Source organism: Gordonia hydrophobica NBRC 16057 (genome assembly GCF_001592365.1).
GTDB lineage: Bacteria > Actinomycetota > Actinomycetes > Mycobacteriales > Mycobacteriaceae > Gordonia > Gordonia hydrophobica.
In genome coordinates this window covers 570,433-628,103 of the sequence record NZ_BCWU01000001.1, presented here as the reverse complement: position 1 = coordinate 628,103, position 57,671 = coordinate 570,433, and the positions used below count along the sequence as shown (strand labels likewise).

The window sequence follows — 57,671 nt, the reverse complement described above, 5'->3', positions numbered from 1 at the left end:
TCATCTCCTCGGCGATCAGATCGACGTACGGCGCCAGCTGCTCTGCGGTGGGCGACGCGAGCGTCAGTGCCGGCAGCGGCAGTCGCACACGCAGCTTGTTGGCCTTGCGGACGCTGGAGGCCACCGAGCACACGGCCTGGACCCGGTCCATCGCATCGACCAGTTCGGCATCGGAGTGCAGTTCTTCCGCGGTCGGCCAATCGGTCAGGTGCACCGACCGCTCTCCGGTGAGGCCGCGCCACATCGCCTCGGTGGCGAGCGGCAGCAACGGCGCCGCGAGACGACCGGCTACCTCCAGCACCGTGTACAGCGTGTCGAAGGCGTCGGCGTCCTCGTCCTGCCCCGCCCAGAACCGGGCGCGCGAACGACGCACATACCAGTTCGTGAGCGACTCGCAGAACTCACGGAAGCTCTCGCACGCACCCGCGATGTCGTAGACGTCGAGCGCCTCGGTCATCTCGTCGCGCGTCACCGACAGTTTGGCGAGGATGTAGCGGTCCAAGACGTGCTGCGAGTCGGTGCGCCAGGTCGCCGGACGATCCGCGTACAACTGCAGGAAACTGTACGCATTCCACATCGGCAGCAGCGCCTGACGAACGCCCTCGCGGATCCCGCGTTCGGTGACCACCAGGTTGCCGCCGCGCAGGATCGGCGACGCCATGAGGAACCACCGCATCGCGTCGGAACCGTCCCGGTCGAACACCTCGTTGACATCCGGGTAGTTGCGCTTGGACTTGCTCATCTTCTGGCCGTCGTCGCCCAGCACGATGCCGTGCGCCGCGACCGTCTTGAAGGCCGGGCGGTCGAACAGCGCCGTCGCTAACACGTGGAGGTTGTAGAACCAGCCGCGCGTCTGCCCGTTGTACTCGACGATGAAATCCCCCGGATTGTGCGGCAACACCCCGGATGCGCTCGCCCCGTCGCCATTCCCCGTCGCTGCGCTCGCCCCGTCGAACCACTCGGTGTTCTCGAACGGATAGTGGACCTGGGCATAGGGCATGGAGCCCGACTCGAACCAGCAGTCGAGGACCTCCGGGACCCGCCGCATCGTGGACCGACCGGTCGGATCGTCTGGGTTGGGACGCGTCAACTCGTCGATGTGCGGACGATGCAGGTTGTCCGGACGAACGCCGAAGTCCGCCTCTAACTGGTCCAGGCTGCCGTAGACGTCGACGCGCGGGTAAGCGGGGTCGTCGGAGATCCACACCGGGATCGGCGCACCCCAATAGCGGTTGCGGCTGATGTTCCAGTCGCGCGCGCCCTCGAGCCACTTGCCGAACTGGCCGTCGCGGATGTGCGACGGAGACCAGACGATCTCCTGGTTCAACTCCAGCATCCGGTCTTTGATCTTGGTGACCGCGACGAACCACGACGGCACCGCCATGTAGATCAGGGGCTGACCCGACCGCCACGAGTGCGGGTACGAGTGCTCGATCGTCTCGTGACGCAGGATGCGGCCCTGCTGGCTCGTCGCGCTCGCCGGGCTGCCGGTGTCGGCGCCCTTCAGGTCTTTGATGATGGTCGGGTTCGCATCGAAGACCATCTGGCCCTGATACGGGGGCACCAGGTCGGTGAACCGGCCGCCCGGGTCGAGCGGCTGAACCACCTCGATGCCGTTGGCGGTCGCGACGTCCATGTCCTCTTCACCGAAGGCGGGTGCCAAGTGCACCACACCCGTGCCGCTCTCGGTGGTCACGTAGTCCGCGAGCAGGATCCGATGCGAATTCGGGTGCCCCGCAAAGAAGTCGAAAGGCGGCAGGTAGCAGACGTCGGCCAGCTGCCTGCCGACATAGGTGCCGACCGTCTCCGGTTCGCCGAGTTCCCTGGCATAGGCGCCGACCAGCGCGGTCGCCATCAGATATTCGCCGCCGTCCTCGGTGCGCACATGCGAGTACTCGGTGTCCGGGTGGACGGCGATCGCGAGGTTCGACGGCAGCGTCCACGGTGTGGTGGTCCAGATCAGTGCGTTGACGCCGTCCAGGGCCGCCACCGGCGAGTCGGCGGGCACGACCAACGGCATGGTCACCGTGACCGCGGGGTCCTGTCGCATGCGGTAGGCGTCATCGAGCTTGGACTCCTGGTTGCTCAGCGGCGTCTGCTCGTACCAGGAGTACGGCAGCACGCGGTAGCCCTGGTACACCAGGCCTTTGTCGTGCAGACGCTTGAACGCCCACATCACCGACTCCATGAAGTCGAGATCCAGCGTCTTGTAGTCGTTGTCGAAATCCACCCAGCGCGCCTGACGCGTCACGTAGTCGCGCCACTCCCCGGTGTACCGAAGCACCGAGTCGCGGCAGTACTCGTTGAACTTCGCGACACCCATCTTCTCGATCTCCGACTTGTCGGTGATCCCGAGTTGACGCTCGGCTTCGAGTTCGGCGGGCAGACCGTGGGTGTCCCAACCGAATCGCCGGTCGACCTTCTTGCCGCGCATGGTCTGGTACCGCGGGATCACGTCCTTGACGTACCCGGTGAGCAGGTGACCGTAGTGCGGGAGCCCGTTGGCGAAGGGCGGACCGTCGTAGAAGACGAACTCAGGAGCGTCCGCGCGGTTGGCGATCGATGCCGCAAATGTCTCGTCGGCGTCCCAGTAGGCCAGCACCGACTCTTCGACGGCGGGAAACGACGGTGCGCCCCGTCCGGTCCCGTCGGTCAGGTCGACGATCGGATAGGCCCGGCCCGATGCGTCGTTCTCGGCGCTCGGCCGGTCGGATTCGGTGGTCTGATCGCTCACGCGCTGCTCCTCGTGCCTGGTGCTGACCGACGGTCGTCGGCTTTCGGCACGGGGACGCCTCGCCACGGCTCGTAAGCCGCCGGCGGCGCGCGGTACCACCCCGCTTGCGCGCCGATGAACGACGCGCCTCTCATCATCGCGGCTGTGTCGGGCCGCACCCGCCCGGTTCTACTGAGGCCGTCGCGGCCCGTTCTTCCGGGAGCTCACCGGTGATGGCCGGGTCAATGCTGTCGAGGACCGAGTGTACTGCACTCAGTTCGTCGGGTCGTCCTTCGGCTTCACGTCCGGATCGTCCCACACGAATTGCATGGCGGGCAGATCAGGATTCGCGGACCGGACGACGATGTCGTCGGTCGGATCGCCCGCCAGGCGACGTCGACCCACGTAGGGCTCCGATTGCGGCGCCGGTTCGGCCGATGGAGCCGCATCGGACCGCGACCCCGTACCGGACTGTGGAGCCGAATCGGACGGCGGCGTCGCATCGGGCTGGGACGCCTCGGAGGTCACGACCTCCGGAACGGACTCGACGGGCCGGTCCGCTGCGGCAGGCTTCGCCGACCAGTCCGGCGCAGTCGAACGTTCCGGTGCTGCGGCGGATGGCGGCTGGGCGGGAGGCTCGGCTGGGGGCTGGGCAAAGGGTTCCGGCTGGGCGGGAGGCTGCGCCGGGAACGATCCGGTGGATCGCAGGTAGTCCGTGACATCGCCGCCGGTGGAATCGCCGTCGGACTGCGGTGCGGCCGCAAATCCACCCGACAGTGTCGCGAAGCCGCCGGATCCGGACGCGGGTCCGGGGTCGGTGGCAGGGCCGTCGCCGAGTCGCTGCTCGGCACTCGGCGCGACCAGCGAGCCGAGCCCCGTTGAGGACTGGCCCTCACGCAACGCCCACGACGTCGCCGTCGAATCCCCGTACGGGGCGACACCGCCGCTGTCGTTCGATTCCGCGGCGGAGTCATCGCTGACCGGGGTGTCGCTGAGGGGGGCGTCGCCGACCGCACCGGCCGCTGCTGCGCCGGCGGGCGCAGTCGACGCGTCGTCCTCGAGCGGCTCCTCCCGGGCCGCGGACTCGCGCCCGCGGATGGTGAAGAGCGGCTCGTCGTCCTCGTCGGTGCTTCCGCGCCGGTTGGCGCGGAGCGTGTCGACGACGAGCAGGATGAGACCCACCACGCACACCACCACACAGGCGATGGCGAGCGGCAGGTTGCCCGTCATCAGCGCGACGACGAGCAGAACGAAACCGACGACGGTCGCAAGCAGAGCCAGACTCAGCATGAGACCCCCGTCGGTTCGGAGAGGATTCGCGTAATCACGGCGATATCAGACCCGGTCAGCCCTGCGGGTATCCGCCCTCGGGGGCGTATCCGGCCTGCTGCCCGCCCGCGGCTTGCTGTCCGTTCTCGACCGGAGCAGCACTGCCGCGCTGCTGCAGTTCCTCGAGCTGCGACTCGAGGTAGGTCTTGAGCCGGGTGCGGTATTCGCGCTCGAACGTTTTGAGCTGCTCGATGCGGCCCTCCAGCACGGTGCGCTGCTGGTTGATGGTCGTCATGATCTCGGTGTGCTTCTGCTCCGCGTCGCGCTGCAGGAAGTCGGCGCGCTCCTGCGCCTGACGGACCTGGGTCTCGGCGCGGGTCTGCGCCTCGGCCAACAGTGTCTCGCTGCGCTGGCGCGCATCGGCGAGGGTCGCGTCCGCGTTCGACTGCGCCTCGTTCACCATGGCGTCGGAACGCTGGCGAGCATCGGACATGAGGCCCTCGGCCTCGCTGCGAGCACTGCCGGTGACGCGATCGGCCGTGTCCTGCGCCAGCGCCAGCACGCGAGCGGCACGCATGCTCGCATCTTCGTCGGCAGCCGGAGCTGCGGCCGCGACCGGGGCGGGAGCAGGCGTGGACGGCGCTGCCGGAGCGGGCTCGGGAACAGCGGCGAAGGCCTGCGTGCGGTCGGGCGCACCAGTCCGGGCTTCGTCGAGTTCGGTCTCGAGTTCGCCGACGCGCTGTTTCAGGTCTGCGTTCTCGTCGATCAGACGCGCGAGTTCAGCCTCCACGAAGTCGAGGAACTGGTCCACCTCGTCTTCGTTGTAACCGCGCTTGCCGATCGGCGGTTTGCTGAACGCGACGTTATGCACATCAGCTGGTGTGAGCCGCATTTCGCCTCTCCCCTTGATCCATGTTTTGCGTGCCGGTTGGTACACGTCATCTTCGTGGCGCGATCAGCCGTCACAGTCCGTCGCACAGGCGAGTGCGAGACTCTTCGAACTTGATCGCAGTTCTATTAATACCAGTACCACTGCGTAACTAGCGTGTCATCTCGTCACTCCAGGACCAAGGCGTGTTGCGTCCCCGCGTCCTGTTCGCAACCAAATCTAGGCCGAATGGAACAGGTCGCCAGACTTGTGAAGAATCCACTGAAGAACTGCGTGAATCACCATTGGCAGGAATCACCTGCGACTATCGGCTGAATCACAAGAATGTGATTTATGTTGCGCCCACCGCGAGTTTGAACACGACCTGCATTGCGATGGACAACACAATCAACACGATCAACAGAGACAAATCCAGTCGCACCGGCCCCAGCGGCAACGGCGGAATGAGTTTGCGGAGCAGTTTCACCGGCGGGTCGGTCACGGTGAAGATGACTTCGATGAAGACCACGGCCGGGCCGGTGGGACGCCAGCGATGCGCGAACGACTGCACCATCTCCACCACGAAACGGCTCAGCAGCAGGATGAGATACAGGAACAACGCGAAGTACAGGATCCACAGGAATGTGCTCACCACACAAGGGTGCCTGATGCCTTCAGAAAATGCCGCGCCGCCCCGGAGTTGTCCGGGGCGGCGCGTCAGGTATGGGCGGCGGTCAGGCCTGGTTGAAGAATCCGCTCTCGGCGATCCGAGTGCGCTCCTCCGGCGTCACATCCACACCGGACGGAGAGAGCAGGAAGACCTTGGTCGCCACCTTGTCGAACGAGCCACGCATTGCGAACACCAGGCCGGCCGCGAAGTCGACCAGGCGCTTGGCCTCCTCGTTGCTCATATCGGCGAGATCCATGATCACCGGGCTGCCGTCGCGGAACCGCTCACCGATGGTGCGGGCCTCCGAGTAATCGCGCGGACGCAGCTTCGAGATCTTCTTCATGGCATTCTCCGACTGCGGGTCGACGTCGATCTGCGGGTCCAGGGCTACGGCGTTGGCGCCGCGCACGGTCACATTGGCGGAGCGGGTCAACGGCTCCAGGCGACGGACCGGCTCCGGTTCGGCGGCACGACGGCCGACGTAGGGTCGATCGGCCTCCATCCGCGGCACAAAGGCGCGGTCGTCCATCGGACGGGCCATCTCGGCCTCGCGGTAGGCCGCTTCACGGTAACGAGGCGCAGGCTCACGCAGCCGCGGCTCGGGCTCGCTGTACGGCTCGCGGTATTCAGCGTCCCGGTAATCGGCGTCCCGATAGTCACGGTCCCGGAACGGTTCGTCACCGTAGAACTCATCCCCGCGCGTTCCATTGCTGCGGTACTTCTCCATGTACGCGCGCTCGCGGGCTGACATCCCCTGCGGCGCGTCCGCCTCGGCAAAGTACTCGTCGTCGAAGTCGCTCGGAGGCACCATGCCGAAATATGCCTTGAACTTCTGCATCGTCGTCATTACATGCCTTCCTGACCGGGTGCAGTTTCTGCTGTGGTTGAGTGCTACGTCTGATCGCCAGTGGTTCTGTTGTGACCAGTGTGACTAAGGCGAGAGTATCGGCCGCGCTCCCAGAATTGCGGTTCCGACACGCACACACGTCGAACCGTGCGCAATCGCTTCTTCCACATCCCCCGACATGCCCGCCGAGAGCTCGGTCGCTCCCGGATACCGCTCGACGAAGTCCTGGCGGATCTCCGCGATTCGGCTCATCGCCTCCGCCGCCGCCATCTCCAGCGGCGCGATCAGCATCAAGCCCTCCAGGGCCAACGAATTCGACGCCGCGAGAACGCGATCGGCAGCTTCGGCCAGATCGTCCGAGACCAGACCGCCGCGCTCTGGATCACCGTCCAGACTCACCTGCAGCAGCACCCCCAGCGTCGATGCGCGCTCACCCGCGTCCAGCGCGCGCTGCGCGGCGCCGTCGAACGAGTCGATGAGGGCGAGCGAGTCCACCGAGTGCACGCGACGTGCCCAGCGGGCGATGCTGCCCGCCTTCTTGCGCTGCACGCTGCCGATCATGTCGGCCGCGAACGCGACGTCGCCATCGTCGACGGCGCCCTCGCCCGACGAGAGCGCGGCACGCACTGCGGCGATCTTCCTCCCGGCCTCCGGCTCACGAGACTCGCCGAACTCCCGCTCCCCCAACCCCACCAGCCGGACGAGGTCCTCGGCCGGGTGGAACTTGGTCACCACCAGCAGGGCGATGTCGGCGCGATCGCGGCCTGCCGCCTCCGCGGCAGTGCGGATCCGTCGTCGCGTGGCCTGCAGGTTCGCGGCCAGTTCAGCGGTCCGGGGATCGGGCTGGGCCGTCACCGACCCGCTCCGGCGGAGTCCATCCAGATCACCGAGGCGAGCCTACCGGTCGGCGCCCCACGCCGATGGCTGTACAGCGACGGATCGCCGATGGTGCACCGGGGATCGACCGCCACCGCGGACACGCCCGCGTCGAGCAACTGCCTGCGCAGGCCCGCGCGCAGATCGAGCCCCGCCGTCCCCTTAGCCGTTCGGCAGGCGCTGCCGGGCAGATGCTTCTCCACATCCGCCTGCATGTGGTCCGGCACCTCGTAGCGGTCGCCGCTGGCGGCCGGCCCGAGGAAGGCGCCGATCCGCTCGGTGCGGGCACCGAGCTCGACCATCACGCGCAGGGCTTCCGGAACGATCCCGATCCGCGCCCCGACCCGTCCGGCGTGCACCGCGGCGATCACGCCGGCCTCCTCGTCGCTCAGGAGCACCGGCACGCAGTCCGCGGTCAGCACGGCGAGGACCAGATCGTGCTGATTCGTGACCACGCCGTCGGTCGCGGGAATCGGCTCGGCCACCGGACCGTCGACGACGGTGACCGTGCGCGTGTGCAGTTGCTCCATCCACACCACTCGGTCGGGCGCCACCCCGAGATCCCGGGCCAGTCGCGCGCGATTGGCCGCGACCGCATCGGGGTCGTCGCCGACGTGATCGCCGAGGTTGAAGGAGTCGTACGGGGCTGCGGAAACGCCTCCGGCGCGCGTGGTGACCGCGCGCCGGACCGTGAAGTCAGACAAGTTTTCCTGCTCTGCTCTCGTCGTGCCTGATCACTTCATGAAGTCGGGCACGTCGACGTCGTCGTCGTCGAAGCGAAGGGCGTTGCGACGCGCCCCCTGGTCCCCGAACGGACTCGCGGGCGCCTCGCGCTTGGACGGGAACAGCGGGTCGTCCGCGACGGGCCGGGAGGTCTCGCCGGCCGAGGCGTTCGCGACACCGGCGTTGCTCGCGGCCGCGGGCGCCGCCTGCTGGTGCCGTTTGGCCGACGATCCGCTGTCGAAGCCCGCCGCAATGACGGTCACCCGGACCTCGTCGCCCAGATTGTCGTCGATCACGGTACCGAAGATGATGTTCGCGTCCTCGTGGGCCGCCTCCTGGACCTGCGAGGCGGCGTCGTTGATCTCGAACAGCCCCAGATCGCTGCCGCCCGCGATCGACAGGAGCACGCCTCGCGCCCCCTCCATCGACGCTTCGAGGAGCGGCGAGTTGATCGCCGCCTCGGCGGCCTTGCGGGCACGGTCCTCTCCGCGCGACGCGCCGATGCCCATGAGGGCGCTGCCGGCATCGCTCATGACGCCCTTGACGTCGGCGAAGTCGACGTTGATCAGACCCGGAGTGGTGATCAGATCCGTAATGCCCTGAACACCGTTGAGCAGGACCTCATCCGCGCTGCGGAAGGCGTCCATCAGGCTCACCTGCGCGTCGCCCAGGTGCAGCAGACGGTCGTTCGGGATCACGATCAACGTGTCGCACGACTCGCGGAGCGCCGCGATGCCGGACTCGGCCTGGTTGCCGCGACGCTTGCCCTCGAACGAGAACGGGCGCGTGACGACGCCGACGGTCAGGGCGCCCAGCTTGCGCGCGATGGACGCGACCACGGGTGCGCCGCCGGTGCCGGTGCCGCCGCCCTCGCCCGCGGTGACGAAGACCATGTCGGCACCCTTGAGCAGTTCCTCGATCTCATCCTTGGCGTCTTCGGCGGCCATCCGACCGACGTCCGGATTGGCTCCCGCCCCGAGACCACGGGTGGACTCGCGGCCGATGTCGAGCTTGACGTCGGCGTCGGAGATCAACAGGGCCTGCGCGTCGGTGTTGATGGCGATGAACTCAACACCCTTCAGCCCCTGCTCGATCATCCGGTTGACAGCGTTGACGCCGCCGCCGCCGATACCGACGACTTTGATGACGGCCAGGTAATTGTGGGGTGGCGTCATGATGCCTTCCTACTCCGGAACAGAAACCCTAAAGCTCAACCAAAGGGTTATAGTTATGTCAAGTACTGATGTTGAAACCGACGGTATTGATCGTGACGACGCAGTGCCAGCATGCACGCGGGCGTGTCGCGAAATCAGTGGGGCAATTCATTTCGGACGAGCGATTCGGTCAGCGAACCGAGGCGAACTCCGGACTCGATACGTTGTATTCGGTCCCGTCGACCGTCATCAGATGCTGGAGGGCCTCCGCCTTGTCCGCCGTTCGGCCGGCGTCGCCCCAGACCACCGTCCGGTTCTTGGTCAGGGCCAGCGTGATCCCCGACGGCGAATCGGCGGTCACCGACCGCACCTGGCTCCGCAGCCAGTCCGGCAGTCCCTGCACCACCGTCAGCGCCGCCTTGGTGGTCGGATTCGACGCCCCGGGCTCATCCATCGTCAGCCCGGGCAGGCCGCGCAGACTCTTCGGCATCGCCTTCGCGTCGTCGTAGGTCAGATACACCATGCCGAGACGATCCATCACGCCGATCTTGTCGCCGCGCGGAACGGTGACCAGCGGCGTCCGCTCGGTGACGTCGATGGTGACTGTGGACGGATAGCCGACCTCCACGTTCACCGATTCGACAGTCGGCAGCACTGACACCCGCTGGGCGATTCCCGCGGTGTCGACGCGCAGCAGCGGTCGCCCCATCGGGACCTCCGCCAGCCGCAGCACCTCGGCCGAGTCCAGCGTTCGGGTTCCGGTGACCTCGACCGACCGCACCGACATCAGCGGCGTGAAGAACGCGACCGCGGTGAGACCGGCAGCAACGACTGCCAGCGCCACGGCGACGAGGATCGTCTTCCGCCGCCGACGCGTTGGTTCAGCGGGCGACGGCGCGGCGCGGCGCGTCATCGATCTCCGGCTGCATCCAGGGCCGCGAGGATCGCCGGAGCCTGCATGGTGATGTCGCCTGCGCCGAGCGTCAGGACGAGGTCGCCGCGACGTGCCCGGCGCGCCACCTCCACCCCGATCTGCGAGGCGTCGGCGACGAAAGCGACTGGGGCGGTCACCGCGTCGGAGATCAATCGCCCGGTCACCCCCGGCTGCGGCTCTTCGCGGGCGCCGTAGACGTCGGCGACGATCACCTCGTCCGCCGCGCTCAGCGCTTCGGCGAACTCGGTCGCGAACTCCGCGGTGCGAGAGTAGAGGTGCGGCTGGAAGACCGCGATCACCCGGCCGGAGCCGGCGGCGACGACACCTCGTGCGGCGGCCAGAACCGCGCGCACCTCGGTCGGGTGGTGCGCGTAGTCGTCGTACACGTCCACCTCACCCGCGCGTCCCCGGAGTTCGAATCGGCGATGGACGCCGCCGAAACTCTCGATGCCCGCAGCGACGAGGTCGACGTCCTGACCGGTGCGGGTGCAGGCGATCAACGCCCCGAGCGCATTGAGCGCCATGTGCCTGCCCGGCAGGGTCACCGCCAGCGTGCGCGTGCGCTCCTCGGTGACGAGCGGGGCGGCCAGGCGGATCGTCGCCGAGCTCCCTGCGCCGCGCGGCGTGTCGGCGAGCAGTTCGGCGACGACCGGGATCCCGGGGACGTCGATCCGGGCGTCGCTGCCGTAGCCCAGCACCGTGACGCCGCGCTCGGTCAGTCCTGTCAGATGGGTGCGTCCGAGCTCAGCGGCGCCTGGATCGTCGAGGCACACCACCAGCGTGCCGCCGGGGCGGATGATGTCGACGAAATCGTCGAACACCTGGACATAAGCCTCGGCGCTTCCGAAGAAGTCCAGGTGATCCGCCTCGATATTGGTGACGACGACGATGTCCGGGGTGTACAGCAGCAGCGAGCCGTCGCTCTCGTCGGCCTCGGCGACGAAGTCTGCGCCGCTGCCGTGGTGCGCGTTGGTTCCCGACTCGTTGAGCTCGCCTCCGATCGCGAACGACGGATCGGCGCCGCAGTGCTGCAGTGCGACCACCGACATGGACGTGGTGGACGTCTTGCCGTGGGTTCCCGAGATCAGGAGCGTCCGCCGTCCCTCCATCAGCAGCGCGAGCACTTCCGGGCGGTAGACGATCGGGACGCCGCGGCGGCGGGCCTCGACGAGTTCGGGGTTGTCGTCCGGGACCGCGGCGCGGGTGGTGACGACGACCGTCGGGCCGCCGTCGAGCAGATCGAGTGCATCCGGGGCGTGACCGATGCGGACGTGCGCACCGCGGGTCCGCAGCGCCAGCACCGCACGCGAGTCTCGCGCATCCGAACCGGACACCTGTCCCCCGCGCGCCAGCAGGATGCGGGCCAGCCCCGACATCCCGGCGCCGCCGATGCCCACCATGTGGACGCGTTCGAGCTGTGCCGGAAGCGTGGCGTCGGCCATCGGCGCGTTCATCGGCGTCCGCCGCGGCGGGCCGCGGCCTCCAGGGCTGCGGTGGCGACCTCCACGGCCGCATCGCGGTGTCCCAGTCCCGACGCCGCCGCGCTCATCGCCGACAGCCGGGCGGTGTCGCCCAGGAGCTCGGGGATCGTATCGGCGACCCACTCGGTGGTGACGGTGTCGTCGTCGACGATGATCGCCGCCCCCGCCTGTTCTGCCGGGAGTGCGTTCAACCGCTGCTCACCGTTGCCGTGCGGCAGCGGGACGTACACCGCGGGCAGCCCGATCGCCGAGATCTCGGCGACGGTCATCGCACCCGATCGGCACATGACGAGGTCGGCGGCCGCATACGCCAGGTCCATGCGGTTGAGATAGCTGACGCCGACGTACGGCGGCGCGCCCGGTCCGGAGACCGGGTCGATGCTGTTCTTGGGGCCGTAGGCGTGCAGTACGCCGATGCCTGCCTCGCCGAGCGCCGTCGCCGCGGGTGCGACCGCCTCGTTGAGCCGCTGCGCGCCCTGCGATCCCCCGAAGACCAGCAGCGTCGGGGCCTCGGGATCGAGTCCGAAGAAGGTGCGGGCGTCGGCCCGGGCCACCGCGCGATCGAGGTGGGTGATGGCGCCGCGGACTGGGATCCCGACGACCTTCGCGTCCGCCAGACCCGAGTCCGGAACGGCCGCCAGCACCCGGTCGGCGAGCTTGGCGCCCACCTTGTTGGCGATGCCCGCCCGAGCGTTGGCCTCGTGCAGGATCACCGGGATGCGCTTGCCTGCACGCAGATGACTGCGGGCCGCCAGATATGCGGGCAGGGCGACGTAGCCGCCGAAACCGATCAGGACGTCGGCGTCGACGTCGGCGAACACGGCGCGCGCGGCCTTGACCGCCCGCGCCACCCGCCACGGCGTCTTCGCGAGTTCCATCCCGGGCTTGCGCGGCAGCGGCGCAGGCGGGATCAGCCGGAGTTCGTAGCCGCGTGCGGGGACCAGCGTGGTCTCCAGTCCGCGACTGGTGCCGAACGCCGTCACCCGGGCCGTGGGATCCAGATCGAGGATCGCATCCGCGACCGCCATCGCGGGCTCGATGTGTCCCGCGGTGCCGCCTCCCGCGACGACCACTGAAAGGCCGGATCCGTTCTCCGCTGTCCGACTGCGCGTGCTCACCGGCGACCGCTCTCCCATTCGCCTCGGCCACTCCGGCGCGAACGCTCGCGCGGGGCCGACGGCCTAGACTCCTGCCACGACCGGCTCGGTCGGGCACCCCTTGAACGATAGTGGATCTCGCCAGAACTCGATTCGCCTGTCCGACGACCGCCGCGGCGCGGCGCTCCCGCGGGTGCGGGTCCACGACCGTCCCAGTTCCGCGGCGGCGCCGGTCGCCGTCGCGGTGCCGCCGCGGGCGCCGGGCGACGACGCTGCTCCCTGGCCACCGATGCCCGATACGCCTGCGGCTTGGGCAGCCGCAGCAGCCGCGCCAGGCCCTTGGGAGCGGGCCCGGACAGTGCGACGATGGCCTCGGGTTCGTGTCGGGCGGCGTTGGCGAGCATGCCGAGCATGGCGAGCATCATCAGCACCGACGAGCCGCCTGCCGACAGGATCGGCAGCTGAATGCCCGTGACCGGCAGCAGGCCGACCACGTAGCCGATGTTGATGAACGCCTGGGCCAGCAGCAGGACCGTGATCGTGCCGGACATCAAGCGCAGGAACGGGTCCACCGACCGTCGTGCGATCCGCAAGCCCGCGTAGCCGAGCAGCAGGTAGATGCCGAGTACCGAGATTCCGCCGACCAGTCCGAACTCCTCGCCGATGACGGCGAAGATGAAGTCGTTGTGCGCGTTCGGCAGATAGTTCCACTTCGCGGTGCCCATGCCCAGCCCCTTGCCGAAGAGCCCGCCGTCGGCCAGCGCATACTTCGCCTGATTGGCCTGGTAGCCCGCGCCGAGCACGTCTTGGTTGCCGTTGAGGAAGCTGAACACGCGCGCCGCGCGATACGACCACATGAGCGCCAGCACCGCGCCGATCACCGCGAAGGTGATCATGAACGCCGCGAAGTAGCGCAGGCGCAGCCCGCCGAACCAGAGCAGTGTCGCGACGATCAATCCGAGGATCATCGTCGTCGACTGATTGCGTTCGATGATGACCAGGAACGCGACGATTCCGGACACCGGAACCAGCGGCACCAGCAGGCCCCACGTCGAAGTGGTCTTGGGATCGCGCGTCGACAGCACGGCGGCGCCCCAGAGGCACAGGGCCAGCTTCGCCATCTCCGACGGCTGGAACGTGAGACCTGCGATCGACACCCAGCGCTGCGCGCCACCGCCCGCGACTCCGATGCCGGGAATCATCACGGCGACGAGCAGGACGAGCGCGATCAGCAGGATCGGCAGCGACAGCTTCTGGAGGGTGCGGACCGAGATCCGCGCCGCGAAGTAGAACAGCACCAGACCCAGCGCCACGAACATCACCTGCGTGGTGAACATGCCGTATGCCGAGCCGTCTCGCGCGTAGCCCTCGACGGCCGACGCCGACAGGACCATCATCAGGCCGAAGCCGACCAGCAGCACCGTGATGGACACGACGAGGTGGAACGACGTCAGCGGTCGTGCCGCCAGGTTGCGGACCCCGGTGACAAGGAAGCCGACACCGGCGCGCACGTCGGCGCCGCGGACCAACCGCAGGCGACGGAGCGGTTCGGGCTCGGCCGACGCACGCGGTGTGGTCCGGACGGCGCGCGCGGCCTGCGAGCGACGCCGCCTCCGCCGTGCGGTTCGGTCGCCGTCGGCGTCATCAGCGTCACCGTCAGCAGCGCCGTCTGCGATCGCGTCTCCGCTCGGATCGTCGATCACCGACTCCGCTGGGGGTGCCGTGTCACGCGAGTCGGTCTCGAGGCGTGAATCAGTCGTCTCCTCGGCGGCCTGGTCGGCGCCGACGTTCTCGGTGCCGTCGGAGTTCATCGCGACGAGGCGTTGTCGGCCAGCGCGATCGCGGCGTCGGCGAACGCGTCGCCGCGGTGCGTGTACGAGGTGAACATGTCCAAGGACGCGGCAGCGGGCGCCAACAGCACGGCGTCCACTCCGCCCGCGTCCGCCTTCGCCAGTCGCCAGGCGGCGCGGACCGCCCGGTCCATCACCATCGGTCCCGTCGCTCCGCCTGCCGATCCGGCCGGGGCGACGAGCTCTGCCGCTTCGCCAGTCCGCTGAGTCATCACAGAGCCATCGTCCCTTGTGAATACTGTGACTGTTGGGACTTCTGGGGCGTGTCGCGCAATCGCGTCGAGAATGATCTGTCGATCCGCCCCGATCGCGACGACTCCGGCCAAGCGCGACGCCGTCGCACGCACCAGATCGTCGACCGGGGCCCCCTTGAGCAGTCCGCCCGCGATCAACACGGCGCGCTCGTGCGCGATCACCGCGGCCTGTGCCGCGTGCGGGTTCGTCGCCTTGGAGTCGTCGACGAAGGCGATCCCGTCGATCGTCGCGACCACCTGACCGCGGTGCGCTGCGGGCTCGAAAGCACGCAGGCCGCGGGCGACGGCGTCGGCGTCGATGCCGACGGCACGGGCGAGCGCGGCGGCGGCGAGTGCATCGGCGAGCCCCGACGGTCCGGCGGGACGCACCTCGTGCGCGGCGATCAGCGGCAGGTCCTCGGCGAAGGCACGATCGACCAGCATGCCGTCGACCAGCCCCAGTCGTCCCGCCACCGGTTCCGCGAGCGTGAATTCGACCCGCCGGGCCCCCTCCGGGGTCGGCAGTCCCGCAGCGCCGGCGTCGTCGCCGCCGACCACGGCCACATCGCCGCGCAGCGCCTGCGCCTTCGCCTGTGCGTAGGCGGTCAGGGAACCGTGCCAGTCCAAATGGTCGTCGGCCACGTTGAGCACCACTCCCGCGCGCGGACGCACCGACGGCGCCCAGTGCAGCTGGAACGACGACATCTCCACGCACAGCACCTCGGCGCGCGGCTCGGCGCGCAGCGCGTCGGCCACCGTGAGGCCGATGTTGCCGCAGGCCAGGCCGGAGAGCCCGGCGGCGTCGACGATCGCCTCGATCATCCCCGTGGTTGTCGTCTTCCCGTTGGTGCCGGTGACGACGAGCCAGGTGCGGGGGGCGCCGAAGAGGCCTGCCCGGTCCGCTCGCCACGCCAACTCGACGTCGCCCCAGACCGGGATCCCCGCGGCGGCCGCCGCGACGAGCAGCGGCGTGTCCGGCCGGAACCCGGGCGAGACGACGATCAGGTCGACGTCGGCGGGCGCGTGCGCGACCCCGGCGGCGTCGACGAAGTCGTCCGCGGTCACCAGGTCGATGCCTCGACTCCGGAAGTCGGCGCCCGCTGCCGGATCGACGAACGTCTGATCCATCACGACGGGCACCGCACCCAGCTCCAGGAGAAGCTCCACCACCGCGACACCGGTGGCGCGGCCGCCTGCGACGAGGACTCGGCGCCCCGAGAGATCCAGCGTCATATCAGGCGGCGTGCGAGATGAACTCGCCATAGAACAGGGACAGGCCGAGGGCGCAGGAGATCGCGGTCAACAACCAGAATCTGATGATGACCGTGGTCTCGGCCCACCCGCCCAACTCGAAGTGGTGGTGGAACGGCGCCATCCGGAAGATCCGCTTGCCCGTGGTGCGGAAGAACAGGATCTGCAGGACCACCGAGATCATCTCGGCGACGAACAGCGCGCCGATGACGACCATCAGCAGTTCGGTGCGGGTGGTCAACGACAGTCCGGCGACCAGGCCGCCGAGGGCCAGGGAGCCGGTGTCACCCATGAAGATCTTGGCCGGCGCCGCATTCCACCAGAGGAAGCCCAGGCAGGCGCCGCCCGCAGCGACCGCGATGATCGCGAGGTCGAGCGGATCGCGCACGTCGTAGCAGGCACTCGCGTTCTCGGCGTTCGCCGGAAGCGGCGCACACGGGTTGCGGTACTGCCAGAAGGTGATGAGCACGTACGCGCCCATCACCAGGGCGGCCGACCCCGCGGCCAGCCCGTCGAGGCCGTCGGTGAAGTTGACGGCGTTGGACCACGCCGCGACCACCAGCCAGCAGAACAGCACGAAGCCGACGGCGCCGAGCGAGATGACGTTGATGTCACGCGTGTACGAGAGGTACTCGCTGGCCGGAGTCTGCCCTTCGGCGTTCGGGAACTGGAGCAGCAGGATGCCGAAGATGATCGCCGCGACCATCTGTCCCACCGACTTGGCCGTCTTGTTCAGGCCGAGGTTCCGCGACTTGTAGATCTTGATGAAGTCGTCGAGAAAACCGACGGCGGCCAAGGCCGTCGCCAGACCGAGGACCAGCATGCCCGACGCCGACGGGCCGCTTCCCTCGTCGATGTAACCGAACAGGTGTGCACCCAGGTATCCCAACCACAGCGCCGCCACGATCGCCACGCCGCCCATCGACGGCGTGCCGCGCTTGGACTGGTGGCTCTGCGGGCCGTCGATCCGGATCTCCTGACCGAATCCCTGGCGCGAGAACACCTTGATCAGCACTGGCGTCAGCAGAATCGACACTGCCAGCGAGATCGCGCCCGCGATCAGTATCTGGGTCACTGCATGTCCTTACTCGTCGGTATTCTTCGAACTACGAATCTAGCGTGCACCGCAGGTCGGCCCGCTCATCGGGTGAGCACCTCGACCTCGAATCCGGCCTCGTCACGCCAGTACCGCACGAGTGCGTCGCCGAGGTCACCACCGGCGACGAGTGCGATGTCGCCCGGACTCGGTGCGTCGGCCGGGTCGTCGCGCAGACGAGCGATCGCGTCGTCGATCGAGCGAACCGACTCGGCTTCGTCGCCCCACGACCCCTCCATCACGGCGCCCTGGTGCAGCGCCCGCACCGTCCGGACGTCGTCGCCGACCGAGATCACCTTGTCGATCGCCAATCGCACGATCTGCCTGCCGAGCCCGTCGTGTTCCAGGCAGCGGGCGTTCTCGTCACGGTCGTCGACGGCGGGGAACTCGCCGACGATCACCCACGTACGGTGCGCGGCGTCCGTGCCCGGCAGTCGATGAGCACTGCCGACACCGGTGTCCGCGGCGAGGGTCACCAGTTCACGGACCAACCGCCGCGCCTCGTCGATCCCGGCCGCGGGATCGGTCACCAACACCCGCAGCGGGATGTCGTCGCGCGCACTGACGCGCGCATCGAGCAGTTCGCCGAGAACCACCCGGTCGTCGAACGGATGCTTCACGCCGGCGATCTCCTGGCCGGTCTCGTGGCCCTTGCCTGCAACGAGCACGATATCGCCCGGCTGCGCCCAGTCGACGGCTGCGGCGATCGCCTCGCGGCGGCCGCCGATCTCCCGGACCTCGGCGGACGTCTGCGCGCCGCGGGCACCGGCGACCACCGCGGCGCGGATGGCTGCGGGGTCCTCGCTGCGGGGGTTGTCGTCGGTGATCACCACCAGGTCGGCGCCGCGGGCCGCCGCCGCGCCCATGAGCGGACGCTTCTCGGTGTCGCGGTCGCCGCCTGCGCCGAGCACGACGCCCACTCGACCCGGCGCCGCCGCACCGGAGGTCTGTGCGCGCAACGTGGCGAGCACCGCCTCCACGGCTGCGGGCTTGTGCGCGTAGTCGACGACGGCGAGGAAGTCCTGTCCGCGTTCCACCTTCTCCAGTCGTCCGGGAACCGCGACCGCGGTCAACCCCGCGATCGCCACCTCCGTGTCGACGCCGGCCGCGGTCACCATCGCGACGGCCAGCAGCGCGTTCGCCACGTTGTAGGCGCCCGGCAGCGGGACCGTCATCTCCAGTTCGCTGCCCTGTGGCGTCGCGATGAGCACGGTCTGCGATCCCGGATCCGACCGGACGGTCCGGGTGACGGACCAGTCTCCGGACCCGAGGGTGGAGACAGTGGCTGCCGACTCCCCCGCGTCCGCGACCACCTGGGCCATCCGCGTGCCCCACTCATCGTCGACGCAGATCACCGCCTGCTGCGCCTGGGTCGGCGAATCGGCCTGGAACAGTTTCGCTTTGGCCTCGAAGTACGCGTCCATGGTGCGGTGGTAGTCGAGGTGATCCTGCGAGAGATTGGTGAAGCCGCCGACAGCGAAGTGGCTTCCGTCGACGCGCCCCAGCGCCAGCGCGTGGCTGGACACCTCCATGACGACGGTGTCGACGCCGCGTTCACGCATCACCGCGAACAATCGCTGCAGGTCGGGCGCTTCCGGCGTGGTGAGCGTCGTCGGCACCACGGTCCCGTCGACCCGCACCTCGACGGTCCCGACCAGGCCCACCACCCGGCCGGCCTGGCGCAGGGCCGCCTCCGCGAGATACGACGTCGTCGTCTTGCCGGAGGTACCGGTGACGCCGATCAGCGTCATCTGCGCCGAGGGATCGCCGTAGACGCGCGAGGACACCGCACCGAGCACCGCGCGCGGCGTCGGATGCACGAGCACCGGCACTGCGGCCAGTCGGTCGTCGGCGCGGATCACCTCGAGTCCGGCAGGATCGGTGAAGATCGCCGTCGCTCCCGCGTCCACTGCCTGGCCCGCGTACTTGGCGCCGTGCGTCGCACCTCCGGCCAAGGCGGCGAACAGATCGCCGTCCCCGGCGTCCTGCGACCGCAGGGTGACACCGCAGAGGTCGACGTCGTCGCCGTCGAGCGTCGCCTCGACGGCATGCGCCAGCGTGCTCAACGGCACCGGCCGCACCTCGGTCGGTCGGATCACCGCGCGCCGAGTCACGTCGCTGCCGCGCTCGTCGTTACCCCGCTGTTGGTTACCCCGCTGTTGGTTATCGTTGTCGCCGGATCGCGGCTCCACCACTACCTCAGACCTCCGCCTCAACCTGTCTCGTCCGTCGTGCTCGTCTCCGAGCATCCTGACGGTTCACAACGCATCGAATCTACCGTGGATTCGGCGTCGTTCACCCCATCAGACGCAGCTGCGGAGTGGGACGTGACGAGAACGGCACCTTGTCGTGGCGCAACAACCACGAGCCGACGGTGCTGAACAGTGGCGCGGCCGACTGTCCGCCGGTGCCGTCCGAACTGCGGACCGGGTTGTCCATCATGATGCCGACGACGAACCGCGGGTCGTCGGCGGGCGCGATCCCGGCGAAGGTGATGTTGTAACTGCTTCGCGAGTAGCAGTTGCACTTGGGATCCACCTGCTGGGCAGTGCCGGTCTTGCCCGCCGTCTGGTAGCCGGCGATGGCGCCCTTGGCGCCGGTGCCGCTCTGGACTCCGCTGGGATCGTCCTGCATCACGGCGCGAAACATGTCGAGGGCCGTCTTCGCGGTCTTCGGGCTCACCACGCGGACCGATTTCGGCGGCTCGACGCCGGCGGCGGCCTCGTCCTCCGAGGCGATGATCCGCGGCTGAATGCGGACGCCGCCGTTGGCGATGGCCTGATACATCGACGTCATCTGCAGCAGCGTGGTCGACAAGCCCTGCCCGATCGGCAGGTTGGCGAACGAGCCGCCCGACCACTGGCTCAGGGCGGGCACGGCGCCCGGGCTCTCGCCGGGCAGCCCGATTCCGGTCCGCTCACCGAGGCCGAACTTGGCGACCATGTCGGCGAACCGCTCCTCCCCGACCTTCTGGGCCAGCATCAGCGTCCCGACGTTCGACGACTTGCCGAAGATGCCCGTCGTCGTGAACGGCTCGGTGCCGTGGACCCACGCGTCGTTGACGGTGATCCCCGACATCCGGATGGACCCGGGGACCTGGTGGATCTCGGTGGGTGTGGTCAGGCCGTACTCCAGCGCCGCCGCCGCGGTGATGATCTTGTTGACCGATCCCGGCTCGAACGGCGAGGTGACCGGCCGGTTGCCGAGGAAGGCGTCCTCCTGCTCCGACAGGGGGCGCGATGGATCGAAGGTTCCGTCGTTCGCCATCGCCAGCACCTGGCCGGTCTTGGCGTCGAGCACCACCGCGGACACGTTGTGGGCGCCTGACCGCTTCTTGGCGAGATTCACCTGGCTCTGCACAAACCACTGCAGGTCCGAATCGATCGTGAGATGCACGGTCTGGCCGTCGACCGCCGGATGCACATTGCGCTTGCTGCCGGGGATGACGCCGCCGCCGCGCCCCTGGTCGTAGGTCTCGGTGCCGTTGGTGCCCGCGAGGACCGAGTCGAGCGACGACTCGAGCCCGATGGAGCCGTTGCCGTCGAAGTTGACGTCACCGACGATGTTCGCCGCGAGCGATCCGCCCGGGTAGAGGCGATTGCTCTGTCGTTCGGCGCCGACCTCGGGGTACTGGTCCTGGATCTGCTTGGTGGTCTCGATGGAGACCAGCCGTGCCAGGTACACGAAGTCTTTATCGGACTTGAACTGCGTGAGGAGGTCCTCGGACGAGATGCTGCCGCCCAGCGCCGACGAGACCCCGTCGGCGATCTGCCCCAGTCTGGTGTCCACGTCCGGCACCGCCGGATCCTTCGCGTGCGCCTCGGCGATCTGCTTCCGCACCGCCTTGGGCTGGAACGTCAGGGCACGCGCGTCGTCGGAGTGAGCCAGCAGGCGGCCGGCGCGGTCGACGATGCTGCCGCGGATGGCGGGCAGGATGTTGGTGATCGAGCGCTGCTGTGCGGCCTGCGCCGAGATCGAGTCGGCCGCGATCACGTGGACGTAGACCATCCGCCCACTGATGGCGAGGCAGACGATCGCGATCAACACCCAGAGGACACGCTGGCGGCCGATGAACTTCGCCGACCAGGAGTCCGAGGCGCGCGGCGATCGCGGTGGGCCGGACGGCGGTGTGCCGCCTGCGGTGCGTGTGGCGCCGGAGCCGCGACCGTCCGACCTCGGCTCAGCTGAGCGCGGGGATCGGGTTCGGGTCATGATCACCGATTCTCTCCTGCATCAGCGCGTCGGCACGGTATTGGACTGCGGCGTGGCGGAACGCGGCACCACATTCGTCGCCTGACCCGCCTGCCTGCGGACATCGGGTGTCGTGTTCGTCGAAGGCGCGGGGTTGGTGGACGGTGTCGGGTTCGTCGTCGGCCGGGGGTTCGGCGCCGGGGTGCTCGTCGACGGCTGGGCGGTCGACGGCTGAGACGTCCCCGGCGCACTGGTCGACGGCTGGGTCGTCGACGGCGCCGTGGTCGACGGCTGCCGGTCCGACGACGAGCCGCCGAGGCCCTCGGAGTCGTCCACCTTGCTCTTGTCGATCTTGTCGACGGGATCGGGCTCGGGGTTCAGGTCCGGAAGAGCCTCCCCCGCGGCCGGGCTCGGTGTCCCGCGCAGCCGTGCCTTGCCGTCGGCGCCGACGATGATCTCGGCCGAGTCCGTCGCAGGCACCATGCCCTGCTGTGCCGCGGCCTTGGCCAATGCCGGTGCCGAGTCACCCGCGTCGACCTGCTGCTTCAGTGAGTCCGCGCCCGCCTGCAGTTCCTGATTCTGTTCTCGCAGCGCGTCGATCGCGTAGGAGTCCTGCGCGGACTTTGTGGTCAGCACCAGCGTCAATGCCAACGTCCCGAGCACCAGCGCGAGAATGGGCACCACCAACGGGACACCTGCGATCTTGCGGCCGGTGATCGGGAGGCGGCCGCCCGCACCGTGCCGCCGGGTACGACGATCGAGTGCTCGCTGCGCGGCTTTGGATCGAGACGGACGCTCCGCCGCGACGGACTGACCGCCGCGCCCTCGTCGCACCGAACTCTCGCGCTTCCCGGCGGTGCGAGTGTCCACGAGTGTCACTGTCGTCCCTTTCCGTCTGCAGCGATCCGTTCGATGGCCCGGATGCGGACCGGCGCCGAACGGGGATTGGCTTCCCGTTCAGCAGCATTGGCTTGTTCGGCACCCCGAGTGATCAGGGTGAACGCCGGAGCGGTGCCCGGCAGGTCCACGGGCAGGCCCGCGGGCGTGGTGTTCGCGACGGCGGCGGCGAAATCGCGCTTGACGATGCGGTCCTCCAGCGACTGATAACTCATCACTGCGAGGCGCCCGCCCACCGCCAGGACGTCGAGCGACGCCGGGATCACTCCGCGCAGCGAGTCGAGTTCGTGGTTGACCTCGATCCGCAGTGCCTGGAACGTGCGCTTGGCCGGGTGCCCACCGGACCGACGGGTGGCGGCCGGAATCGTCGCGTACAGCAGTTCCACGAGACGACCGCTGGTGGTGAAGGGTTCTTTCGAACGCTCGCGGAGGACCGCCGAGGCGATCTTGCCCGCGAACCGTTCCTCGCCGTACTCGCTGAGCACGCGCGCCAGCGCGCCGTGGTCGTAGGTGTTGAGGACGTCTGCGGCGGTGAGCTCGTCGTCGGGGTTCATCCGCATGTCCAGCGGCGCGTCGATCGAGTACGCGAAGCCCCGATCGGCTCGGTCGAGCTGCATCGAGGAGACTCCGAGGTCCAGGAGGACCCCGTCGACGCTCGGTCGTCCGGTCGTGGCGACCACGTCGGCGATCTCGTCGTACCGGTGGTGATGGAATTCGACCCGATCGCCGAACCGTGCCAGTCGCGACGACGCGATCTCGATCGCCGAGGTGTCGCGGTCGATGCCGACGACATGCAGACCCGCGAGTCGATCGAGGAAGTATTCGGTGTGGCCGCCTGCGCCGAGGGTCCCGTCGACGAGGACTGCGCCCGAGCCGTCTGCGGCGAGACGGGTGAGTGCGGGCTCGAGCAGCGCGAACATGCGATCGGCCATCACGGGAACGTGCCCGTGTTCGCCTTGCTGCGGTGCGTTCACCCGCGCTCCCTCCCGTGGTTCGTGCTGGCAGAAACTCTGCCGCCCCCTGCGGCATTCGGAGATGTCGGCGTCGATTCTCGATTCGAGAATCGCTGCGGTGAAGCGGGGTCCCCGCCCGAGCGCACCTGGCGTTGGGGAAGTACGTCAGGGTCGATCGGGCCGAGGCCTCGACTCACCGCAGCGAGTCGTCATCTCCGATGTTCAATTCGTGGACGCGCGCCGTCAGAGGATCGCGTCGAGGGCCGTCGAGCCTGCGTTCGAGAACGCCTCCTCGTGGGCCGCCTGGTACTCACGCCACTTCTGCGCGTCCCAGATCTCGAGATGGTCGTACATGCCGATGACGACGCACTCCTTGGTGAGGAATGCGTAGTCGCGGTGTTCAGCCGACAAGTTCACCCGCCCCTGGGCGTCGAGCCGCTGTTCGTCGGCACCCGCGAAGTAGTACCGAACAAAGGCTCGCGCCTCCGGATCGTTGCTCGACGCCTGGACCGCCTTCTCGGCGATGACATCGAACTCGTCGACCCGATACACCGACAGGCTGCGGTCCTGACTCCGTGTGACCATGACCCCTCCCGCCAGTGAATCTCGAAACTTCGCGGGCAACGTGAGCCGCCCCTTGTCGTCGAGCTTCGGGGTGTACGTGCCGACGAAACGAGCCACGCCGACACCTCCCTTGCCCTCCCGGGTGGAGTGGTTTCCGGATCCTCTCTCCCAGTGCGACCCACACTACCCCACTTCCCACCACTTTCTCCCCATCGCGCCCCACAGTTCCACCACCACTCCCCATACTCCCAGGTCACAGGATTGTGACTCGCAGGATTCTCAGGAAACTGTTGGCATGTCCGGCGCGTCGAATCGCGAGGCCCAAGTGACAAGACATCACTGAAGTGGCAGGTGGGAGCTCTTCCAAGTCCTCGGTGGGGAGAAGTGGGGATCGCGGTGGGGAGAAGTGGGGATCGCGGTGGGGGACGGTGGGGATGCAGGGTGGGGAGAGCGGAGGATCCGAGGTGGGGAGAGGTGGGGATCCGGGCCGGCGCCGGGCGATCCGCGTACGCGGGAAGGACGCACAAAAGAGCGGGACCGCACCTTCGGTGTCGAAGGTGCGGTCCCGCTCCGTGTCGATCGCGGCCGCGGACTGTGCCGCGGCGCGTCAGAGGTTAGAGGTCCCTGTCGTCGCGCTCGAATCGTCGATTGAATCGGTCTTCCATGCGTCGGCTGAGTGAATCGCCGCTTGCACCGGAGGCCTTGCCGTTCTTCTTCTTAGTAGACGCCGAACCCGAGGCGGGTCCGGACGCCGCGCTGCGTCCGCCCATCAGTCCGTAGACCGCGGCGCCGAACATCACGAGGAATCCGACGAAACTCAAGACCTTGAGTCCGCCGATCTCCACGTCGACCATCAGCCCGCCGACCAACAGGGCGAGTCCAGCCAGGAAGCCGAGCGCCACCACGAGCCGACGACGCGCGTTCGGCAAGCCGACCTTGTGACGGGTCACGCTCGACACGAACTTCGGGTCTTCGGCGTAGAGAGCGCTCTCTATCTCATCGAGCATGCGCTGCTCGTGCTCGGAAAGCGGCACCGCTCCTCCCTTACTGACTCGTGGGCGAGTTGTCGGAGTCTCACCCCTATGACTCCATGATACGAGTCCGCGCCCGCAACGACCACTATTGTCGACTGTTGGATGTCGATCATGCCACCGTCGACCTCGACACGCCGCGTTTGGGAGCCAATTTGCCCTGTTCATAGGCCAGCAGAGTGGCGTCGGCTACATCGAGGAATTCGACCGCGCGCCGCTCGACACGCGCACAGAAGGTCGGATCGACGGCCTTCACCAAACCGGCCTCCACCTGCGAGCGCATGGTCGACAGCCCGCCGAAGTAGTCGGCGAGTTCGGCACACTCGGGCGCCCGGGCCTTGATTCGACTCCAGGCGTCGGTCGCCCCGCGGCGCCGTCGTACCTTGCCCGTCGGCTCATAGATCTCCAGAATCGCGCCTGCAGCGCGAATCGCCGTCAAGTAGAACAGCCGGAAACGCTCGGCGCCGTCGTCATCGACCGATGCCGCTTGATCGAACAGCACCTCGGCGCGTTCCAGAAGGTCGCGACTGCGGTGAACGATGTGCGGGTCGGCCGTCGCCGGCCGCGCGGCACCTGTGGACGACGGAACCACCGCGAGACGCGCTGACGACGGTCGGCGCCCGGCACTCCCTGCAGTACTCGACATGTCCCTGTTCCTCCGTATCCGCCCCGGCCTGTCCCGAGCTGATGACGACACCATCGCAGAAGGGTCTGACATTCTCGGTCCGCGATCGTCGCCGGCGATCGTCACACTGGGAAGAACACCAATGGCCCGGCGGTGTCTTCCCCACCGCCGGGCCATCAGGTCTCTCGAACCGATGCGAACATCAGTTCGATTGCTGAAAGCGTATCCGGTGTGCCGCCTCGACGGCAAGTGCCGCTACTGTCGTGAGGTCGATGTCGGCTCCCACCGGGTGTCGAAGACCCGGAAGGAGCGGTGATGTCTCGCCTCGACGCTGCGCCGATCCGGATCGCTCCCCTGCCCGCGGAACTGGCCCATCTGTGGCTCGATCCCGCCGTGCACACGTACATCACGGCCATGAACTATCCGCGAGGCAGCGAGTCGCATCGACTTCCGCTGTGGCGCGATCACATCGCCCGCCCCGGATGGACCGCCTACGGCGCGTTCGCCACCCTGTCCCGCCTCGATTCCCTGCGCCCCACCTATTCGCGACTGCGAGTCCAGACGCCGCTGGCACTCTCCGACACCGAGGCACTGGTCGGCGTGGCGTACGGATACCGCGGGGCCGGCGACCAGTGGTGGCATCGTCAGCTGTATTCCGGACTGCTGCGCGCAGGCGTTCGTCCTGATGACGCGCGCGGATTTCTGCGCGACTACTTCGAGCTCACGGAGTTGCACGTGCATCCGGCAGCGCAGGGCCGCAGGATCGGCGAGCATCTCCTCGCCTCGCTGTTGAGCCGCCGCACCGAAGCCAAAGTGCTGCTGTCGACGCCGGAAGTCGCTGACGAGGGCAACCGCGCATGGGGCCTCTACCGTCGACTCGGGTTCTCGGACGTGCTGCGCCACTTCACCTTCGTCGGCGATGCCCGACCGTTCGCGTTCCTCGGCCGACCGCTGCCGCTCGACGCGCCTGCCGCAGATCTCGAGATCGGCTGCTGAACCGGGTCCTGCCGGACCGTCGCCGCACGAGCAGTGACGACGCACCGATGCGTCCTTCCGCAGGTCCGAGCACCCCTTCTGGCACGATGAGGCAGTGACTTCGATCCGCCGCGCTCCCGTGCTCGCTCTCGTCGGACTGTTGGCGATGGTCCCGCTCCTGAGCGGATGCCTCACGAAATCGACGACCGTCGGCGATCAGTTCTCCGGATCGGTCATCATTGCGACGGCCCCCGACAAGCACCCGCAGAAGCCGACGTTCGAGATCCCCGCGTCGCTGAGCGGACAAGTGTGGTCGACCGACTATCCCGAGCAGAACGCGGACGGCACCACCTCGACTGCTCCCGCACCCACCAGCACGTCGGCCGACGGCCAGACACCGCCGTCGCCGGAGGGCAAGGTCGGTTCCGAGTTGTCCTTCGATCGCCTGTCAGCAGGCCAGTTCGGCCAGTTGGGCGACATCATCGCCGCAGCGCTGCCCGATTCGACGGCGACGGTGAACCTGAAATCGACGCGCAGTGGAGACATCGTCCGATTCCGGGGTTCCGCATCGCTGGTCGAGATGGAGAACGACTCCGTCTATCTGTCCATCTCCATCACGTTCGGCGGCAACGTGGTCGCGACCAACGGCCGTCGAATCGGCGACAGCACCGTGGTCTGGACGCCGCGCGCCGCCCAGAACGTCGACATGCAGGCGGACTCCGAGTACGCCGATCCGGCGACGGCGGCGGTACCCAGCTGGTCGTGGTTCATGGTCGTGCTCTGCGCGATCGTCGTCGCGATGGTGGCCTACGTGGCCTATCAGAATCGCGACCGGTCGGCGCGGCCGGGACACGAGCCGCACACGCCGCGGTTCCGCCGCAAGCCCGTGAAGGACGACGCCGACTCGAACCGCGGCGCCGACACGACCGCCACCGACACGAGCGCATCGGACACGAGCGCATCGGACACGGCGACCACCCCCGAGACCAAGGCCGACTGAGACCAACGCCGACTGAGACGAAGGCTGACTGGGACGAAGGCCGACTGATCAGGCGCCGACCAGCGCACCCCGGGTGTCGATGCCGATCCGCTCCAGCACCTCGCTGGTGGCCTTCGCGAAGTTGAGACTGCAGAAATGCAGGCAGGGCACGCCTTCGGAGATCAACCGCTCGGACATCTCGGTGCACAGGTCGATGCCGACCGCACGCACCTGCGCGCGGTTCTCGTCCGGCCCGTCGCCCGCGGCCTTCGCCAACCGTGACTCCACCTCGGCCGGGATCTTGCTGCCGGACAGCTCCGTCATTCGCCGCGCCGTGGCGAGCGAGGTGATCGGCATCAGGCCGGGGATCAGCGGCTTCGCACCCTGTTCGGGATCTGCGGCGACCAGGCGGTCTCGGAGCCGAAGGAAGTCCTCGACGTCGAAGAACACCTGGGTCACCGAGTACTCGGCGCCCGCGCGCAGCTTGCGCACCAGATTGCCGGTGTCCGCGGCCAGGTTCGGCGAGCGGTGATGCCCCTCGGGGAACGACGCGACACCGGTGTGGAAGTCGCCGAGTTCGTTGATCAGGGTCACCAGTTCTTCGGCGTACTGCACGCCCTGAGGGTGCTTGACCCACTCACCGAGCGGGTCGCCGGGCGGGTCGCCGCGGAGCGCGAGCAGATTGGTGATGCCCTTGTCCGCGTAGGCGCCGACCAGTCCCCGGATCTCCTCGATGCTGTGGTTGACGGCCGTCAGATGAGCGACGGTCAGCAGCGTGGTCTCGGTCGCCAGTTCGCCTGCGATCCGGACCGTACGATCCCGCGTGGTGCCGCCGGCACCGTAGGTCATGGAGACGAACGCCGGGTTCATCCGCTCAAAAGTGCGCGCCGTGCGCCACAGTCGCGCTTCGGCCTCCGCGTCCCGAGGCGGAAAGAACTCCACCGAGAACGGGATCGGGCCGGGGTACGGATCAGCGAGGCGCTCGACGACGGACTGGCCCGCACGGGCCAGAACGTCGGAGCCGGAGGAGGTCACGTCGGTCACGTGCCCATCATACGGATCACCCGGATCGGTAACCTTGCCTGTCGTGGTCACCATTGCGCACGTACCCGCCGCGGTCGACGAGGTGCTGGCGAAGTACTTCGCATCCCAACGTCCGACGCTCGACGCCATCTACCCCGCCGTCGCCGAGGCCGGCGATGTTCTCGCCGACTTCGTGCTCGGCGGCGGCAAGCGGGTCCGCCCGATGTTCGTCTGCGCCGGCTGGCAGTGCGGAGGCACCCGCGAGGGCACCGATGATCCGCAGACCGAGGAGTTGATGCTCCGGGTCGGCGCCGCCATCGAACTGATTCAGGCGTGCGCACTCGTCCACGACGACATCCTCGACCGGTCCGACACCCGGAGGGGCAGGCCGACGGCCCACCGCCGGTTCGAAGCCGTTCACCGCGACCGGGGATTCGCCGGCGACCCCGTCCACTTCGGCGTCAGCGCTGCGATCCTGATCGGCGACCTGGCACTCGCCTGGGCCGACGACCTGGTGCACGGAATCGGACCCGCAGACTCCTGCGACGCGCGGCCGCTGCCGCGGCCCGTCGCCACGCTCTGGGCACAGATGCGGACCGAGGTGCTCGGCGGTCAACTCCTCGACATCACCAACGAGTCGTCGGCCGACGAATCACTCACCGCCGCATACCGGGTGATGGAGTACAAGACCGCGGCCTACACCGTGGCGCGGCCGCTGCAACTCGGCGCCGTGCTCGGCGACGCCGACGACGCGGTCTCGGCGGCGTTGCACGGGATCGGCATCGACCTCGGCATCGCCTTTCAACTGCGCGACGACGTGCTCGGCGTCTTCGGCGACCCCGCCGAGACCGGCAAACCCTCGGGCGACGACCTCGTCGAGGGCAAGCGCACCGCGCTGCTCGCGGAGGGACTGCAACGCGCCTCGACGCGCGACGCCGAGAAACTGCGGACCAGCATCGGCCGCCCGCTCTCGGACGCCGAGGTGGCCGCGGCACGCACCGTGCTGAGCGAGTCGGGCGCCCTCGCCGCGATCGAGACGCAGATCGACGATCGCCTGGACGCCGCCCTCACCGCCATCGACGCCCTGCCGGTCACCGACGGTGCGCGCACCGACCTGCAGTGGATGGCCAAGCGCATCACCCACCGGCAACGATGACGCCGATGCGTCAGCCTCACGTCATCGTCGTCGGCGCCGGTCTCGCCGGGCTGACGGCGGCCGCGCATCTGCGGGGCGCAGGTCACGAGGTGACCGTTCTCGAAGCCGGCACCGCGCCGGGCGGTCTGGTCCGCACCGAGACCATCGACGGCCACCGCTTCGACACGGGCGCCACCGTCCTGACCATGCCCGATCTGCTCATCGACGCCCTCGCTGCGATCGGCGTCGACGAGTCGACGGCTCGCGATCGGCTGGCGCTGACACCGGTGGATCCCAGCTACGTGATGAACTTCGCCGACGGCACCACGCTGGCGCTCCCCCGTGCGGCCGACGCGATCCCCGCGGCCGTCGCGCACGCGTTCGGCGCCGAGGCGGCCGCAGGCACGCGTGACCTCCTCGCGTGGCTGCGGCGCGTCTACGACGCCGAGTTCGACGTCTTCCTCGACCGCAATTACGACGGTCTGGCCGATCTCACCGGCGCACCGACGCGCCGGGCGGCCACTGACCTGGTGCGGCTGGGCACACTCGGCGGACTCACCGGCGCCGTCGGCCGGTTCATCGCCGACCCGCGACTGCAACGGGCGTTCACCTTCCAAGCCCTGTATGCGGGCGTCCCGCCGCACCGGGCACGTGCCATCTACGCGATCATCGCCGACATGGACATCGGCCGCGGTCTCAGCGCGCCGGCCGGCGGCATGGGTCGCATCGGCGAGGTGCTCGCCGAGGCGCTGACCGACGCGGGCGTGGGCATCGACTACGGCGCGCGGGTCGATCGCATCCTGCGCCGGGGCGACGGCACCGCGTCGGGCGTGCTGGTCGGCGACCACGTGATCGCGGCCGACGCCGTCGTCGCGACGCTGGAGCGCGATGCGATCGCCGATCTGGTCCGGGCGCCCGCGCCTCGGCGCCGCCTGCGGTACTCGCCGAGCGCCGTGGTCGTGCATGGACTGCTCCCAGTCGGCGTCACCGACGCGTGGCGGTCCGGGCATCACACCATCGACTTCGGCGACGCGTGGACCCGCACCTTCGCCGAGATCACCGGCCGTCCGGGGCGCCTGATGTCGGACGGATCGTTCCTGCTCACCCGCGCCGCGGTCGCCGACCCGGAGACCTTCGTCGTCGACGGGTCCGAGTCGGTCTCGGTTCTCGCGCCGACGCCCAACCTGGCATCGGCGGACCTGGCGTGGGACGACCTCGCCGAGCCGTACGTCGCCGAGTTCCTGGGCGTGCTGGAACGACGCGGGTACACCGGAATCTCGGGGATGACCGTGGCCCGCATCGATCACCCGCTCACCTGGAAGAGGCAGGGCCTGCCCGCAGGTACCCCGTTCTCCGCCGCGCACACCCTCGCCCAGACCGGTCCGCTGCGCACGCCCAACGTGTGGCCCGGGACGCCCAATCTGGCGATCGCAGGCAGCGCGACCGTCCCCGGCGTCGGCATACCGCCGGTGGTGATCTCCGGCCGACTCGCTGCGACGCGCATCGACGAACACCTCCGATCCCCGCACCTGAAGAGGTAGACCTCGATGATGACCCTTCTGCGCCGGTACCCCGACGCGTGCCTCGGATTCCTCGGCGCCCTGCTGGTGACGGCGGGCAGCTACGGGCTGTCCGACGTGCCTCGACTCGACTCCACGCTGCCCGACCTCGGGCTGGCGCCGATGACCTACGGACATGGAAAGACGCTGTCCGGGTTCGCGTTCTGGACCGGCATCGCGCTCATGGTCATCGCATGGGTTCGGATCGGCCGCGACCACGAACGCATGAGCCTGCGCGCGACCATGAGCACCATCGGCGCGTGGACGGCACCACTCATGGTCGCGATCCCGACCTTCAGCCGCGACGTGTACGCCTACCTGGGGCAGGCCTCGGTCTTCATGCACGGCTTCGATCCGTACACGGACGGGCCCGCGCATGTGCCGGGTCCGATCGTCGACTCGATGGCGCAGATCTGGGCGCCGACCACCTCGCCGTACAGCCCCGGCTTCATGCTGCTGCTCCGCGGAATCGTCGGGATCACCGGCGACAACGTCTTCGCGGGCGTCATCCTCATCCGCATCGCACTCCTGCCCGGTCTGCTGTTGACCATGTGGGCGGTCCCCCGGATCGCCGCTCACTTCGGCGCGAGCCGCCGCCTCGGCCTCTGGCTGGTCCTGGTGAACCCGATGCTGCTGATCCATCTCGTCGGCGGTCCGCACCTGGAACTGCTGATGATGGGCTTCCTCGCCGCAGGCGTCGCACTCGTCCTGGACGGACGGCATGTCGCAGGTCTGGTCACCCTCGGCCTCGCGATCTCGGTGAAGATCACCGCGGGCATCGCCATCCCGTTCGTGCTGTGGATCTGGATCGACCACGTGCGAACGCAGCGGGCCGCGCAGCAGAGCACCGACGCCGATGCGGACCGGACCGGTGACATCGCCGATCGGCCACCGCTGCCCTGGCGCGAGCGCATCGCGCTGTTCGTCGCCACCGCCGCCGTTCCGAGCGCGGTCTTCGGGGTGTTCACGGTCATCCTCGGCCTCGGCGTCGGCTGGATGAACGGACTCACCTATGCCTCGCGCATCATCAACCCGTTCACCATTCCGATCGCGGTCGGCCACGTCATCACGTATGCCGCAGCTCCGTTCACGGTCCTCAACCTCCAAGAGGTGCTGCCGGTGACTCGCGGCATCGGCAGTGTCGCGCTCGCGGTGATCCTGGTGTTCCTGTGGTGGCGCCACCGCCACGACGAGCGGTCGGCGATGGCGGGGATGTCGTGGGCCATGCTCGCGCTGCTGCTGCTGGAGCCGTCGACGCTGCCCTGGTACTACACCTGGGTGGCGTGCGTCGTCGTCGCGTTCACCCTGCCGATGTGGGTCCGCCAGGTGGTGGTCGGCGTCAGCACGTTCTATCTCATCGTCTTCCAGCCCGACGACTCGATCCTGTTCTACAAACCACTCGAAACACTCATGGCGCTGGCGTTCTCGGTCCTGGCCGCCGTCGCGCTCGGGCGACGAGACCCGTTACGGATCAACCGTTTCCGTTCGCTGCTGGTCCATGGCTGACAGTGCGCGCGGGTACCGACTCGCCGAAGCGGTCGCGCGACGGTCAGGCCGCACCTATCATCTCGCGGCACGGCTGCTGCCCTCGGATCGTCGACGCGCGATCCACGCGCTCTACGCGTACGCGCGCCTGGCCGACGACATCGTCGACGATCCCGGCGCTCCCCTCGAGCAGGCGCACGCACTGGACGCGATGGAGTCCGGACTGCGCTCCGCTGTGGCCGGCGCGTCGGCCGACGGGGTGTCCCGCGACGCCGCCGACATCCTCGCCGCCCTGGCCGAGTCGGTCGACCGTTTCCAGATCCCCATGAACACGTTCGCGGCGTTCAACCGTTCCATGCGGATGGATCTGCCCGGCGACCCGCTGTTTCGGAACCGGTACGTCGATTTCGCAGACCTCGCCGAGTACACGTACGGATCCGCCGCCGTGATCGGACTGCAACTACTGCCGGTGCTGGGCGCCGACGTCGCCGATCCGGACGTCGCCGCCGGCGCAGCTCTGCTCGGCGACGCGTTTCAGCTCACGAACTTCCTCCGGGACGTCGGCGAGGACGCCGCGCGGGATCGCATCTACCTGCCGTTGCGCGAACTCGCCGCGTTCGGCGTCGACGAGCAGGCGCTCTTCCACGACGCGGCGACGCATCACACGAGCGAGCCGCTGCGACGCGGGGTCGCCCACCTCATCGCTGTCAACCGTGACCAGTACCGACGGACCCGTGGGGCCATCGCGGCGTTGCCGCCGCGCACCCGACCCGCGATCGTCGCGGCCGCCCGCTCCTACAGTGCGATCCTCGTTCAGATCGAAGCTCAGGATCACGACGTCCTCGCCCGGCGGGCTGTCGTGCCGGTGCGTCGACGCATCGGTCACGCCGTCGCATCGCTGAGCGGTCGACCCTAGCCCCACGTTGGTCGAGTGCTGCCCGCGAGCGGAGCGAGCACGTCATCGAGACCGTCGCGATTTGCGGGTACCCGAGATCTACAACGCTTCCGCCTGCGCGCGGCGGATCACTTCCCGCGCCGAATGGGTGTGCAGCGCGTCCGCGGGACGCAGGCCAAGGTCGTCCTGTTCGGTGAACAGCCACCGCATGGCCTCATCACGGGTGAAGCCGCCGTCGAGCAGGACCGAGACGAGACCCTCGAAATGCTTGGCGAGACCGTCGGGACCGAAGAAGGCCTCGGGGATCACCGGGACGCCGCCCCGCGACGCCGCCAGCAGGTTGTGATCGCGGATCAGCGTCCGGAGTCGGTTGCTCGAGACGCCGAGCCGTCGGGAGGCCTGATCGAGCTCCAGAACCGGAACGTCGTCGGGCAGGATGTCTATCGAAAGCGGAAGGGAACCCACGAGCACAAAGCCTACCGGGGTCGTGCGCGGCATCCGCAGGTTGTCGACGCAAACGGGTAGATTCGATCACCGTGACCACCCCAGAGGATCCGCTCCTGGGCCGAGTTCTGGAGCGGCGCTACCGGATCGACGTGCCGATCGCCCGTGGCGGCATGTCGTCGGTGTACGTCGGCACCGACCTCCGACTGCATCGCCGCGTCGCCGTGAAGGTCATGGACGCGCGGTACGTGGGCGACCCGCTTTTTCTGCGTCGCTTCGAGTTCGAGGCACGCGCCGTCGCCGGCTTGAGCCACCCCGGCCTGGTGGCCGTGTACGACCAGAACGTCGAAGGCGACATCGCCTTTCTCGTCATGGAGCTGGTTCGCGGCGGCAGCCTCCGCGAACTGCTGCGAGAGCGCGGGCCCATGCCCCCGCATGCGGTCGCCTCGGTCGCGATCCCGATGCTCGGTGGACTCGGCACCGCCCACCGGGCGGGGTTGGTGCACCGCGACGTGAAGCCCGAGAACGTGCTGGTGTCCGAGACCGGCGACATCAAGGTCGCCGACTTCGGCCTGGTGCGTGCCGTCGCCGAAGCCGGTGTCACGTCGGCGAGTGTCATCCTCGGCACCGCCGCCTATCTCTCGCCCGAGCAGGTCAACTCCACCGAGATCGACGCGCGCAGCGACGTCTACTCGGCGGGCATCCTGCTGTTCGAGCTCCTGACCGGCCGCCAGCCGTTCAGTGGATCCACTCCCCTCGCGCTGGCGTACCAACGCCTGACCTACGACGTCCCGGCACCGGGCGATCTCATCGAGGGCGTCCCGCCGCAGTTCGACGAGATCGTCCTCCGCGCCACCGAGCGCGCTCCCGGCGCCCGATTCCATGATGGATTCGACATGCAGCACGCCATCCTCGACGCCGCCGACGAACTCGATCTTCCGGCCTTCACCGTCCCCGCCCCGGCGCAGGCGTCGGCACGCGTCACCTCGGCGATCGACCGACCCGTCCGCCCCGGAGTGCGGTACGACGCCCCGCGTCCTCGGGACGGCGCCCCGTGGAACGATGACGACCACGGGGACGGCGACGACTGGAACCGAGCTGACTGGGACGATGGCGACCGCTGGGACGATGGCGACCGCTGGGACGACGGGCTCGCCGACCAGCGGCACCCCGACGCCCCGTACCCCGGTGCCGAGTACGACGACTGGCATCCCGACGACGACGCCGTCGCGGCGGTCGACGTGGCCGACCCCGCTGCGACCTCCGGCGGACGGGTCACCGCTCTCATCTGGGCCGTGATCGTGATCGCGGTGGCCGCGGGCATCGGTGCCGCGGCCTGGGCCGTCGGCAGCTCCCTGGCCTGAGCGCCTTGCGGCGCGAGGCCGATCAACCGGCGCGAACGTGCTCGCAACCGGCGCGCCGACGCCTCAGCCGCGCAGCATCTCCGCGACCAGGAACGCCAACTCCAGCGACTGCTGGGTGTTCAGTCGCGGATCGCAGGCCGTCTCGTAGCGGCCCTCCAGATCCAGGTCGGAGATGTCCTGCGCGCCGCCGAGGCACTCGGTGACGTCCTCTCCGGTCAGTTCGATGTGGACGCCGCCCGGGTGGGTGCCCAGTGCGCGATGAACCTCGAAGAAGCCCTGCACCTCGTCCACGACGCGGTCGAAGTGACGGGTCTTGAAGCCCGTCGACGCGGTGTGGGTGTTGCCGTGCATCGGGTCGCACTGCCAGATCACCTTGTGGCCGGTGGCCTCGACCGCCGAGACGATGGCGGGCAGCACCTCGCGGACCTTCCCATTCCCCATGCGCGAGACCAGCGTGAGTCGGCCGGGACGGTTCTCGGGATCGAGTGCCTTGACGTACTCGACGGCCAGCTCGGGCGTCGTCGTGGGCCCGATCTTCACGCCGATCGGATTGCTGATCATCTTGGCGAAGGCGATGTGGGCGCCGTCGAGCTGGCGGGTGCGCTCGCCGATCCACAGGTAGTGGGCCGACAGGTCGTACAGCGTCTTCTCGTCACTGCCGCGCGGGTCGTCGGCCAGCCGGAGCATCGCACGCTCGTAATCCATCACCAGGGCCTCGTGCGACGCGTAGATCGACGCCGATTCCAGACTCGAGTCGGTGACGCCGCACGCATCCATGAACCGCAGGCCGCGGTCGATCTCGGCGGCCAGCGCCTCGTACCGAGCACCGGCGGGCGAGGTCCGGACAAACTCGCGGTTCCAGTTGTGCACATGCGCCAGGCGGGCTTCCGACCCGGTCAGCGCGCGCACCAGGTTCATCGCCGCCGACGCGTTCGCATAGGCGCGGACCAGTCGCGACGGGTCGTGGACACGAGCGTCCTCGGTGGCGTCCAAGCCGTTGACCATGTCGCCGCGGTACGACAGCAGGCCCAGCGCATCGGTGTCGGCCGAACGCGGCTTGGCGTACTGACCGGCGATGCGGGCGACCTTCACCACCGGAAGGCTCGCGCCGTACGTCAGCACGACAGCCATCTGCAGGAGCGTGCGGATGTTGCCCTTGATGTGCGGCTCGGTGTTGGCGGCGAAGGTCTCGGCGCAGTCGCCGCCCTGCAGCATGAACGCGCGACCGTGAGCCACCTCGGCGAGTTGGTCGGCCAGCGACTCCACTTCGGACGGCATGCAGATCGGCGGCACGCTCTCCAGCACGGTGCGCATCTTGCGCGCCTCGTCCTCCGGCCAGTTCGGCTGCTGGAGGGCGGGCCTCGCCAGCACGTCCTCGAATTCTTCAGCGAGGCGTCCCGGAAGCGGGGGCAGCTCGGGCAGCTCGTCGATCGGCACGTCTACGGTCCAGTTCACCACCCGACCAGCCTAGCCTGACGAGCCCGACCGCGACGACGTTGGCCGGACCTGCCTACGCGTCGCCGCGCGAGGACCCGATGGCCTGCCACTTGACCAGGTTGTGTCGGGCGTCGGCCAGCGCATCGTGTGCGTTCTTCGGCGCAGCAGGCAGTTCGGGGTGCCCCGACATCTCCCAGAGTTGGCGCAGTTCCCGCGTGTACCTCGGCATCTCGCGCGGCAGCTGGGTCATGTCGCCCCACAGTTGGCAGAGCACCACGTGGTCGTAGGCGCCGACCCAGGCCCAGAGTTCCACGCGGTCGCCCGGCTCGGTGAGGAACTCGAAGAGGCTCTCCCGGATCGCGCGGCGGCTGCGCCACGCCTTGTCGGCGGGCGACGGCAGTTTGTCGAGCACGTTGGTCCGCACCCAGTCCCCCGCGCGCGTCGGATCGAACTCGGTCGACACCGCGTAGAACTCCCGGCCGTCTTCGGCGACCACCCCGATCGACACCAACTCGATCGTCGTTCCGTCTTCGATGAACTCGGTGTCGTAGAAGTAGCGCACGAGTTCTGATTATCCATGCCCGCAAGTAATACTGACTGTCATGTCCTCCGCACCCGGTCAGGCGCCGCCACGTTTGCACCGCCGATTGTCGGCCTGGCGGCCCGGCATCGCCGCGAAGACAACCGTTCTGATCGTCTTCACCGCCTCTGCGGTCCTGCAGATCTTCGGCGTCCCGTTCACCTCGAGCTTCGGTACCCGTACCCGCTTCGACATGGACGTCTACCGGATCGGCGGCCAGATCTGGCATCAGGGACTGAGTCTGTACGCCGACGGTTCGCTGCCCTTCACCAGCGACGGCATCTGGCTGCCGTTCACCTATCCGCCGTTCGCCGCGTTGCTCTTCACCCCGCTCGGCGCTCTCTCCCTGCCCGTCACAAGCATCGGAATCTCGTTCGTCACCGCCGTTCTGCTGATCTACGTGACGAAACTCTCACTGGCCCTGCTGAATATCGGCGCCCGCGAGAACCGGTGGTGGCTGGCGATCGCCTTGTCGGTGGTGACGATCTGGTTCAACCCGTTCTGGATGACGCTCGGCTTCGGTCAGATCAACGTGGTGCTGATGGCCGCGATCATGACCGACGTCTTCGTCCTGCACCGACGGGCGTCCGTCGACGGCCCCTCGGCGGCGCGGTGGGGGCAGGGTGTGTTGATCGGGCTCGCGTCCGCCGTCAAGCTCACGCCCTTGGTGTTCCTGGGCGTGTTCTTCGTCGCCGGGCGGTTCCGCGCGGTGATCACCGGGCTGACGACGTTCGCGGGTGCGGCGGCGATCGGCTGGATCTGGATGCCTGCCGATTCCCGCACCTACTGGACCGACACGCTGTTCCACACCGCGCGGATCGGGCAGCCGGAGGGGCGGATCAATCAGAACCTGAACGCCGCATGGCTGCGGGTGTTCGGCGACGGCCAGACGGCGTCGGCCTGGTGGATCGGGAGTTCGCTCGCCGTCACCGTGCTCGCCCTTCTCGCTGCGCGGGCCTGGCGGCCGGTCGACGCCTTTGCGCCCGGTCCGATGACCGGACGGGTCAGTGCGCTGGGCGTCACGTGCATCGTCGCCGTGTGGGGACTGTTGATCTCGCCGACCACGTGGGCGCACCACTGGGTGTGGTGCATTCCCGCGCTCCTGCTGTGCGTCACGCTCGGCCACCGCGCCGTGGTCGGCAGTGCCCGCACGGCCTACTATGCGCTGGCCGCGACCGGTGCCGTGATCTTCGCGATCGGACCGTTCCAACTCCTGCCGCCGATCGAAGACGGCTGGGCGTTCTGGCAACACCTCGTCGGCAACGCGTTCAGCCTGTGGGGCATCGCGTTCCTGGTGACGCTGTGGCTGCTGCCCGACCGGCCCGGCGCCGCGGACGAACCGGTCGGCGAGTGATCGTCAGGCCGCCGATTCGGGCTTGACGGCCGGGGTCGGTTCGACCTTCTTGGCGTCCTTGTTCTTCAGGCTGGCCGCGTAGACGTCGACGTACTGCTGTCCACCGAGCTGCATCAGCGAATACATGATCTCGTCGGTGACGGCGCGCTCGATGAAGCGATTCCCCGCCATACCCTCGTAACGCGAGAAGTCCAGCGGCTTGCCGACTCGCACGGTGATCCGCGTGGGGCGCGGCAGGACGGTGCCGGGGGGGTTGATCCGATCGGTGCCGACCATGGCGATCGGGATCACCGGGACACCGGTCTCCAGGGCCATGCGCGCCAGACCGGTCTTGCCCTTGTACAGCCGGCCGTCCGGCGAACGCGTGCCCTCCGGGTACAGGCAGAGCAGTCGACCGTCCTCCTCCAGGACGCGCTTCCCCGCCGACAGGGCGCCGGCCGCGGCGCTGGCGCCGGAGCGATCGATGGGGATCTGTCCGGAAGCGCTGAAGAACCACTTCTTGAAGCGTCCCTTGAGGCCGGGTTCGGTGAAGTACTCGCTCTTGGCGAGGAAGAAGATGCGGCGCGGGCACATCAGTGGGAGGTAGAAGCTGTCGACGACGGCCAGGTGGTTCGACGCGATCAAAGCTGGCCCGTCGTCGGGGATGTTCTCGATCCCCTCAATGCGCGGACGTCCCATCACGCGCAGCCAGGGGCCCATGAGAATGTATTTGAAAAGGTAGTACCACATGGATGCTCCTGTCCCACTTCCTGAAATTCGAGTGCCTGCCGTCACTCGCCCCGCGCATACGCGTTGCGAGCAACATTACTCAGCTGTCCGGCCCTGCGCCGCGAGTCCCTGACGCGCCACTTCCGCGGCTCCGATCGTGCCCGCCGCGTCACCGAGCTGGGTGCCGCGGATGCGCGCCAACTGTCGATGTCCGCTGCCGGTGATGGCGGCGGCATAGTGTTCGCGGGCGTCGTCGAGGAACAGGCTCGACGCGGCTCCGACTCCGCCTGCCAGAACGATCAGGTCGGGATCGAAGACGTCGGCGATCATGCCGAGACCGTATCCCAGCCAGCGCGCCATGTCCTGATAGGCCGCGAGCGCCGCGGGGTCGCCGTCCGCGGCCGCGGCGGCCACACGACGTCCGGTCAGCGATCCGGGATCCGCCTCCGATTCGGCGGCCAGAACGCTCCGCGGATAGTCCTGCGAGGCGAGGAGTTCGAGCACGGTGTCGACCAGTGCGGTGCCGCTGCAGTACCGCTCCCAACAGCCACGCTTGCCGCAACTGCACGGACGGCCGTCGGGAACCACGGTGAGGTGACCGAACTCCGGTGCGACGCCGAAACTTCCGCGATACAGCCGACCGTCGTGAATCATGCCTGCACCGATCCCGGTGCCGATCGACAGGACGAGCGTGTTGTGACCACCCGCCGCCGCACCGAAGTGCAGCTCGGCGAGAGCTGCGGCATTCGCGTCGTGTTCGGCGAAGACCGGGAGTCCGATGCGCTCGGTCATGATGTCCGGCACCCGCGCCTCACGCCAGGCCAGGTGGGGGGCGAAGCGGACGATCTGCCGGTCGGGCGTCAGGAAGCCCGCGATCGCGAGGCCGACGCCCGCGACCGCCCACCGGTCCCGGAGTTCGGTGACCAACCGGTACAGGCAGTGCTCCAACGATTCCACCGTCGGCGGCGTCGCCGTGCGCAGCGTGTCCAACTGTCTGCCCTGCGCGTCGACGACCGACGCACGGACACTGGTACCGCCGATGTCGACACCGACGGTCAACTCCTCGATTCGACGACTCATCACGTCAGGGGTGCTCCGGTGCGATGTTGACGGCGATCGGCTGGAAGTGCGTCGTGACCGGGCTCTGTGCCGGTCCATCCGAACGCAGCATCTCGGCGATCGCTTCGAGCACGGCGATGAACGCGGCGATCAGCCGCGCCAGCAGGTCGCCGAACTCCTTGACGAGCGTCCCGAGTTCACCGAGCAGTTCCGGAATCGGCGACGAGCCCGTCGCCGGTCCCCCGATCCCCGCGACCAGCCCGGCGAGCTGATCGATCTGGTTCGCGAATCCGAGCAGCAACGTCTGCACCGGATCCGCACCGTCAGCGGCATCGGCACCGGGAGTGCTGGCATCGGTCATACTCGGGGCTTCCTCAACTCTGGGTCATGGGCGACAGCTTCTGGGTCGTGAGCGACGGGGATCGGACGGTGTGGACATTCGACGCTACCTGGCGGCCCACCGGGTTACCTAGTTCCGGGTATCTCACGGGTGACCGACCGCACAGCCCGCGATGACCGCATCGTCGGGTTCTCGGCGTCGATCATGGTGCCCGCGTGGGTCGTTGCGGCCACACGGCGCGGTCGGGCTGGAAGCGGACCAGCAAATGGCCGTCGCGCCAGTCGGCGCCGACCACGGAGCAGCGCCGGAGTACCGACGGCAGTCGCACGGGGAATCGGAATCCGGACACCGTCACCAGCAGGTCGTCACCGGACCGTCCCAACTCCAGTCGCTCCGGATCCGGCAGACCCTGCCGCCAGACGAGTTCGAACACGCTGTCCAGGCCCTCACCGGACACGTGAGTGACCGTCAACGCACCGGAGCCGCGCGGGCGTCCGGTCGGACGCGGGAGATCGACGTCGATCCGCCGAATCCGCGAGAGCCGGTCGATCGGCTCGTCGCCGGCGGGGACGACGGTGACCGCCACATCGGGGTCGTCGGACAGGATCGTCCGCGCGCGGTCGGCAGTCGTGCTGCGGGGTCCGCCCGCGCCCTCGTTCACCAGCACCGACCGCAGCGGCAATCCCATCAGATCGCACATCGCCAGATGATCGGCGACGGCCCGCCGACCGCGGTCACCGGCGTCGACCACCAGGTGGGCGGCGACGCCGTGCGGGTCGACGAGCAGTTCCACCAGATCCTGACAGTCTCGATCGATGCCTTCGATTGCGCTCGACAACTGGGCGAGTGCGGGTTTCTCTGCGGCCTCCGCCAGGCGCACGTGGCGCGGCCACAGCCGATCCAGGGCGGTGGACAGCACCGACGGCGCCCGCAGCAGGGCCACCGCATCGCCCACCCCTGACAGATCGACGACGATCCGTTGCCACCGGCCGGCGGTCGCTGCGTCGCGCACCTGTCGCAGCAGCAAGAACTCCTGTGCCCCGGGGAGTGTGGAGAGTTCCCCCGGCGCCACCGACACCAGCGTGCCGACCACCGGGAGCGCCGCCGTGGCGCCGCCCAGAGCGGCCAGCGCCGACGTGAAATCCCGCCAGGCGCCCTCGACCACCGTCAGCGGATCCACCTGCAGCAGATCCACCTCGGCGGTCACCGGCACCGGCTCGCCGGGAAGTCGAAGGACGCCGAGCCGTTCGGGCACGTGGGAACGCCCGTCGATCGAGATCAGCAGGGTGCCGCGGTCGTCGCCGACCCGCAGTCCGCTCCGCGTCGGTCCCGAGCGATCGCCGAGAGCGGCCGCGGCGGCCAGGACGGAAACACCCGAGCCACCGGGCCCGAACACCAGATGGATAGGCGCCAAGTCGATCAGTCTTCGACCCTCTTCTTGAGCTCACCGAGAGCGGTCTCGGTGATCGCCTTTTCGGCACGTCGCTTCAACTGGCTGATCATCGGAATCCGGAGGTCGACCGTCAGCGAGTAGGTCACCTTCGTCGAACCCGGCACCTGCTGCACCAGCCGATAGCTGCCCTCCTGAGCGCGCTGCAGATCGCTCGACACCAGCGTCCAGGAGACGCCGGCATCGTCGTCGTCCCAGGTGTACCGGAGCTCATAGGTGTCGGCGAGCACGCCAGCGTCGAGGATGAACGTCACCTGGACTCCCCGCCCTCGCGCGTCGCGTTCGACGACGGTCACCTCACGCGCCGCGTTGACCCACTCCGGGTAGTGCTCGAAGTCCGCGATCACCGCGAGAATGTCGGCGACGTCGGCGTTCATGACGATCGACTGCACAGTGTGGTCGGCCAACGCTCACTCCTCAGCGGCTGCGACGGCGGGCGCTCCGACCTCTCGGTCGCCCTCCAACAGCCATTTCACGTGAAAGGACATCTCCTTGCCCGTGATACGCCGCAGTCTGTTCAGCTCCGCGAGCGCATCCATGCACGCGCGCGGGTCGGTCGGCAGCGGGTCGACGGGCTCTGCATGGAGATAGTAGTGGAGCACGAAACCGTCCATGCACTCCTCGCACCAGATCTCCATGGTTCCGGTCAGCGGACCGGTGACAGTCCAGCGCACGCCCTGGTCTCCGCGGTCTTCGACCACTGTCAACGAAAGGTCCGGCCACCACTGGCGCCACCTCGCCCGGTCCCCGACGACATCGCCGGCCAAGCTCGGGGCGGCCGCGATGAAGACCTCGTCGGCAACCTGAATGCTCGTCACCGTCTTAGCTTCACACACCCAACGTCAACGGAGAAACCCACTCGTGCTGAATCTCCCGAGACCGTGGGTCTAAGATCACTGACAGATTCAGCTCTTTCTAAGAAATTTCGGTTCCGGAAGGTGTATTACATGGCCGAATGCCGCGTGCCCGCGAAGTTCGAGATCCCGAAGGAGCGGAACGCGTCCGACGTACTGTTCGACATCGTCGAAAAGAACGGCGGAAAGACCGTGTTCCGCAAGCAGGTCGGATCGGAGTGGCTGCCGGTCACCGCGGCTGAGGCCGGCGCGCAGGTGATGGCGCTCGCGAAGGGGCTGATCGCTGCGGGCATCGAGCCCGGAGACCGCGTCGCACTGGTGTCGGCCACCCGTATCGAGTGGACGTTGCTAGACTTCGCGATCTGGTCGGCCGGCGCCGTCACCATCCCGATCTACGACTCGTCGTCCGGCCCGCAGATCGACTGGATCATGCGCGACTCGGGCGCCACCACCGTCATCGCGGAGACTTCGAAGCACCGCGCGGTGGTCGAATCCGCCGAGTCCGTCGACGATTCGGTCCAGATCTTCCAGATCGACGTCCCGGACGGCAAGGGCGTCGTCGAGGTCCTGACCGAACTCGGCAAGGACGTCACCGACGACGAGGTCACCGCCCGGCGCCGCACCCTGACTGCCGCGAGTCCCGCAACGCTCATCTATACGTCGGGAACCACCGGGCGCCCCAAGGGCTGCATGCTGACGCACTCCAACCTCCTCGGTGAGATCGCGGGCGTTCGGCAGACTTCGCTGAGCACGATGCTCGTCGACGGCAAGCGATTGCTGCTGTTCCTGCCGATGGCGCACGTCCTTGCACGCGCGATCAACCTCATCGCCATGGAGTCCGGTGTCGAGGTCGGGTACACGGCGGACATTCCGAATCTGCTTCCCACGTTCACGGTGTTCCAGCCGTCGTTGATCCTGTCGGTGCCCCGCGTCTTCGAGAAGGTGTACAACTCGGCACGCCAGGGCGCCCACGACGGCGGCAAGGGCAAGATCTTCGATCTCGCGGCCGACGTCGCCGTCGAGTACTCCACCGCGATGCAGAACGGCGATGTGGGCCTGCTTCTGCGTGCCAAGCACGCGATATTCGACAAGCTCGTCTACGGCAAGCTCCGCACCGCTCTCGGCGGCGCCTGCGAGTTCGCGGTCTCCGGCGGTGCTCCGCTGGGCGCCCGGCTCGGACACTTCTTCAGCGGCGTCGGCATCCCCGTCTACGAGGGCTACGGCCTCACCGAGACCACCGCTGCGATCGCGGTGAACACTCCGGGCGAGGTGAAGGTCGGCACTGTGGGCCGCCCCATTCCCGGGAACACTGTGCGGATCGCCGACGACGGCGAGGTTCTGCTCTCGGGCGAGGTGGTGTTCACCGGGTACTGGAAGAACGAGGAGGCCACCGCGGCGGCCATCACCGACGGCTGGTTCCACACCGGCGATCTCGGAGCCCTCGATTCAGAAGGCTTCCTTCGGATCACCGGCCGTAAGAAGGAGATCATCGTCACCGCCGGCGGCAAGAACGTCTCCCCCGCTCCGATGGAAGACGTCATCCGCGCCAGCGCCCTGGTCTCGCAGGCCCTCGTCGTCGGCGACCAGAAGCCGTTCATCGGCTGCCTCGTCACCGTCGACCAAGAGGCCTTCCCGGCATGGAAGGAGCGCAACGGCAAGCCCGCCGACGCCACCGTGGCCGATCTGGTCGACGACGCCGACCTGCGCGCCGAGATCCAGACCGCGATCGACGCCGCGAACGAGACGGTCTCGCACGCCGAGGCCATCAAGAAGTTCCGCGTGCTGCCCTCGGACTTCACCGAGGACTCGGGCGAACTGACCCCGACGTTGAAGGTCAAGCGCAACATCGTGGTCGACAACTGGGCGACGGAGATCGCTGCCATCTACACCAAGTGATCGTGGCCTGTCAGCGGCGTCGTTCTCAGCAGCGACGCCGCTGACTGCTTTCTCGCGCGATTTTCGACTGCGAGCGGCAGCGCTCGGTCCCCACGGGGACGCGAACCTCGCTCATTGGACGCTGAGGCGTGTCCCCTAGAGAAGTCGCATCAGTCGCGCGGCCTGTTGCTTCCACTGCCAGTTCTCGACGGCCCACGCGCGGCCGTTCTCCCCCATCGCCGCCGCCAGCTTGGGCGCGGACAGGATCTCGATGATCGCGTCCGCCACCTCGGTGAGGTCGCGGCCGTTGACGACGGTGCCGGTCAGGCTCTCGCGCACGGTCTCGGGGGCGCCGCCGGAATCACCCGCGACCACCGGCACGCCGCTGGCCGAGGCCTCCAGAAAGACGATGCCCAAACCCTCTACGTCCAGTCCTCGACCTCGGGTGCGGGTCGGCATCGCGAAGACGTCGGCCATCGCATGGTGCATGGGAAGTTCGTCCGCGGGGACTCCTCCGGTGAACGTGACGGAGTCGGCGACACCGATCTCGTCCGCCATCCGGTGCAGGGTCTTCGCGTACGGACCGCCGCCGACGATGAGCAGGCGAGCATCCGGGATCGCGGCCCGGACAGTCGGCCAGCACGACAGCAGCGTGTCCTGCCCCTTCCGCGGCACCAGCCGAGACAGGCACAGGACCACCGGGGCGTCGCCGAACCCGTATCGCTGCCGCAACGCGGCACGGGCCGCGGCATCCGGTCCGAACCGATCCACGTCCACACCGCAGGAGACGTACTCCAACGCCGCGCGGGGACCGAAAGCCGCGGCGAAGCGGTTCCGGGTGTACTTACTCACATACGTGATCACGTCAGAGTTGTCGCCGATGTAACGCAGGACCTGGCGGGCTCCCGGCAGCATCGACCAGCCGACCTCGTGTCCGTGAGTGCTGGCGACGATGCGGCGGGCGCCCGCGGTGCGCAGCGCGGGACCGAGGACGGCGAGCGGCGCTGCAGCACCGAACCAGACCGTGTGGATGTTGTTGTCACGTACCAACTTCGCCGCACGTCGGCGCACCGCGGGCGTCGGCAGCATCAAGCTGGTCGGGTGCCGAACGATGCGATACGGCGCCGCGGCGTCATACTCCTCGCACCCGGTCCACCGGGGTGCGTAGACGATCAGATCGTCCGGCGGGACGAACGCAGCCAGATTCTCCAAGTACGACTGGATGCCGCCCGGCCGCGGCGGAAAGTCGTTGGTCAGCAACAGGGTTCGATGCATCAACGAACCTGCTTTCGGAGCCACTTCTGCCAGTCGGCGACCACCGTCGGCTTGTCGACGCCGAGCGCGTCCTTGATCGCCGCGTCCTGTGTCGCGGTGTCGCCACCACGAGCCACCTTCACGTACATGTCCTTGAGCTTCTCATCTCCGAACCGGTCGGCGACGAACGCGGCGAACGACCACGCACTCTGGTAGGCGATGCGGGCGGCGTCGCTGTCGACCGAGAACGAACCGTCCGACGGCAGGGCTTTCGGCACCTGCTTCGCGGCCACGGCAGCGGCCAGTTCCGGTGCGGCGTCGACGAAGTCACGGTAGGTGCCCTTACGGCCGACGTATTCCGGCACACCTTCGGTGAGCCACAGCGGCGCACCCTCGGCCGTCACCAGCCGTGCTGCGACGTGGACCAGTTCGTGGCGCACCACGACGGCGAGTGCGGGTTCGGGCAGGGCCCGCACCGCGGGCGTCAGCACGATCCGTTGGCCGATCACCTGCTTGTTCTGCCTGTCGACCATGGCGAAGACCGTCGCTGCCGCCGCGGCCGCGGTGTCGCCGGGGGCCGTTCTGGTCAGTCCGGCGAACTGCGCGTCGGTCGCGGTCGACACCACCGCGACGCGTCGGGGCCAGTCGTCGCCCCAGAACTTGCTCACCTCGTCGATGGCGCCGGCGAGCAGTCCGGATGTGGTGGCCGCAGTCTTCTCGGCGCCCTTGTAGAACAGCACCGTCGACGTGCCTCCGGCCGTCTTCACGTCGGTCGCGGCCAGGTCTGGGAACTCCCACGGCCCCAGTTCGGGGGCCTTGGGATTCTCGTCGCCTTCGGCGGTCGGATCGGGGGCCAGTCCCCCGTCGCCGACGATCTTCCAGTCGTCGCCATACCGGGCGAAGGTGAAGCTCCGATGCAGGGTGACAGTCGGCTCGTCCATCCCCGGCGACGACGTCCCGCCGAGCGCGTACTCGAGATCGACCGGTGTCACCCAGGTGTCGGTGGCGCCCTGCGCCTCCAAGCGCGCCACCAATTCGTCTCCGAGGAGGTGCTCGGGACCGTTCTGCGGGGCCACCCGGAACCGGAACTCCTTCAGCTTGAGCGGCGCTGCAGTCAAGGTCGGGACGGGTGCCGCAGACGGTCGAGGACTGCGCGTCGTTCCCGTCTCGGGTTCCTGCGACGGACTCGTGCTGGTCGACGTCGTGAGCGTGATGGTGCGCTTCTTCGCCGCGAAGTCGGCGGCGATCGCCTCGAAGTGTCGCCGGAACGCCTGCGTGGCGGCGTCGTCGATCAAGGCGGTCAGTCCGTCCCGATCACCACTGGTCAGCGTCGCGGACAACTGATCGAGAAGTGCGGTGACGCCGTCGTATCGTTGCTGTTCGTACGGGTTCAACGCCGTCGTGGACACCGTTGCCGACGACGGCGTCGGATCCTGACCGGCAGAACTGCACGCGGTCAACGCACTGGTCAGCAGCGCAATGGACAGGAGCGGGGCCGCGATGGCGGTGCGACGCGTCCGCACTCAGTACCGTCGCGCAGAGTTGTACGGCCCGGCCTTGTCGATCGGCACCACGGCGACCGGAACACCGAACGTCGATGCGTGAATCACGTAGCCGTCGCCGACGTACATGCCGACGTGGTGGGCGTCAGGGTAGTAGATGATCAGGTCGCCGGGCTTGAGGTCGTCGCGGTCGACGGGCTTGCCGCCGCCGAGCTGGGCTTCGCTGGTGCGCGGGATGGTCCGTCCCGCTTCCTTGTACGCCCACAGCATCAGACCCGAGCAGTCGAACGTGTTCGGCCCCGTGGCGCCCCACACGTAGGGATCGCCGATCCGCGAGATCGCCGCCTGGACTGCGACGAGTTCGGGCGATGTCCCCTTCGGGACCGCCTTAGCGTCGAAGGTGTACTTGGGACCGCGCAGAGCGGCGAGTTGCTTGCCCGTCATCGACTGGTAGATGGCGCGGATCTGAACCGCTTTGAGCTGCAGGTCAGCTTGTTTGGCTTGCAGCTGACCGCGGGTCTTCTCCGAATCGGCGATGGCTTTGGTGGCGGCGTCGGCAGTCTGCTTCGCGTCGGCCTCGGCGGCCTTCGCCTCGCTCGCGACCTTGACGACGGCGCGCAGATCGGCTGCGGACTGACGGGACATCACTTCCAGTCCCGACATGGTGTCCAGGAGATTCTGCGGAGAATCACTGACCAGCATCGCATAGAGACGGTTGACGCGCGCCCCGCGGAAGCCTGCGCGCGCAATCGCGTCGACCCGCTTCTGCGCCACCGCCATTCGCTCTTTCATCGAGTCCACCTTGGCGGCGGCCTCCTTGGCCTTGGCACGTTCGGTGCGAACGATGCCGCGCTGCTTCGCGTACTCCACCTGCGCGGCCTTCATCGCCTCAGCCGTCTTCTCGGCGTCGATCGAGAGCCCGCGATACTTGGTGAGAAGCTGGTCCGCCGATCGCGGCGCCGCGGGCGCAGCGGAAACGGGCGCACCGGCGAACACCGTCGACGCCGCGATCACGACCGCACCCAGCACCGCGGCACCACGCCGCTTCCCCGCTCCCGGATTCTTCGCCACTACTCGCACCTGGTCCTTGATAGCGGTGCGGGCGGGACGGCGCTACGCCGTCCCGCCCTGCACTGAAAGCTCACTCTGGTCGCTCAGTAGCGACGCACTGCGGTCAGGTTCCACGCCTTGACCCGGTCGCGCTTCACGGGCACGCCCTCGGTGGACGAGTGGACGAACATGCCGTTGCCAGCGTAGATGCCGGCGTGGCTGCCGCCGTTGAAAATCAGGATGTCGCCGGGACGCGCGGCCGCGAGGCCTGCGACCGGGGTGCCGCCGCCGAGCTGGCCGTAGCTGTCACGCGGGATGGTCTTGCCCGCCTGCTTGTAGGCCCACGAGGTGAGTCCCGAGCAGTCGAAGGCGTTCGGACCGGCAGCGCCGTACACGTAGGGGGCGCCGATCTTCGACTCTGCGTAACGCAAGGCCTTCTTGGCGCGGACTTCCTGCTTGGTGCCCATGTCCAGCTGCGGAACGCTCGGCGCCTTGGGCAGGATGTTCGACGGCAGACCCGGAACGTCGAAGGTGCCGACGTTCGGAATGGTCACCGGGGCGGCGTCTGCCGGAGCAGCGGCGAATGCCAGCGATCCGCCGATGGCGATCGAGCCGGCAAAGAGGGCGGACTTGACGGCCTTCTGACCGACACTGGGCTGCTCCAAACGGTGCTTGGCCACGGAAACACGTACTCCTTGTTGTTCTCCCTATCGCCGACCGGGTTAGCTGTCGGGTTCGGGCCGGAAGAGATGGCCCTACGCGTGCATGCAGAAGCCTTGCGAGCCACACATGCTGCGATTCACCCCGATCCGCGACAGCGCTGTACACCGTGCGCGGAGGAAGTGGTTCCCCGGTTCGCCCCCGTTGGTGAGGGCGATTAGGCGACGACCCTCCGGGCGGCCCAGAACTACTCCGGGACATCCCTGACTGGAAGGTCTCAGAAAGATTACGAAACCCCGAGACCGATGTCTACCGACGGCACGCGATTCGCGCGGTCGACACCTGAATCACACCGCGCGGAGCCCTCCCGTCCACTTGCCCGCAAAATTGCCGTCACCTGCGGTGACATGGAGTCGTGCTGCGTCGGCATCCGCCAGACAGACCAGCTCTGTGTCGACGAACACACCGATCGCGTCGACCAGTTCCGCCTCGTCTGCACTGAGCGCACTGTCACCCGAATAGCCGCTGGTGGCAGCCGGAAAGAAGACCTGCATCATGCAGTCGTCACAGGCACGCGCCCGGACCGGACACCGGCCACAATCGATTTTCATGTGATCTCCCTCTCATCGACGTAACGGAAGTCGCGAACCGGACAAGTCGTCCGTCCTCGCGACTCAGGGTCACCGGTCTCTCGTGGCCGGCATGGCTGCGAGGACTGATGCGGACACTACGACTGAGGTCTGACAAGTCCCTGCGACTGCGCATCACGCCCGCTGTGATGAGACTCGGTATGTCAGAGGCCGGTCGTAGCGTGCGCGGCATGGCAGTCGAACAGTTGTCGTTCTCCGATCTCCCCGAGTCCGAGGAGTTCGCGGCCGCGGCCTTACGCGAGACGACCTTCGTCGTCGTCGACCTCGAGACGACGGGCGGAAGTGCCGACGACGACCGGATCACCGAGATCGGCGCGGTCAAGATCCGCGGCGGCGAGGTCCTCGGCGAGTTCGCCACCCTCGTCGATCCCGGCCGCACCATTCCCCCGCAGATCGTCACGCTGACCGGCATCACGACCGCGATGGTGTACGACGCTCCTCGCATAGAAGAGGTGCTGCCCGCCTTCATCGAGTTCGCTCGCGGCAGTGTCCTCGTCGCGCACAACGCGCGATTCGACATGGGTTTCCTCCGGAAGAACGCAGCGCGGATGAAGCTCCCGTGGGAGTTCACCACCTCGCTGTGCACCGTGGTGATGGCGCGGCGGGTGCTGAGCAGACAGGAGGCGCCGAGCGTGAAACTGTCCGCGCTCGCCGAGCTGTTCGACGTCTCCGTCCGGCCGACGCACCGCGCACTCGACGACGCTCGCGCGACCGTCGACGTCTTTCATCGCTTGATCGAGCGGGTCGGCAACCAGGGTGTCGAGACGGTGGGCGACCTGACCGCGTATCTGCCTCGCGCTACACCGGCGATGCGCGCTAAACGAGCGATGGCCGCAGGCCTGCCGCACCGCCCCGGCGTCTACCTCTTCCGCGGTCCGGGCGAGGAGGTCCTCTACATCGGTACCGCCGTCGACCTACACCGGCGCGTCGCCGGGTACTTCAACGGAAGCGACCCGCGAAGTCGAATGGCGGAGATGGTGTCCCTGGCGATACGCGTGGACCACGTGGAGTGCGCGCACGCGCTCGAAGCGGCCATCGCCGAGTTGACGCTCCTGGGTGTGCACAAGCCCTCGTACAACCGACGATCACGCAATCCGCAGGGCGGCTGGTGGATCTCCCTGACCGCCGAACGGTTTCCTCGCCTCACGGTCTCTCGGACACCGAGTGCCGAAGCGATTGGGCCGTTGTCGGGGCGCTCACAGGCCGCCGATGTCGCCGATGTCATCTCCGGAGTGGCCGGACTGCGCACCTGCACCACGGCGTTGAAGAAGGCCTCGCATCACTGGTGCGCGGGCGTCGCCGATGCCGCGGCGTTGCCCGATCCCCTGGTCGCCGCCGTGCCTGGCGTATGCCGTGCCGCGAGCGATCGACCGCAGACCCTTCCCGACTATCTTGGGAGAGTCGAAGCGGCACGCGACCTCCTGGCAGGCCGGTCCGACGTCCTCCTCGCCTCACTGCACGACCGTGTCGCGCTCCTGGCACGAGAACGACGGTTCGAATCCGCGGCGCGCGCCCGCGACCGGCTGTCGGCGACGATCGAGGCGCTCTCCCGCAGTCAACGCCTCGCCGCCGTCGCACAGCGCCCGGAAGTCATCGGCGCGCGGCCCGACGGCGACGGCGGTTGGGAACTGGCCGTGATCCGGTACGGCAGGCTGGCGGGATCGGCGCGTGCGAATCGCGGCGTCGCCCCGATGCCCGTCATCGATCGCATGCGGGCGGCGGCGACCACCGTTCTGCCTCCCGCCCCGGATTCGGGTCCCCTGTGCGGTGCGCCCGCCGAAGGCATCGCCCTCATCGAACGCTGGTTGTACGAGCCCGGAACGCGGCTGGTCGACGTCGCCGACCAATTGTCGTTGCCGATCGGCGCCGCCACCCGTTGGCTCGACTTCGCTCAGACCGCGCGTGCCGCCCGCGAGGCCGTCGCAGGGCGGTAGTGCGTGCCCTACTGTTAGAGCATGATCACCGCCATCGTCCTCATCGGAGCCGACATCAACCAGATCCCCGAGACCGCACAGGCCGTGGCGGACATCCCCGGCGTCACCGAGGTCTATTCGTGTGCGGGCGACGTCGATCTGATCGCCAAGGTCCGGGTCCGGAATCACGAGGAGATCGCGACGGTGGTCACCGGCGCGATCAATCGGATTCCGGGGGTGCGGACCAGTGCCACGCACATCGCCTTCCGCAGCTACGCCAGTTCCGAGGTCGAGGGCGGGTTCTCCATCGGCGAGGAGTGACGGCGCTCGGCCGCAGGCGCCGAAGGGCGACTGTCAGCCCTGTGCTGCGGCGAGTCGATTCGTGACGGCCGCCCAGCGCTCGAGGAGTCGCTCCGCGGCTCCGGAGTCGATGACCTCGCCGACCCGGACGAGGGCCGCGCGCAGGGCGGAATCGAACTGTTCCTGGGTGAAGAGCGACGTCTGCTCATGAGCCACCAGGGCCGCCGCGGCATTCAGACTGACGGCGTCGCGGACCGGCCCGGTCTGCCCGGCGAAGAGTTCCCGCGCGATCTTTGCATTCACCGACGCGTCGCCGCCTTGCAGCGCCGACAACTCCACCACGCTGATCCCCAGTGTCTGCGGATCCACGATCAACCGGCCGACCTCCCCGTCGACGACCTGCCACACGCTGGAGGTGGTGGTCGTCGTCAGTTCGTCGAGGCCGTCGTCACCGCGCACCAGTAGGACCCGGTTGCCGCGCTCGGCGAACGCCTCCGCCAGTACCGGGGCCAGATCGCTGAAGGCACAGCCGATGAGACCGGCCTCGGGACCCGCCGGATTCGTCAACGGGCCGAGCACGTTGAAGACCGTCGGGATGCCGATCTGGCTGCGCGGCGGTCCGGTGAATCGAAACGCGGGATGAAAGACCGGCGCAAAGCAGAAGCCGATCCCGGTCTCCGCGACCGATGCCTCCACCGACTGCGGGTTCAGGGTGATGGCCACGCCCAAGGCCTCCAGGACGTCGGCGCCGCCGCTCTTCGACGACGCCGCGCGGTTGCCGTGTTTGACGACCGGGATGCCCGCGGCAGCGACGACGACGGAGGTCATCGTCGAGATGTTGACGGTGTGCGAACGGTCACCGCCCGTGCCGACGATGTCGATCGCGTCACCCGCCACCGTCAGTCGATTCGCCAATGCGAGCATCGCCTCAGACAACCCGCGGAGCTCCGACGGCGACGGGCCCTTCATCTTGACGCCGACGCCGAAAGCCGCGATCTGAGCCCCGGTTGCTGCGTCCGACATGATCTCGCGCATCGCCCACGCGGCCTCGTCGACCGTGAGATCGATTCGATCGGTCACTTTGCCCAGCACATACGGCCAGGTGTAGGCGTTATCGGCTCCGGTTGCGTCCTGTCCACTCACGCGACCAACAGTATCGTCAGTCCGTCGCGCCCGTCACCGGAGTATCTGCTGGGCGCAACAGCGCCCAACCGACCACGCGTCCGCCGACGCGCGAGACGATGCTGGCCATACGCGCACGCGCGCGCGAGAGAGTCACCGCGTCCACCGTCATCACCTGCGCCATCGCCACGATCACCGTCCCAGCATCGTCGCTCTCGGCACGCACCGCCGCATCGACCTCGTACCCCTCCACGACACACCGACCGCTGACCGCCTCGCGCTGATCGACAGGCACCGCGAGCAGATGCCGCACCACCACCGGCTCCGCCCCGTCGAACCCGGCCTCGCCGAGTGCCACCGAACTGGCGACCGACTCGTCACTCCCCGAGACCACCACCGTCAGGGTCGGATCACCGACCGCGAGCGGGACGGTCTTCGCCGAACTGTTGCGCCACGGCAACTTCCACGTCACCACTGCGTCGCCTCCCGTGCCCTCGTCATCACGCTCACCGTAGCCCTCATTCTCTTCTCAGGACACGCCGGTAGCCTGACAGCACGGCGTCGCCACCTGCGGAAAGCGGACCCGTTCCACCAATTTTCCGACCCGGGTGGTCAAGGGTTACTACGAACCGTCATACTTCTCTTGTGACTAGCGCTGTGGGTAACTCAGAAACCGCCATCACCTCACGCGTGCACTCGCTGAACCGTCCGAACATGGTCAGCGTCGGCACCATCGTGTGGCTGTCGAGCGAATTGATGTTCTTCGCCGGCCTGTTCGCGATGTACTTCGTCGCGCGGGCCAATGCCTCGGTCGGCTGGCCTCAGCCGCCGACGCACCTCAACCTGTGGCTGGCCGTGCCGGTGACGACGGTGCTGATTCTCAGCTCGTTCACCTGCCAGGCCGGTGTCTTCGCCGCCGAGCGCGGCGACGTGTTCGGACTGCGCCGGTGGTACACCATCACGCTCGTCATGGGTACCTTCTTCGTCTGCGGCCAGGCCTTCGAGTACTTCTCGATGGTCAATGAAGGCACCACGCTCGCCTCGAGTGCGTACGGCTCGGTGTTCTACATGGCGACCGGCTTCCACGGCATGCACGTGATCGGCGGCCTCGTGGCCTTCGTCTTCCTGCTGGTCCGCACCCGGTTGTCGAAGTTCACTCCGGCGCAGGCCACCGCGGCCATCGTCGTGTCGTACTACTGGCACTTCGTCGACATCGTGTGGATCGCACTCTTCGTCGTCATTTACTTCATTCGGTAACCACGGCCGGAAACCGGTCGCGCAGCGGCACGGTTCGCATACATTCAGTCCAAACCGCTTAGTAGAGAGTCACAGATGAGATCATCTCCACCGAGTTCGCCGGAAGGCCGAGACCCGTCCGACGACAAGAACGTAGGTGCACGCGCCAAGCGCCGTCGTAAGCTGCGTCGTCGCGCGAGCGGCACGATCTTCTTGCTCCTCGGCTTGATCGCCGCGGGCTTGATCGCCGCTCTGGTGTCGCCGAATGCGCAGATTGCCACCGCCGACGACAACGCGATCGCCTCGGTCGCGCCCGGCAAGCAGCTGTATGAGACCTCATGCATCACCTGCCACGGCGCCAACCTCGAAGGCGTGAACGACCGCGGTCCGTCGCTCATCGGCGTCGGCGACGCAGCCGTGTACTTCCAGGTCTCCAGCGGCCGCATGCCCGCCATCCGCAATGAGGCTCAGATTCAGCGCAAGCCCAGCAAGTTCACCGAGGCACAGATCGATCAGCTCGGCGCGTACATCCAGGCGATGGGTGGCGGCCCGTCGGTCATGTACGAGAAGAACGAAGACGGCTCCATCAAGTACGAGGACGGCTTCCCCGTTCTCGCCATGGAGTCGCTGCGCGGCGACGACATCGGTCGCGGTTCGGAGCTGTTCCGACTCAACTGCGCCTCGTGCCACAACTTCACCGGTCGTGGCGGCGCCCTGTCGGGCGGTAAGTTCGCTCCCCCGCTGACCGACGTCAACCCGCAGCAGCTGTACACCGCGATGTTGACCGGCCCGCAGAACATGCCCAAGTTCTCGAACCGACAGCTCTCGGTCGACGAGAAGAAGAACATCATCGGCTACATCCGGTACGTCGACAGCGCCAACCCCAGCGGCGGATTCGGACTCGGCGGCTTCGGCCCGGCGTCCGAGGGCGTCGTGATGTGGATCGTCGGCGTTTCGGCACTGGTCGCCGGCGCGATGTGGATTGGATCACGAAATTGAGCGACACGAGTAAGGACGTCCCGTCCGACGACGCACTCGCCGCAATGTCTCGCGAGGAGAAGGTCCGTCTCGGAACCAATCTCGACGGAGTGGAGATCATCCACCGCGCCGAGCGTTTCCCCGAGCCGGGCACCAAGGCGGAGAAGCGCGCCGAGTTCGCTGTCGCGATCTGGTTCGTGCTCTCCGGCGTCTTCGCCATTGCTGCTTTCATCCTGTTCATCTGGAACGACTGGCAGTTCAAGATGCCAGACGAGGACGGGTACTGGGCGTACACGTTCTACACCCCGCTGTTGGGTGTCACGTTCGGTCTGTCGATCCTCTCCTTCGGTTTCGGCGTCGTTCAGCTGACCAAGCGCTTCATCCCGGCTGAGATCTCGGTTCAGGATCGCCACGACGGCGGTTCCAGCGAGGTCGACAAGCAGACGATCGTCGCTGAGCTCGACGACACGCTGACGACCTCCACCCTCCCCCGCCGGAAGATGATCATCGGTTCGGCCGTGTTCGGTCTCGGTGCACTCTCGATCGCAGGCGGCGTCGCTGCCCTCGGCGGTTTCATCAAGAACCCGTGGGCCGAAGGCGACGACTCGCCGCTCTGGGGCAGCGGTTGGGCTCCCAGCCGCAACGCAGTCAAGGGCGAGACCGTCTTCCTGCGTCGCGACACCGGCAACCCGTACCAGGTGACCCTGGTTCGTCCGGAAGATCTGGACGCGGGCGGCATGGAGACCGTCTTCCCCTGGCGCGTCTCTGATGGCTACGGCGAGAACGAGGAGTCACGGCACAAGTTGCTCGCAGGCCTCCGCGAGGTCAGCAACCCGGTGATGCTCATCCGCCTCCGCCCGGAGGACGGCGACCGCGTCGTCAAGCGTCGCGGTCAGGAGAGCTTCAACTACGGCGACTACTACGCCTACACCAAGGTGTGCAGTCACCTCGGCTGCCCCACCTCGCTGTACGAGCAGCAGACCAACCGCATTCTCTGCCCGTGCCACCAGTCGCAGTTCGACGCCCTCGAGTACGGCAAGGCGGTCTTCGGGCCGGCCGCGCGTGCTCTGGCTCAGCTGCCCATCACCGTCAACAACCAGGGCTACATGGTTGCCAACCCCGCTGAGAACGGTGGCAACTTCCTCGAGCCCGTCGGTCCGGCATTCTGGGAGCGTAAGTCATGACGATCGCTGACCGCCTCGCAACGCAGGCAGAAGAGGTCGACTCGCGGTACCACCTCGCCGCAGGTATGCGTCGACAGATCAACAAGGTGTTCCCCACCCACTGGTCGTTCCTGCTGGGTGAGATCGCGCTGTACAGCTTCATCATTCTGCTGCTGTCCGGCACCTACCTGACCTTGTTCTTCGACCCGTCGATGGCGCACGTCGTCTACGACGGCGCGTACCAGCCGCTCAACGGTGTGACCATGAGTCGCGCGTACGAGACGACCTTGAACATCTCCTTCGAGGTCCGCGGTGGACTCTTCGTCCGCCAGATCCACCACTGGGCAGCACTGATGTTCGCGGCGTCGATCATCGTTCACATGATGCGCATCTTCTTCACCGGTGCGTTCCGTCGCCCGCGTGAAGCGAACTGGGTCATCGGCTGCTTCCTGCTGCTGCTTGCGATGTTCGAGGGCTTCTTCGGTTACTCACTCCCGGACGATCTGCTCTCGGGCACCGGTGTTCGCGCCGCGATGTCGGGCATCGTCCTCGGCATCCCGGTGATCGGCACCTGGGTCCAGTGGGCGCTGTTCTCCGGTGAGTTCCCCGGCGACATCATCATCCCGCGCCTGTACGTGCTGCACATCCTGATCTTCCCGGCCATCATCCTGGGTCTGATCGGTGCTCACTTGGCTCTGGTCTGGTACCAGAAGCACACGCAGTTCCCCGGCCCCGGCCGCACCGAGAAGAACGTCGTCGGCGTTCGCATCCTCCCGGTCTTCGCTGCCAAGGGCGGTGCGTTCTTCGCGATCATCACCGGCCTCCTGGCACTGATGTCGGGTGTCTTCCAGATCAACGCGGTCTGGAACATCGGTCCGTACAACGCCGCACAGGTCTCCGCGGGCTCGCAGCCGGACATCTACATGATGTGGACGGACGGTTTCGCTCGACTGATGCCTCCGTGGGAGATCTACCTCGGCAACTACACGATCCCCGCGATCTTC

At 68.0% G+C, this 57,671-nt stretch carries 53 protein-coding genes and 1 riboswitch (2 of these 54 only partly in view); of the genes, 15 read left to right on the top strand and 38 right to left on the bottom strand.

Annotated features, from left to right (window positions below):
- The 21 genes from ileS to GH2_RS02825 form a co-directional block, all read right to left on the bottom strand.
- A protein-coding gene (gene ileS, locus GH2_RS02925; RefSeq protein ID WP_066162860.1) for an isoleucine--tRNA ligase crosses the window boundary here: on the bottom strand, nucleotides 1-2,734 show its 5' portion. Its footprint begins 554 nt before the window's first position; 2,734 of the gene's 3,288 nt are visible here — the first part of the coding sequence; it begins with the start codon at nucleotides 2,732-2,734; its stop codon lies off the left edge, out of view.
- A 252-nt stretch (nucleotides 2,735-2,986) separates the two neighbouring features.
- Nucleotides 2,987-4,003: a hypothetical protein gene (locus GH2_RS21845; protein ID WP_066162858.1), complete on the bottom strand. Its 1,017-nt coding sequence runs from the start codon at nucleotides 4,001-4,003 to the stop codon at nucleotides 2,987-2,989.
- Between the two features lie 55 nt (nucleotides 4,004-4,058).
- The gene (wag31, locus tag GH2_RS02915; RefSeq protein WP_066162855.1) at nucleotides 4,059-4,874 is read right to left on the bottom strand and encodes a DivIVA-like cell division protein Wag31; all 816 of its coding nucleotides are present in this window, start codon (nucleotides 4,872-4,874) and stop codon (nucleotides 4,059-4,061) included.
- Between the two features lie 328 nt (nucleotides 4,875-5,202).
- Nucleotides 5,203-5,502, bottom strand: a complete 300-nt coding sequence (locus GH2_RS02910; RefSeq protein ID WP_066162852.1) for a YggT family protein — start codon at nucleotides 5,500-5,502, stop codon at nucleotides 5,203-5,205.
- Nucleotides 5,503-5,584: 82 nt separating this feature from the next.
- Nucleotides 5,585-6,367, bottom strand: a complete 783-nt coding sequence (locus tag GH2_RS02905; protein WP_066162850.1) for a cell division protein SepF — start codon at nucleotides 6,365-6,367, stop codon at nucleotides 5,585-5,587.
- An 84-nt stretch (nucleotides 6,368-6,451) separates the two neighbouring features.
- Nucleotides 6,452-7,222 carry a YggS family pyridoxal phosphate-dependent enzyme gene (locus tag GH2_RS02900; RefSeq protein WP_066162848.1) on the bottom strand — a complete coding sequence of 257 codons (771 nt, stop codon included), beginning with the start codon at nucleotides 7,220-7,222 and terminating at the stop codon, nucleotides 6,452-6,454.
- Entirely contained in the window at nucleotides 7,219-7,947 is a 729-nt protein-coding gene (gene pgeF, locus GH2_RS02895) for a peptidoglycan editing factor PgeF (RefSeq protein WP_066162843.1), read from the bottom strand. Before pgeF ends, GH2_RS02900 begins: the two co-directional genes overlap by 4 nt.
- Before the next feature lie 30 nt (nucleotides 7,948-7,977).
- The gene (gene ftsZ, locus GH2_RS02890; RefSeq protein WP_066162842.1) at nucleotides 7,978-9,141 is read right to left on the bottom strand and encodes a cell division protein FtsZ; all 1,164 of its coding nucleotides are present in this window, start codon (nucleotides 9,139-9,141) and stop codon (nucleotides 7,978-7,980) included.
- Nucleotides 9,142-9,310: 169 nt separating this feature from the next.
- A complete protein-coding gene (locus tag GH2_RS02885; RefSeq protein WP_066162839.1) occupies nucleotides 9,311-10,033 on the bottom strand; it encodes a cell division protein FtsQ/DivIB in 723 nt (240 codons plus the stop codon).
- Nucleotides 10,030-11,508, bottom strand: coding sequence for a UDP-N-acetylmuramate--L-alanine ligase (gene murC, locus GH2_RS02880; protein ID WP_066162836.1), 1,479 nt, complete (start codon nucleotides 11,506-11,508; stop codon nucleotides 10,030-10,032). The genes GH2_RS02885 and murC overlap by 4 nt, the downstream gene beginning before the upstream one ends.
- Nucleotides 11,505-12,671: an undecaprenyldiphospho-muramoylpentapeptide beta-N-acetylglucosaminyltransferase gene (murG, locus tag GH2_RS02875; protein ID WP_066162833.1), complete on the bottom strand. Its 1,167-nt coding sequence runs from the start codon at nucleotides 12,669-12,671 to the stop codon at nucleotides 11,505-11,507. The genes murC and murG overlap by 4 nt, the downstream gene beginning before the upstream one ends.
- Nucleotides 12,650-14,443 carry a putative lipid II flippase FtsW gene (ftsW, locus tag GH2_RS02870; RefSeq protein ID WP_066162830.1) on the bottom strand — a complete coding sequence of 598 codons (1,794 nt, stop codon included), beginning with the start codon at nucleotides 14,441-14,443 and terminating at the stop codon, nucleotides 12,650-12,652. The genes murG and ftsW overlap by 22 nt, the downstream gene beginning before the upstream one ends.
- A complete protein-coding gene (gene murD / locus GH2_RS02865; protein WP_084247254.1) occupies nucleotides 14,440-15,948 on the bottom strand; it encodes a UDP-N-acetylmuramoyl-L-alanine--D-glutamate ligase in 1,509 nt (502 codons plus the stop codon). The genes ftsW and murD overlap by 4 nt, the downstream gene beginning before the upstream one ends.
- Nucleotide 15,949: 1 nt before the next feature.
- Nucleotides 15,950-17,041, bottom strand: coding sequence for a phospho-N-acetylmuramoyl-pentapeptide-transferase (mraY, locus tag GH2_RS02860; protein ID WP_066162824.1), 1,092 nt, complete (start codon nucleotides 17,039-17,041; stop codon nucleotides 15,950-15,952).
- A 65-nt stretch (nucleotides 17,042-17,106) separates the two neighbouring features.
- The gene (locus tag GH2_RS02855) at nucleotides 17,107-19,143 is read right to left on the bottom strand and encodes a UDP-N-acetylmuramoyl-L-alanyl-D-glutamate--2,6-diaminopimelate ligase (protein WP_372434496.1); all 2,037 of its coding nucleotides are present in this window, start codon (nucleotides 19,141-19,143) and stop codon (nucleotides 17,107-17,109) included.
- A 214-nt stretch (nucleotides 19,144-19,357) separates the two neighbouring features.
- On the bottom strand, nucleotides 19,358-21,274 hold the full coding sequence (locus GH2_RS02850) for a peptidoglycan D,D-transpeptidase FtsI family protein (protein ID WP_066163301.1): 1,917 nt from the start codon (nucleotides 21,272-21,274) through the stop codon (nucleotides 19,358-19,360).
- A 21-nt stretch (nucleotides 21,275-21,295) separates the two neighbouring features.
- Nucleotides 21,296-22,123: a cell division protein FtsL gene (ftsL, locus tag GH2_RS02845; RefSeq protein ID WP_239588667.1), complete on the bottom strand. Its 828-nt coding sequence runs from the start codon at nucleotides 22,121-22,123 to the stop codon at nucleotides 21,296-21,298.
- A 5-nt stretch (nucleotides 22,124-22,128) separates the two neighbouring features.
- Nucleotides 22,129-23,124, bottom strand: coding sequence for a 16S rRNA (cytosine(1402)-N(4))-methyltransferase RsmH (rsmH, locus tag GH2_RS02840; RefSeq protein ID WP_066162818.1), 996 nt, complete (start codon nucleotides 23,122-23,124; stop codon nucleotides 22,129-22,131).
- A 222-nt stretch (nucleotides 23,125-23,346) separates the two neighbouring features.
- On the bottom strand, nucleotides 23,347-23,784 hold the full coding sequence (gene mraZ / locus GH2_RS02835) for a division/cell wall cluster transcriptional repressor MraZ (protein WP_066162816.1): 438 nt from the start codon (nucleotides 23,782-23,784) through the stop codon (nucleotides 23,347-23,349).
- A 497-nt stretch (nucleotides 23,785-24,281) separates the two neighbouring features.
- Nucleotides 24,282-24,701 (bottom strand): SCO2097 family morphological protein, encoded by a 420-nt coding sequence (locus GH2_RS02830; protein ID WP_066162814.1) that lies wholly within the window; start codon nucleotides 24,699-24,701, stop codon nucleotides 24,282-24,284.
- A 109-nt stretch (nucleotides 24,702-24,810) separates the two neighbouring features.
- Nucleotides 24,811-25,344 (bottom strand): SAV_6107 family HEPN domain-containing protein, encoded by a 534-nt coding sequence (locus GH2_RS02825; RefSeq protein ID WP_066162811.1) that lies wholly within the window; start codon nucleotides 25,342-25,344, stop codon nucleotides 24,811-24,813.
- Between the two features lie 294 nt (nucleotides 25,345-25,638).
- Here GH2_RS02825 and GH2_RS02820 point away from each other — a divergent pair, with 294 nt between their 5' ends.
- Both GH2_RS02820 and GH2_RS02815 read left to right on the top strand, forming a co-directional pair.
- Nucleotides 25,639-26,319 carry a GNAT family N-acetyltransferase gene (locus GH2_RS02820; RefSeq protein WP_066162808.1) on the top strand — a complete coding sequence of 227 codons (681 nt, stop codon included), beginning with the start codon at nucleotides 25,639-25,641 and terminating at the stop codon, nucleotides 26,317-26,319.
- Nucleotides 26,320-26,413: 94 nt separating this feature from the next.
- Nucleotides 26,414-27,298, top strand: coding sequence for an LppM family (lipo)protein (locus GH2_RS02815; protein ID WP_066162805.1), 885 nt, complete (start codon nucleotides 26,414-26,416; stop codon nucleotides 27,296-27,298).
- Nucleotides 27,299-27,346: 48 nt separating this feature from the next.
- Here GH2_RS02815 and GH2_RS02810 read toward each other — a convergent pair whose 3' ends face one another.
- A complete protein-coding gene (locus tag GH2_RS02810) occupies nucleotides 27,347-28,321 on the bottom strand; it encodes a methylenetetrahydrofolate reductase (RefSeq protein WP_066162800.1) in 975 nt (324 codons plus the stop codon).
- A gap of 43 nt (nucleotides 28,322-28,364) precedes the next feature.
- Between GH2_RS02810 and GH2_RS02805 the strand changes: the two genes are divergently transcribed.
- From GH2_RS02805 to GH2_RS02790, 4 genes are read left to right on the top strand one after another with little or no spacing between them, the layout of a single operon-like run.
- On the top strand, nucleotides 28,365-29,456 hold the full coding sequence (locus tag GH2_RS02805; protein WP_066162797.1) for a polyprenyl synthetase family protein: 1,092 nt from the start codon (nucleotides 28,365-28,367) through the stop codon (nucleotides 29,454-29,456).
- Nucleotides 29,453-30,976 (top strand): phytoene desaturase family protein, encoded by a 1,524-nt coding sequence (gene crtI, locus GH2_RS02800; RefSeq protein WP_066162794.1) that lies wholly within the window; start codon nucleotides 29,453-29,455, stop codon nucleotides 30,974-30,976. Before GH2_RS02805 ends, crtI begins: the two co-directional genes overlap by 4 nt.
- Nucleotides 30,977-30,985: 9 nt before the next feature.
- A complete protein-coding gene (gene mptB / locus GH2_RS02795) occupies nucleotides 30,986-32,500 on the top strand; it encodes a polyprenol phosphomannose-dependent alpha 1,6 mannosyltransferase MptB (protein ID WP_066163298.1) in 1,515 nt (504 codons plus the stop codon).
- Nucleotides 32,493-33,395 carry a phytoene/squalene synthase family protein gene (locus GH2_RS02790; RefSeq protein WP_066162791.1) on the top strand — a complete coding sequence of 301 codons (903 nt, stop codon included), beginning with the start codon at nucleotides 32,493-32,495 and terminating at the stop codon, nucleotides 33,393-33,395. The genes mptB and GH2_RS02790 overlap by 8 nt, the downstream gene beginning before the upstream one ends.
- A 78-nt stretch (nucleotides 33,396-33,473) precedes the next feature.
- On the opposite strand, the gene GH2_RS02785 is transcribed toward GH2_RS02790, so the two are convergent.
- Nucleotides 33,474-33,839: an Rv2175c family DNA-binding protein gene (locus tag GH2_RS02785; protein ID WP_066163296.1), complete on the bottom strand. Its 366-nt coding sequence runs from the start codon at nucleotides 33,837-33,839 to the stop codon at nucleotides 33,474-33,476.
- A gap of 71 nt (nucleotides 33,840-33,910) precedes the next feature.
- Between GH2_RS02785 and GH2_RS02780 the strand changes: the two genes are divergently transcribed.
- Complete coding sequence (locus GH2_RS02780; RefSeq protein WP_066162787.1) at nucleotides 33,911-35,182, top strand: protein kinase domain-containing protein; 1,272 nt, start codon at nucleotides 33,911-33,913, stop codon at nucleotides 35,180-35,182.
- A 63-nt stretch (nucleotides 35,183-35,245) separates the two neighbouring features.
- Here GH2_RS02780 and GH2_RS02775 read toward each other — a convergent pair whose 3' ends face one another.
- Complete coding sequence (locus tag GH2_RS02775) at nucleotides 35,246-36,640, bottom strand: class II 3-deoxy-7-phosphoheptulonate synthase (protein ID WP_066162784.1); 1,395 nt, start codon at nucleotides 36,638-36,640, stop codon at nucleotides 35,246-35,248.
- A 52-nt stretch (nucleotides 36,641-36,692) separates the two neighbouring features.
- Entirely contained in the window at nucleotides 36,693-37,181 is a 489-nt protein-coding gene (locus GH2_RS02770; protein ID WP_066162781.1) for a polyadenylate-specific 3'-exoribonuclease AS, read from the bottom strand.
- Nucleotides 37,182-37,221: 40 nt separating this feature from the next.
- Between GH2_RS02770 and GH2_RS02765 the strand changes: the two genes are divergently transcribed.
- Nucleotides 37,222-38,553: a glycosyltransferase 87 family protein gene (locus tag GH2_RS02765; RefSeq protein WP_066162778.1), complete on the top strand. Its 1,332-nt coding sequence runs from the start codon at nucleotides 37,222-37,224 to the stop codon at nucleotides 38,551-38,553.
- Nucleotides 38,554-38,556: 3 nt separating this feature from the next.
- On the opposite strand, the gene GH2_RS02760 is transcribed toward GH2_RS02765, so the two are convergent.
- From GH2_RS02760 to GH2_RS02735, 6 genes are all read right to left on the bottom strand, one after another.
- Nucleotides 38,557-39,282, bottom strand: a complete 726-nt coding sequence (locus GH2_RS02760; RefSeq protein ID WP_066162775.1) for a lysophospholipid acyltransferase family protein — start codon at nucleotides 39,280-39,282, stop codon at nucleotides 38,557-38,559.
- 75 nt (nucleotides 39,283-39,357) lie between these two features.
- Entirely contained in the window at nucleotides 39,358-40,341 is a 984-nt protein-coding gene (locus GH2_RS02755) for an ROK family protein (protein ID WP_239588664.1), read from the bottom strand.
- Nucleotides 40,342-40,345: 4 nt separating this feature from the next.
- Nucleotides 40,346-40,681 carry a hypothetical protein gene (locus tag GH2_RS02750; RefSeq protein ID WP_066162772.1) on the bottom strand — a complete coding sequence of 112 codons (336 nt, stop codon included), beginning with the start codon at nucleotides 40,679-40,681 and terminating at the stop codon, nucleotides 40,346-40,348.
- A gap of 181 nt (nucleotides 40,682-40,862) precedes the next feature.
- Nucleotides 40,863-42,059, bottom strand: coding sequence for an ArsA family ATPase (locus GH2_RS02745; protein WP_066163293.1), 1,197 nt, complete (start codon nucleotides 42,057-42,059; stop codon nucleotides 40,863-40,865).
- 20 nt (nucleotides 42,060-42,079) lie between these two features.
- Nucleotides 42,080-42,517, bottom strand: coding sequence for an SRPBCC family protein (locus tag GH2_RS02740; protein ID WP_066162770.1), 438 nt, complete (start codon nucleotides 42,515-42,517; stop codon nucleotides 42,080-42,082).
- 3 nt (nucleotides 42,518-42,520) lie between these two features.
- Nucleotides 42,521-42,928, bottom strand: coding sequence for a hypothetical protein (locus GH2_RS02735; protein ID WP_066162767.1), 408 nt, complete (start codon nucleotides 42,926-42,928; stop codon nucleotides 42,521-42,523).
- Nucleotides 42,929-43,057: 129 nt separating this feature from the next.
- On the opposite strand from GH2_RS02735, the gene GH2_RS02730 reads away from it, so the two are divergent.
- Complete coding sequence (locus GH2_RS02730; RefSeq protein WP_066162764.1) at nucleotides 43,058-44,860, top strand: AMP-dependent synthetase/ligase; 1,803 nt, start codon at nucleotides 43,058-43,060, stop codon at nucleotides 44,858-44,860.
- 135 nt (nucleotides 44,861-44,995) lie between these two features.
- On the opposite strand, the gene GH2_RS02725 is transcribed toward GH2_RS02730, so the two are convergent.
- From GH2_RS02725 to GH2_RS02705, 5 genes are all read right to left on the bottom strand, one after another.
- On the bottom strand, nucleotides 44,996-46,114 hold the full coding sequence (locus GH2_RS02725; protein ID WP_066162761.1) for a glycosyltransferase family 4 protein: 1,119 nt from the start codon (nucleotides 46,112-46,114) through the stop codon (nucleotides 44,996-44,998).
- Nucleotides 46,114-47,616 carry a peptidase MA family metallohydrolase gene (locus GH2_RS02720; protein ID WP_066162758.1) on the bottom strand — a complete coding sequence of 501 codons (1,503 nt, stop codon included), beginning with the start codon at nucleotides 47,614-47,616 and terminating at the stop codon, nucleotides 46,114-46,116. The genes GH2_RS02725 and GH2_RS02720 overlap by 1 nt, the downstream gene beginning before the upstream one ends.
- Nucleotides 47,617-48,666, bottom strand: a complete 1,050-nt coding sequence (locus GH2_RS02715; RefSeq protein WP_372434480.1) for a C40 family peptidase — start codon at nucleotides 48,664-48,666, stop codon at nucleotides 47,617-47,619.
- 83 nt (nucleotides 48,667-48,749) lie between these two features.
- Nucleotides 48,750-49,325, bottom strand: coding sequence for a C40 family peptidase (locus tag GH2_RS02710; protein WP_066162755.1), 576 nt, complete (start codon nucleotides 49,323-49,325; stop codon nucleotides 48,750-48,752).
- A gap of 16 nt (nucleotides 49,326-49,341) precedes the next feature.
- Nucleotides 49,342-49,539, bottom strand: a riboswitch (cyclic di-AMP (ydaO/yuaA leader).
- Between the two features lie 113 nt (nucleotides 49,540-49,652).
- On the bottom strand, nucleotides 49,653-49,916 hold the full coding sequence (locus GH2_RS02705) for a hypothetical protein (RefSeq protein WP_066162752.1): 264 nt from the start codon (nucleotides 49,914-49,916) through the stop codon (nucleotides 49,653-49,655).
- 209 nt (nucleotides 49,917-50,125) lie between these two features.
- Between GH2_RS02705 and GH2_RS02700 the strand changes: the two genes are divergently transcribed.
- Together GH2_RS02700 and GH2_RS02695 are read left to right on the top strand one after the other, a co-directional pair.
- A complete protein-coding gene (locus tag GH2_RS02700; RefSeq protein ID WP_174545317.1) occupies nucleotides 50,126-51,889 on the top strand; it encodes a DEDD exonuclease domain-containing protein in 1,764 nt (587 codons plus the stop codon).
- 21 nt (nucleotides 51,890-51,910) lie between these two features.
- Nucleotides 51,911-52,189 carry an Lrp/AsnC family transcriptional regulator gene (locus GH2_RS02695; RefSeq protein WP_066162745.1) on the top strand — a complete coding sequence of 93 codons (279 nt, stop codon included), beginning with the start codon at nucleotides 51,911-51,913 and terminating at the stop codon, nucleotides 52,187-52,189.
- Nucleotides 52,190-52,222: 33 nt separating this feature from the next.
- Here the strand turns inward: GH2_RS02695 and trpD are convergent, their stop codons facing one another.
- Together trpD and GH2_RS02685 are read right to left on the bottom strand one after the other, a co-directional pair.
- Complete coding sequence (gene trpD, locus GH2_RS02690) at nucleotides 52,223-53,311, bottom strand: anthranilate phosphoribosyltransferase (RefSeq protein WP_066162741.1); 1,089 nt, start codon at nucleotides 53,309-53,311, stop codon at nucleotides 52,223-52,225.
- Between the two features lie 16 nt (nucleotides 53,312-53,327).
- Nucleotides 53,328-53,765, bottom strand: coding sequence for a ribonuclease E inhibitor RraB (locus GH2_RS02685; RefSeq protein ID WP_066162738.1), 438 nt, complete (start codon nucleotides 53,763-53,765; stop codon nucleotides 53,328-53,330).
- A gap of 170 nt (nucleotides 53,766-53,935) precedes the next feature.
- On the opposite strand from GH2_RS02685, the gene ctaE reads away from it, so the two are divergent.
- The 4 genes from ctaE to qcrB form a co-directional block, all read left to right on the top strand.
- Nucleotides 53,936-54,547 carry an aa3-type cytochrome oxidase subunit III gene (gene ctaE, locus GH2_RS02680; protein WP_066162736.1) on the top strand — a complete coding sequence of 204 codons (612 nt, stop codon included), beginning with the start codon at nucleotides 53,936-53,938 and terminating at the stop codon, nucleotides 54,545-54,547.
- Nucleotides 54,548-54,622: 75 nt separating this feature from the next.
- A complete protein-coding gene (qcrC, locus tag GH2_RS02675) occupies nucleotides 54,623-55,525 on the top strand; it encodes a cytochrome bc1 complex diheme cytochrome c subunit (protein ID WP_066162733.1) in 903 nt (300 codons plus the stop codon).
- Nucleotides 55,522-56,688, top strand: coding sequence for a cytochrome bc1 complex Rieske iron-sulfur subunit (qcrA, locus tag GH2_RS02670; RefSeq protein ID WP_066162730.1), 1,167 nt, complete (start codon nucleotides 55,522-55,524; stop codon nucleotides 56,686-56,688). Before qcrC ends, qcrA begins: the two co-directional genes overlap by 4 nt.
- Nucleotides 56,685-57,671 carry the 5' portion of a cytochrome bc1 complex cytochrome b subunit gene (qcrB, locus tag GH2_RS02665; protein ID WP_066162727.1) on the top strand. 630 nt of this gene lie beyond the right edge of the window, so 987 of the gene's 1,617 nt are visible here — the first part of the coding sequence; it begins with the start codon at nucleotides 56,685-56,687; the stop codon falls past the right edge of the window. Before qcrA ends, qcrB begins: the two co-directional genes overlap by 4 nt.

Coding starts and splice junctions, on each gene's coding strand:
- GH2_RS02705 (WP_066162752.1), bottom strand. CDS start 49,916: ATGAAAATCGATTGTGGCCGGTGTCCGGTCCGGGCGCGTGCCTGTGAC.
- mptB (WP_066163298.1), top strand. CDS start 30,986: ATGACCCTTCTGCGCCGGTACCCCGACGCGTGCCTCGGATTCCTCGGC.
- GH2_RS02820 (WP_066162808.1), top strand. CDS start 25,639: ATGTCTCGCCTCGACGCTGCGCCGATCCGGATCGCTCCCCTGCCCGCG.
- qcrC (WP_066162733.1), top strand. CDS start 54,623: ATGAGATCATCTCCACCGAGTTCGCCGGAAGGCCGAGACCCGTCCGAC.
- GH2_RS02725 (WP_066162761.1), bottom strand. CDS start 46,114: ATGCATCGAACCCTGTTGCTGACCAACGACTTTCCGCCGCGGCCGGGC.
- GH2_RS02790 (WP_066162791.1), top strand. CDS start 32,493: ATGGCTGACAGTGCGCGCGGGTACCGACTCGCCGAAGCGGTCGCGCGA.
- GH2_RS02750 (WP_066162772.1), bottom strand. CDS start 40,681: ATGACCGATGCCAGCACTCCCGGTGCCGATGCCGCTGACGGTGCGGAT.
- GH2_RS02905 (WP_066162850.1), bottom strand. CDS start 6,367: ATGACGACGATGCAGAAGTTCAAGGCATATTTCGGCATGGTGCCTCCG.
- murG (WP_066162833.1), bottom strand. CDS start 12,671: ATGGGAGAGCGGTCGCCGGTGAGCACGCGCAGTCGGACAGCGGAGAAC.
- wag31 (WP_066162855.1), bottom strand. CDS start 4,874: ATGCGGCTCACACCAGCTGATGTGCATAACGTCGCGTTCAGCAAACCG.
- GH2_RS21845 (WP_066162858.1), bottom strand. CDS start 4,003: ATGCTGAGTCTGGCTCTGCTTGCGACCGTCGTCGGTTTCGTTCTGCTC.
- GH2_RS02885 (WP_066162839.1), bottom strand. CDS start 10,033: ATGACGCGCCGCGCCGCGCCGTCGCCCGCTGAACCAACGCGTCGGCGG.
- GH2_RS02825 (WP_066162811.1), bottom strand. CDS start 25,344: ATGTCGAGTACTGCAGGGAGTGCCGGGCGCCGACCGTCGTCAGCGCGT.
- GH2_RS02755 (WP_239588664.1), bottom strand. CDS start 40,341: ATGAGTCGTCGAATCGAGGAGTTGACCGTCGGTGTCGACATCGGCGGT.
- GH2_RS02695 (WP_066162745.1), top strand. CDS start 51,911: ATGATCACCGCCATCGTCCTCATCGGAGCCGACATCAACCAGATCCCC.
- murD (WP_084247254.1), bottom strand. CDS start 15,948: ATGACGCTGGATCTCTCGGGGCGCCGAGTCCTCGTCGCAGGCGGCCGC.
- crtI (WP_066162794.1), top strand. CDS start 29,453: ATGACGCCGATGCGTCAGCCTCACGTCATCGTCGTCGGCGCCGGTCTC.
- GH2_RS02850 (WP_066163301.1), bottom strand. CDS start 21,274: ATGACCCGAACCCGATCCCCGCGCTCAGCTGAGCCGAGGTCGGACGGT.
- GH2_RS02700 (WP_174545317.1), top strand. CDS start 50,126: ATGGCAGTCGAACAGTTGTCGTTCTCCGATCTCCCCGAGTCCGAGGAG.
- ftsZ (WP_066162842.1), bottom strand. CDS start 9,141: ATGACGCCACCCCACAATTACCTGGCCGTCATCAAAGTCGTCGGTATC.
- ftsW (WP_066162830.1), bottom strand. CDS start 14,443: ATGAACTCCGACGGCACCGAGAACGTCGGCGCCGACCAGGCCGCCGAG.
- GH2_RS02760 (WP_066162775.1), bottom strand. CDS start 39,282: ATGTGGTACTACCTTTTCAAATACATTCTCATGGGCCCCTGGCTGCGC.
- GH2_RS02730 (WP_066162764.1), top strand. CDS start 43,058: ATGGCCGAATGCCGCGTGCCCGCGAAGTTCGAGATCCCGAAGGAGCGG.
- GH2_RS02765 (WP_066162778.1), top strand. CDS start 37,222: ATGTCCTCCGCACCCGGTCAGGCGCCGCCACGTTTGCACCGCCGATTG.
- murC (WP_066162836.1), bottom strand. CDS start 11,508: ATGAACGCGCCGATGGCCGACGCCACGCTTCCGGCACAGCTCGAACGC.